Origin of the sequence: Bifidobacterium sp., from assembly GCF_022640935.1 — a bacterium.
Taxonomy (GTDB): domain Bacteria; phylum Actinomycetota; class Actinomycetes; order Actinomycetales; family Bifidobacteriaceae; genus Bifidobacterium.
The window spans coordinates 1-42,450 of record NZ_JALCCV010000018.1; the positions used below are offsets into that span (position 1 = coordinate 1).

44 protein-coding genes, 4 tRNA genes and 1 pseudogene are annotated in these 42,450 nt (G+C 61.8%); 46 read left to right on the forward strand and 3 right to left on the reverse strand.

The window, feature by feature from the left end:
• The 10 genes from LKG04_RS05520 to dapC all read left to right on the forward strand — a co-directional run.
• Positions 1-1,007 (forward strand): AAA family ATPase (locus LKG04_RS05520; protein WP_291763385.1); only part of this gene is annotated, 1,007 nt, incomplete at its 5' end.
• Positions 961-5,862, forward strand: coding sequence for a transglutaminaseTgpA domain-containing protein (locus LKG04_RS05525; protein WP_291760052.1), 4,902 nt, complete (start codon positions 961-963; stop codon positions 5,860-5,862). The genes LKG04_RS05520 and LKG04_RS05525, both read left to right, overlap by 47 nt.
• A 56-nt stretch (positions 5,863-5,918) precedes the next feature.
• A complete protein-coding gene (locus LKG04_RS05530) occupies positions 5,919-6,998 on the forward strand; it encodes a histidinol-phosphate transaminase (protein ID WP_291760049.1) in 1,080 nt (359 codons plus the stop codon).
• A 181-nt stretch (positions 6,999-7,179) separates the two neighbouring features.
• Positions 7,180-7,261 (forward strand) — tRNA-Tyr (locus tag LKG04_RS05535).
• 1 nt (position 7,262) lies between these two features.
• A tRNA-Thr gene (locus LKG04_RS05540) sits at positions 7,263-7,334 on the forward strand.
• Positions 7,335-7,338: 4 nt separating this feature from the next.
• A tRNA-Met gene (locus LKG04_RS05545) sits at positions 7,339-7,412 on the forward strand.
• A gap of 46 nt (positions 7,413-7,458) precedes the next feature.
• Positions 7,459-7,629: a 50S ribosomal protein L33 gene (gene rpmG / locus LKG04_RS05550; RefSeq protein WP_291760044.1), complete on the forward strand. Its 171-nt coding sequence runs from the start codon at positions 7,459-7,461 to the stop codon at positions 7,627-7,629.
• Between the two features lie 138 nt (positions 7,630-7,767).
• A complete protein-coding gene (locus LKG04_RS05555; RefSeq protein WP_291760041.1) occupies positions 7,768-8,997 on the forward strand; it encodes an FAD-binding protein in 1,230 nt (409 codons plus the stop codon).
• A 106-nt stretch (positions 8,998-9,103) separates the two neighbouring features.
• Complete coding sequence (gene fdxA, locus LKG04_RS05560; protein WP_291760038.1) at positions 9,104-9,427, forward strand: ferredoxin; 324 nt, start codon at positions 9,104-9,106, stop codon at positions 9,425-9,427.
• A gap of 8 nt (positions 9,428-9,435) precedes the next feature.
• Positions 9,436-10,560 carry a succinyldiaminopimelate transaminase gene (gene dapC / locus LKG04_RS05565; protein WP_291760034.1) on the forward strand — a complete coding sequence of 375 codons (1,125 nt, stop codon included), beginning with the start codon at positions 9,436-9,438 and terminating at the stop codon, positions 10,558-10,560.
• 147 nt (positions 10,561-10,707) lie between these two features.
• Here the strand turns inward: dapC and dinB are convergent, their stop codons facing one another.
• On the reverse strand, positions 10,708-11,982 hold the full coding sequence (gene dinB / locus LKG04_RS05570) for a DNA polymerase IV (protein ID WP_291760032.1): 1,275 nt from the start codon (positions 11,980-11,982) through the stop codon (positions 10,708-10,710).
• 263 nt (positions 11,983-12,245) lie between these two features.
• On the opposite strand from dinB, the gene LKG04_RS05575 reads away from it, so the two are divergent.
• From LKG04_RS05575 to rpsI, 7 genes are all read left to right on the forward strand, one after another.
• A tRNA-Ser gene (locus tag LKG04_RS05575) sits at positions 12,246-12,333 on the forward strand.
• A gap of 91 nt (positions 12,334-12,424) precedes the next feature.
• Positions 12,425-12,628 carry a hypothetical protein gene (locus LKG04_RS05580; RefSeq protein ID WP_291760029.1) on the forward strand — a complete coding sequence of 68 codons (204 nt, stop codon included), beginning with the start codon at positions 12,425-12,427 and terminating at the stop codon, positions 12,626-12,628.
• A 239-nt stretch (positions 12,629-12,867) separates the two neighbouring features.
• Positions 12,868-13,518, forward strand: a complete 651-nt coding sequence (locus tag LKG04_RS05585) for an IMPACT family protein (protein ID WP_291760027.1) — start codon at positions 12,868-12,870, stop codon at positions 13,516-13,518.
• Between the two features lie 29 nt (positions 13,519-13,547).
• Entirely contained in the window at positions 13,548-14,393 is an 846-nt protein-coding gene (locus LKG04_RS05590; protein WP_291760024.1) for an AbrB family transcriptional regulator, read from the forward strand.
• A gap of 95 nt (positions 14,394-14,488) precedes the next feature.
• Positions 14,489-16,669: a 4-alpha-glucanotransferase gene (gene malQ / locus LKG04_RS05595; protein WP_291760021.1), complete on the forward strand. Its 2,181-nt coding sequence runs from the start codon at positions 14,489-14,491 to the stop codon at positions 16,667-16,669.
• 255 nt (positions 16,670-16,924) lie between these two features.
• Positions 16,925-17,377, forward strand: coding sequence for a 50S ribosomal protein L13 (gene rplM / locus LKG04_RS05600; protein WP_291760018.1), 453 nt, complete (start codon positions 16,925-16,927; stop codon positions 17,375-17,377).
• Positions 17,378-17,400: 23 nt separating this feature from the next.
• On the forward strand, positions 17,401-17,892 hold the full coding sequence (gene rpsI / locus LKG04_RS05605) for a 30S ribosomal protein S9 (RefSeq protein WP_291763387.1): 492 nt from the start codon (positions 17,401-17,403) through the stop codon (positions 17,890-17,892).
• A 215-nt stretch (positions 17,893-18,107) separates the two neighbouring features.
• Here rpsI and glgX read toward each other — a convergent pair whose 3' ends face one another.
• On the reverse strand, positions 18,108-20,387 hold the full coding sequence (gene glgX / locus LKG04_RS05610) for a glycogen debranching protein GlgX (protein ID WP_291760013.1): 2,280 nt from the start codon (positions 20,385-20,387) through the stop codon (positions 18,108-18,110).
• Between the two features lie 127 nt (positions 20,388-20,514).
• Positions 20,515-21,675 carry an ROK family protein gene (locus LKG04_RS05615; RefSeq protein WP_291760011.1) on the reverse strand — a complete coding sequence of 387 codons (1,161 nt, stop codon included), beginning with the start codon at positions 21,673-21,675 and terminating at the stop codon, positions 20,515-20,517.
• 629 nt (positions 21,676-22,304) lie between these two features.
• Between LKG04_RS05615 and adhE the strand changes: the two genes are divergently transcribed.
• From adhE to rpmJ, 29 genes and pseudogenes are all read left to right on the forward strand, one after another.
• Complete coding sequence (gene adhE / locus LKG04_RS05620; protein ID WP_291760008.1) at positions 22,305-25,091, forward strand: bifunctional acetaldehyde-CoA/alcohol dehydrogenase; 2,787 nt, start codon at positions 22,305-22,307, stop codon at positions 25,089-25,091.
• A gap of 593 nt (positions 25,092-25,684) precedes the next feature.
• Positions 25,685-26,089: pseudogene (locus LKG04_RS08795) on the forward strand (glycosyltransferase); the annotation flags it as partial.
• Positions 26,090-26,138: 49 nt separating this feature from the next.
• Positions 26,139-27,056: a GtrA family protein gene (locus LKG04_RS05625; RefSeq protein WP_291760005.1), complete on the forward strand. Its 918-nt coding sequence runs from the start codon at positions 26,139-26,141 to the stop codon at positions 27,054-27,056.
• On the forward strand, positions 27,053-29,497 hold the full coding sequence (locus tag LKG04_RS05630) for a glycosyltransferase family 39 protein (protein WP_291760002.1): 2,445 nt from the start codon (positions 27,053-27,055) through the stop codon (positions 29,495-29,497). Before LKG04_RS05625 ends, LKG04_RS05630 begins: the two co-directional genes overlap by 4 nt.
• A 515-nt stretch (positions 29,498-30,012) precedes the next feature.
• On the forward strand, positions 30,013-30,321 hold the full coding sequence (rpsJ, locus tag LKG04_RS05635; RefSeq protein ID WP_003827292.1) for a 30S ribosomal protein S10: 309 nt from the start codon (positions 30,013-30,015) through the stop codon (positions 30,319-30,321).
• A 28-nt stretch (positions 30,322-30,349) separates the two neighbouring features.
• Positions 30,350-31,000, forward strand: coding sequence for a 50S ribosomal protein L3 (gene rplC / locus LKG04_RS05640; protein WP_291760272.1), 651 nt, complete (start codon positions 30,350-30,352; stop codon positions 30,998-31,000).
• Positions 31,001-31,004: 4 nt separating this feature from the next.
• Positions 31,005-31,670: a 50S ribosomal protein L4 gene (gene rplD / locus LKG04_RS05645; protein WP_291759999.1), complete on the forward strand. Its 666-nt coding sequence runs from the start codon at positions 31,005-31,007 to the stop codon at positions 31,668-31,670.
• Positions 31,671-31,675: 5 nt separating this feature from the next.
• A complete protein-coding gene (gene rplW / locus LKG04_RS05650) occupies positions 31,676-31,972 on the forward strand; it encodes a 50S ribosomal protein L23 (protein ID WP_291759996.1) in 297 nt (98 codons plus the stop codon).
• Between the two features lie 35 nt (positions 31,973-32,007).
• Positions 32,008-32,838: a 50S ribosomal protein L2 gene (gene rplB, locus LKG04_RS05655; RefSeq protein WP_291759993.1), complete on the forward strand. Its 831-nt coding sequence runs from the start codon at positions 32,008-32,010 to the stop codon at positions 32,836-32,838.
• A 15-nt stretch (positions 32,839-32,853) separates the two neighbouring features.
• A complete protein-coding gene (rpsS, locus tag LKG04_RS05660; RefSeq protein WP_291759990.1) occupies positions 32,854-33,132 on the forward strand; it encodes a 30S ribosomal protein S19 in 279 nt (92 codons plus the stop codon).
• A 17-nt stretch (positions 33,133-33,149) separates the two neighbouring features.
• A complete protein-coding gene (gene rplV / locus LKG04_RS05665) occupies positions 33,150-33,509 on the forward strand; it encodes a 50S ribosomal protein L22 (RefSeq protein WP_291759988.1) in 360 nt (119 codons plus the stop codon).
• Between the two features lie 2 nt (positions 33,510-33,511).
• Positions 33,512-34,330 (forward strand): 30S ribosomal protein S3, encoded by an 819-nt coding sequence (rpsC, locus tag LKG04_RS05670; protein ID WP_291759985.1) that lies wholly within the window; start codon positions 33,512-33,514, stop codon positions 34,328-34,330.
• Between the two features lie 5 nt (positions 34,331-34,335).
• Positions 34,336-34,755, forward strand: a complete 420-nt coding sequence (gene rplP / locus LKG04_RS05675) for a 50S ribosomal protein L16 (RefSeq protein ID WP_291759983.1) — start codon at positions 34,336-34,338, stop codon at positions 34,753-34,755.
• Positions 34,755-35,012 carry a 50S ribosomal protein L29 gene (gene rpmC, locus LKG04_RS05680; RefSeq protein WP_291759980.1) on the forward strand — a complete coding sequence of 86 codons (258 nt, stop codon included), beginning with the start codon at positions 34,755-34,757 and terminating at the stop codon, positions 35,010-35,012. The genes rplP and rpmC overlap by 1 nt, the downstream gene beginning before the upstream one ends.
• A 2-nt stretch (positions 35,013-35,014) precedes the next feature.
• On the forward strand, positions 35,015-35,281 hold the full coding sequence (gene rpsQ, locus LKG04_RS05685) for a 30S ribosomal protein S17 (RefSeq protein ID WP_291759977.1): 267 nt from the start codon (positions 35,015-35,017) through the stop codon (positions 35,279-35,281).
• 70 nt (positions 35,282-35,351) lie between these two features.
• Positions 35,352-35,720 (forward strand): 50S ribosomal protein L14, encoded by a 369-nt coding sequence (gene rplN, locus LKG04_RS05690; protein ID WP_291759975.1) that lies wholly within the window; start codon positions 35,352-35,354, stop codon positions 35,718-35,720.
• Between the two features lies 1 nt (position 35,721).
• Positions 35,722-36,057: a 50S ribosomal protein L24 gene (gene rplX / locus LKG04_RS05695; protein WP_291759972.1), complete on the forward strand. Its 336-nt coding sequence runs from the start codon at positions 35,722-35,724 to the stop codon at positions 36,055-36,057.
• Positions 36,054-36,626, forward strand: a complete 573-nt coding sequence (rplE, locus tag LKG04_RS05700) for a 50S ribosomal protein L5 (protein ID WP_291759970.1) — start codon at positions 36,054-36,056, stop codon at positions 36,624-36,626. The genes rplX and rplE overlap by 4 nt, the downstream gene beginning before the upstream one ends.
• Before the next feature lies 1 nt (position 36,627).
• Positions 36,628-36,813, forward strand: coding sequence for a type Z 30S ribosomal protein S14 (locus LKG04_RS05705; RefSeq protein ID WP_291759967.1), 186 nt, complete (start codon positions 36,628-36,630; stop codon positions 36,811-36,813).
• Between the two features lie 94 nt (positions 36,814-36,907).
• A complete protein-coding gene (rpsH, locus tag LKG04_RS05710) occupies positions 36,908-37,306 on the forward strand; it encodes a 30S ribosomal protein S8 (protein ID WP_291759964.1) in 399 nt (132 codons plus the stop codon).
• Positions 37,307-37,322: 16 nt separating this feature from the next.
• Positions 37,323-37,862 (forward strand): 50S ribosomal protein L6, encoded by a 540-nt coding sequence (gene rplF, locus LKG04_RS05715; protein WP_291759961.1) that lies wholly within the window; start codon positions 37,323-37,325, stop codon positions 37,860-37,862.
• A gap of 1 nt (position 37,863) precedes the next feature.
• Positions 37,864-38,235 carry a 50S ribosomal protein L18 gene (gene rplR / locus LKG04_RS05720; protein WP_291759958.1) on the forward strand — a complete coding sequence of 124 codons (372 nt, stop codon included), beginning with the start codon at positions 37,864-37,866 and terminating at the stop codon, positions 38,233-38,235.
• Positions 38,232-39,005 (forward strand): 30S ribosomal protein S5, encoded by a 774-nt coding sequence (rpsE, locus tag LKG04_RS05725; RefSeq protein ID WP_291759956.1) that lies wholly within the window; start codon positions 38,232-38,234, stop codon positions 39,003-39,005. The genes rplR and rpsE overlap by 4 nt, the downstream gene beginning before the upstream one ends.
• A complete protein-coding gene (rpmD, locus tag LKG04_RS05730) occupies positions 39,005-39,187 on the forward strand; it encodes a 50S ribosomal protein L30 (protein ID WP_291759954.1) in 183 nt (60 codons plus the stop codon). The genes rpsE and rpmD overlap by 1 nt, the downstream gene beginning before the upstream one ends.
• Positions 39,188-39,189: 2 nt before the next feature.
• Positions 39,190-39,648, forward strand: coding sequence for a 50S ribosomal protein L15 (gene rplO, locus LKG04_RS05735; protein ID WP_291759951.1), 459 nt, complete (start codon positions 39,190-39,192; stop codon positions 39,646-39,648).
• Positions 39,649-39,837: 189 nt separating this feature from the next.
• Positions 39,838-41,172: a preprotein translocase subunit SecY gene (gene secY / locus LKG04_RS05740; protein ID WP_291759948.1), complete on the forward strand. Its 1,335-nt coding sequence runs from the start codon at positions 39,838-39,840 to the stop codon at positions 41,170-41,172.
• A gap of 115 nt (positions 41,173-41,287) precedes the next feature.
• A complete protein-coding gene (locus LKG04_RS05745; protein ID WP_291759947.1) occupies positions 41,288-41,848 on the forward strand; it encodes an adenylate kinase in 561 nt (186 codons plus the stop codon).
• Between the two features lie 246 nt (positions 41,849-42,094).
• A complete protein-coding gene (infA, locus tag LKG04_RS05750) occupies positions 42,095-42,313 on the forward strand; it encodes a translation initiation factor IF-1 (RefSeq protein WP_003808114.1) in 219 nt (72 codons plus the stop codon).
• A gap of 22 nt (positions 42,314-42,335) precedes the next feature.
• Complete coding sequence (gene rpmJ, locus LKG04_RS05755) at positions 42,336-42,449, forward strand: 50S ribosomal protein L36 (protein WP_024464351.1); 114 nt, start codon at positions 42,336-42,338, stop codon at positions 42,447-42,449.
• Position 42,450 lies beyond the last annotated feature (1 nt).

Genomic DNA, 42,450 nt, shown 5'->3' on the forward strand with positions numbered 1-42,450 from the left:
CTGGCACCGTGCAGGCTTCGCGGGTCATGGCGGATCTCACCGATGCGCTCGACGCAGTGCTTTCCTGCTCGCGCAATGTGGTCGAGCTGGCGGTAGCCACTTTCGTCGCCGGCGGACATCTGCTGCTCGAAGATGTGCCGGGCGTAGGCAAAACCACGTTGGCACGAGCGCTGGGCCGCGCCATCGGCGGTTCATCGCGCCGCATCCAGTTCACGCCCGATCTGTTGCCGGGCGATCTGACTGGCGTAGATATTTTCTCGCAGGCCAGCAGCTCATTCGTATTCCACCCCGGCCCGTTGTTCGCCAATGTCGTCATCGCCGACGAGATCAACCGTGCCAACCCGAAGGCGCAGTCGGCAATGCTGGAGGCCATGGGCGAAGGCCGCGTCAGCGTCGACGGGGAGACATATGCGCTGCCTGACCCGTACTTCGTCGTGGCCACGCAGAATCCGATCGAGCTCGAAGGCACCTACCCGCTTCCCGAGGCGCAGCTCGACCGTTTCATGGTGTGCACGAGCTTTGGCTATCCGTCGCTTTCGGCCGAATCGGCAATGCTGCGTGACGCCGGCGGGTCCGATCCGCTGACAGGCATGCAGCCGATATGCAGCGAGCGGCAGATCTCCGCTGTGCGCAGCGCCTGCAGCACGATATATCTGGCGCAATCGGTCGCCGACTATATCGTTGAGCTGGCCCACGCCACCCGCGGGCATCCGAATGCGCGCTATGGCGTCTCGCCGCGCGGGAGCCTGAATCTGGCGGCGATGGCGCGGGCCCGTGCGCTCGGGCAAGGGCGCAATTTCGTTATCCCCGAGGATGTGCAGCGCATGGCGGCACCGGCGTGGGCGCATCGGCTGGTGACGACTGACCGTTCCTACGGTTCTTCGCCGCTCGATCAGGCGCGCGACATAATCGCCGACGTCATCGAACGCGTTCCGGCGCCACGCCCCCAGGTGGGCGGCCATGCCCAACGGTCTGATCGTCGCGACGAAGCCATCGCGGAACGCTGAAGGCATGCTGATGGGTCGCAACCGATTGCATTGGCCGCAGCGAACTATGCATCGCTTCGCTGCGCATAGTTCGCTGCGGCCGAGCTTGGCTGGCTTCGTGGCATTCGTGCTTGACGCCGCTGTTTGGTATGCCGCGCTGCTGTTCGACGACCCCGTGTTGGTGTTCGGCGCGCTTGCAGGGATCGCGGCGCTCGCTGTGGCTTTGCTCGTTGTTTTGCTCCAAGCGGTGGCTGTGGCGGCGAAGGGCAAATACGGCAGCGGCCGGCACGACACGCATATTCGGCATCAGAGCCTGCAGCGGCTGTGCGCCTGGCTGCGTCATCAGCTGTGGCCGCGCGGCATAACCGTGGCACGGCAATACGAGCAGCGCGACCAAGATGGCGGGCTGGTGGCGCGGTTCACGGGGGAGCTGCCGCAATCGAGAGGATTGTATCGCTGCGCCCGCGAAGCTTGGCGTTGGAACGATCCTTTCGGCCTGTTCGTGATGCGGATGGTGCTGCGCGGTGGTGCAGAACATGCGATGCTCGCTGATGCCGAGACGTCCGCGCGTGCCGGCTCCGCAGCTCCCGGTCCGCATCCGCTCGATCGCGCGCAAGAGGAGAACACGGCTTTGGTGCGCGACTATGTGGCCGGTGACCCGCCCAAGCTGATCGCTTGGCGGCAAAGCGCCCATCGCGGCGCGCTGATGACTCGGGAGACCGAGCGTGAAGCGAAGCCGACGACCATCATCGTGCTCGACGCGCGCGCGCCGGGCACTGCGCAGGACCAGGTCGAATCCGAGGTCATGCAGGCGTTGGCGCTGATGCAGGGCGTCCCGGCCCGGCAACGCGATTTCGTCGTCACGGATGGCATACACAGCGCCGCGACGACGCTCGGCCGCATCAGGCTGTTGGCTTCCATGCGCGCAATTGCCGATATGCCGGCAGGTCTAGATGATGACCAAGGCGGCCGGAATGCTCAGCGCGGGCAGCGTAGTCGGAGCAGCCGAGATAGGCGCACTGCTGCTGGCGCAGAGCATGCTGGCGGCACAGGCGCGGCAACCGACGGCGCGGGCGGCAGAATCGGCGTGGATGACAGCCGTGCGTTCGATGCGTCGTCGGCGGCAGAGCCGGATATCGAAGCGATGACAGCAGCGATACGGCAATTGACTCGGGACCGGCGCGCCCCGGCCTCGGTCATTATGCTCGCCGCTTCGAACGAAAGCCCGCTTGCCGCGGCATTGCGTGAGACATTGGCCCCTGGCAGCCTGCAGGTGCGCACAGCGGGCGTACAGGTGCCAGCTGCCTGGACTGCGAGCGGCACTATGGCAGGGTCGCTAACCGAACCATCGGGCAGCACGGCTCAGGACGCTGCGGCCAGTGAGGCGGGCGGCGGCGCGGCCCGCACGTTCGACGATACGGCGGCTGGCGCGCACAATCCGCGGCCCCTGCGCCATTTTGCATTCAGTCTCCTATCGGCTGCCAAGGGCGGCGCCTTGGAAAACCGTGCGCGCGATATTGGGAACGCCTCCGGAAACGAAGCCGAAATAACACGCAACGCGAAGATCGGGCGGCTCTACCGGGCCGACATAGTTACGGCTCTGGCATTGCTGGCGTTCTTTGAGTTGGCCGTGCAGGGCTGCACTGCGCTGGCCACACCGGACGGCACTTGGGTCTGGTTTGCGCGGATCGCTTTCGCGCTGGTCGCCGCGGGCCGTGCCGTGCCCGAGCGCAGCGATGTGCGCGAGCTCATGCATGCCGCGTTCGCGAGCCTTGCCATGGCGTTTGCCGCTGCCGGGCTGGTGCTGATCCGGCTGCACGGCATCACTGGGGCTTGGCTGTTCGATGCTGCGGCGCATACCCGCAGCTTGTCATATTCTTCCAGTGCTCCAGATACTTCCGACGCCTCTGTCTGGCGGCAGGCATGGCAGCTGCTGGAGAGTTATTTCCAGCAAGGTTTCGAGGCCTTGATCGAACAGCTGCCGCCGGTCCGTGTCAGCCCTGCATCGGATCTGGTGCTGATTGTCGTCGTCGCGATCGCGGTGCTGATAGTGCGTTGGCTGCTTGTCTACCGGGCTTTGGCTCCGGTTTTTGCACTGTTGCCACTAGGCGCGTTGGCTGCGGGTTCCATCCTGCTCGGCCATAACGGCTCGCGATGGATCATGGCGGCGCTGGCCGTGGTATTTGTGGCTGCACTGTGGTCAAGGGCATTGTGGCGCAGGACTCAGTGCACGAGCATACTGTGGTCGGGTGGATCCGCCGCACTGGCGCCTAGGGAGGCGGATAATGCCAGAGGGTTTGACGAGCCTGAAGACTCCGGGTCTGCCCCACGGCCTGAAAAAGCTGAGCGGGCGAGGCGCGTAGAACCCATAGCATTGCCAACGGTCTGCGCGTTGCTCGTCGCTGCGCTGGCTACGGCGTTGACTGGCAGCGCGATGAATCTGGCATATGCGGTGCCGCTGTCGATCGGAAATTCGACGGGTCTGTTCTCGGCGAATACGATCAATCCGATGGTCGATCTGCGTCGAGCGCTTGACTCGGGATCATATGAAACTGTGCTGAGTTACTCCTCCGCGCACCCGCGATATCTGCGGATGAGCACGCTCGACAACTTCAACGGCGACATATGGCAATACGACCAGGATCTGGCGCGCAACGGCGATTTCTATGGCGCACCGCTGCTGTCCGCAGGTCAGGGCCAGGATGGTCAATCGTTACGGGATACGCGGCTCCGGGGATACGGCGATCCGCTCGCCTTGTACCTGAGCATGCAATATCTGGACTATAGAAACACAAGCGCTTACGATGGCAATTCATGGAGCATATACGGAAATTCCGGCGCTGAATCATCGTCGCCGTTCATCGCCCAGGCCGATATCCATATCGAATCGCTCAGCTCGCGCTTCCTGCCCGTTGTGGGCGCCCCCTTGGGTTTCAACGGGGTGGGCAGTGCATGGACAACTGACGGCCACGGCGTCGTATATAACCCGACGAGGCCGACGAATCGCTCCATGCGATACTCGGCTACCGGCGTGTACCTCGACCCGATCGGTTCGGAATCCGGCTTCGACCAGATCAGCAGCGTCGAGGAGCTGCGCACGTCGCTGATCGCCGACCAGCCCAGCGCCGTCGCCATGCCATGGTCCCAGCGTAGTTCCAGCAGACGATTGGCGGCGAGGCAGCATGATGGCAGCATCGATGGCAACTGGCTGCTCATGCCGCTCACCATCCGGTCCGGCGGCGATGTTGTCGACGCCGCCGGGAATGTGGTGGGCGCAACCAACGGGGATTCCGGCACAACCATCGATGCCCAAGGTCAATCAACGAGGTTGGCCAATATTGTGTTCAACGATGCGGTGAACCGGCGCCTTGGCTTCAACGTCCATGACGAGCCATACGGATTGGCGTATGACAGCGCCGAACACGTGACCTTGGCAATGCTGGTGGACTTCTCGGCTGCACCGGCGCAAGGGTGGGATGACGGCGATGCTTCGGATGTCGGCGACGACGAACTCGCTGCCTGGCAACGCGACCCGGGCCGAACGCTGCTCGACTTGTTCGACAGGCATAGCTTGGGCAAGGTCGGCATGACGACGTTTGCCGCCGAGCCGGATAACCGCACGACGATTCCCCAATCGGCCTTGCGTCAGCTTGCCGCTTCGCAGCAACGCATCCATGAGGAATTCACCGAGCTGCCCGCGCAGCTGCCAGCCCGCGTGCGTGCCATCGTCAATGCCGCGGAAACCGCCGGAATTCCCACCGATGGCGATGACGCGGACAGTCAGATCGCGGCGATGCGCTACCTCGTCGACTATTTCACCGATGCCCGCAACGACTTCGTATATTCCCTGGATGCTCCAGACGGCGGGGGCAGAGACAACATGCAGGTCATCGACGACTTCCTCAGAACCCGCAGCGGCTACTGCGTGCATTATGCCAGCGCGCTCGCCGTGCTGGGCCGAGCTATGGGCGTGCCGACGCGCATGGTGCTCGGATATCGTGGCGGGAGCGCGGCGAGCAAGGTCTCCGGCAGCTATGCGGTGTCGGCCAATCAGCTGCATTCCTGGGTCGAAGCCTATATCGACGGCGTCGGTTGGGTGCCGTTCGACGTGACGCCTGCCGCCGATGACCAATCCGGCGCGGCAGCGGCCTCATCGGCATCGCCAAGCGCATCGGCAACGACCCCGACCCCGTCGCCAAGCACGCCGTCGAGCATTGCGGAGCCATCTGCATCCACTCCATCGCCATCCGAGAGCGGCACCGCGGCAGCGAACGCGGATCCAGGGCAAAGGTCGACTTTCGGCATATTTGCCAGCCTCCCGCAGTGGGTTCGCGTGGCCTTGTGGATGATGCTCGCCATATTGCTTGCCGCGGCGATCGTATGCGTGCCCCCGCTGCTGCGTGCTGGGCGTCATCGCCGGCGGCTACGGGCCATCGGGTCGGCGGCTCAGCTGACGCACGATCAGAACAGGGCGGCGCGGGCGTGGATTCTCGCTTGGGAGGAATTGCAGGATACCGCGTGGGATGTGGGCGTGCGATGGGGGCGCAGCCGCACGGATCAAGGCATTGCCGCGGACATCAGCCATTGGGTCGAGCATGAGCAGGGGAATGGGTCACCGGCCAAGAGCGATGTGGGCAGCAGTGCATCCAGCAACGGTGCCGGCACTGGCGCAGCCGATGTCAGGCGCATCGCCGACGCCGCGCTCGCAGCCGCTTTCTCGCCGGCGGGAGGACGCCCGGTCGGTGACTTGCAGGAGCGCTTGGAGACGCTGACTGCAAGAATGCTTTCCATGCAGCGAGCACATTCGCGAATCCGCTGGCTGCTAACAACACTGCTTCCCGGTTCGCTGTTCACCCGGCCGAAAGCCGGGGCATGACGAGTCCGGAATGCCCGCAATGCACGAATGCGCCGGCAAAGGATTAGTATGGTCGCATGACTTATCGGCATCGCGCGATCATCGACGGCATCCCCGCATACAGGCAAGGCAAGTCTGCTCCTCGGACGCAAGGGCGGCGCAGCTTCAAAATATCCAGCAACGAGAACCCATTTATGCCCCTTCCCGGCGTAGTGGAAGAGATACGACAACGTTCGCTGGGCCGCATCAACCGCTATCCAGACATGCGCGGCTGGGAGCTGGTCGAGCGTCTGGCCGCGTTGGACGGCGTCGAGCCGGAAAACGTGGTGCTGGGATGCGGGTCGAGCGAAGTCATCACGCAGCTGGTGTCACTGGTTGCCGGTCCCGGCGACGAGATCGTCTATCCGTGGCGCAGTTTCGAGGCATACCCGATCATTGTCGCGGGAGCTGGCGCAACCAGCGTGCAGGTGCCGAACCGGCCTGACGGCTCGCATGATATCGATGGCATCATCGGCGCGCTGAACGAGCATACGCGTCTGGTGATCCTCAACAATCCGAATAACCCCACCGCGACCTCGCTTAGCGATGCCGATGCCCGGCGCGTCATGGAGGCCGTGCCTTCGGATGTGCTCGTGCTCTTCGACGAGGCGTACTTCCAGTTCAACACCGATCCGGACGCCAGCGTGGCGCTGGATCTGTTCCGGGAGTACCCGAATATCGTGGTCGCGCATACCTTTTCGAAGGCTTACGGGCTTGCCGGTCTGCGCGTTGGTTATGCGGTGGCACCCGCCGACGTGATCGAAGGCATGCGCAAGGTGTCTCTGCCTTTCGCAGTGAGCGATGTGGCCCAACGCGCCGCGCTGGCTTCGTTGGACGTGTCGCAGGAGCTCGAAGGGCGCGTGAAGTTGATCATCGGCGAACGCGACCGGGTCGTGGCGGCGCTGCGGTCCCAAGGCTGGCAATTCGCCGAGCCGTACGCGAACTTCTTCTGGCTGCCGCTGGGCGAGTCGACTGACGCAGCTGCGGCGGCATTCGTCGAGGCGGGCCTGTCCGTGCGGGTGTTCGGCGGCGAAGGCATCCGCATCACGATCGGCGAACCGGAGGCCAATGACATGGTCATCGAGGTATGCCGGCAGCTGAAGGAGCGCGGGTTGTAGCGGCGGCGAAGGCCGCATGGCTGATTGCCGGCGGCTGCCGAGGCTTCAAGAACGCAGTCTTTGCAGGAATTCGGGGGCGGTGATGCGGCCGACACGGCGTGTCTCCGACTTGCGCATGTCGGCCAATCGTGCCATTATAGCCAAGTTGCCAATTTGCGGCTGTGGTCGCGTGCGGCAGCATGCCGGATTTCCCAAGCGGTCAAAGGGAGCTGACTGTAAATCAGCCGTCTACGACTTCAGTGGTTCGAATCCACTATCCGGCACGCCTCGATAGCTCAGTGGTAGAGCACTTCCTTGGTAAGGAAGAGGTCGTGAGTCCAATTCTCACTCGAGGCTCTCTGGCGGGGTAGCTCAGCTGGCTAGAGCGTACGACTCATAATCGTAAGGTCAAGAGTTCGAGTCTCTTCCTCGCTACAAAGACTGGCGAAAGCCGGTACCAACGATCACAGAGGTGAACGAAATGGCAAGCAAGAGCGCCGATATCCGTCCAGGCATCACGCTGGCATGCACGGTATGCAAGGAGCGGAACTACATCACGACGAAGAACCGCCGCAACACGCCGGATCGTTTGGAACTGAAGAAATTCTGCCCGCGCTGCGGCAAGCAGACCACGCATCGAGAGACTCGCTGACGCCAGCCGTTTCGCTGTAATCAAGCATCGTCTTTTAGGGTGATTCACCGCGTTATGCAGTGCATCGCTTGGTGCAAGCCCGACTTCGGTCGGGCTTTTTGCATCCGTGGGCTGCTCGTCTGGCTAGAATGGCTCAGCATGAACGCATTTCCGTCTTTCGACGAACCGACTTTCGCTGATTTGACCACCATCGGGGTTGGCGGCCTCATCTCCCGCTTCGTGGAACCTAGGAGCCGGGTGGGGGTCATCGAGACGGTCGAGGACGCTGACAGCGCAGGATTGCCGCTGTGCATGATTGGTGGAGGCTCGAATATGCTTGCCGCAGACGAGCCTTTCGAAGGCATTGTGCTGCGTGACGGCTGCCGGTCAATCACTGTTCCCGACGAGGCCGCGCCGGTCGAAAACGGCGAGCATATTGTCCATGTCAATGCCGAAGCGGGCTGCAATTGGGATGATTTCGTTGATTTCGCGGTAAAGCTCGGCTTGACAGGGGTCGAAGGGCTTTCCGGCATACCCGGCACGGTCGGTGCTTCAGTGGTGCAGAATATCGGCGCTTACGGCCAGGAGGTCGCCACGAGCGTGGAAACGGCCGAGGTTTGGGACCGCGAAACCAAGTGCGTGCAGTACATGCCCGCCGCTGAGCTGGGCTTCGCCTACCGTTCATCGGCGTTGAAGACCAGCATGTATGCCGCTCCCGGGGTCCCCGGGCCACGATACTTCCCGACGCCGCGCTATGTCGTGCTGTCGGTGACCTTCCGGCTCAGCCACCGCGGCTATGGCGTGGTGAATAACACGCAATTGGCGCGTGCGCTGGGCGCGCCGGTCGGCAGCAAACTGGAAATCGACGCCATCCGTACCGCCGTGCTCGGCGTGCGCGCCGCCAAAGGCATGTTGGAAGACGCCGGGCGTTACGCCAATCCAGTCATGCAGGGCACGAAGCGCGAGGAAAATATCCGCGTGGCGCTGGCTGCCCAGCAGCGTGAGACTGACGACGAAGGCCCCGACTGGGATCGGCATAGCTGCGGCAGTTTCTTCATGAACCCGATTCTGCCGGCCGCCGACGCATCTGCGCTGCCTGCCGATGCGCCGCGGTTCCCGGCGATTGCAACTGACGGATCGCCTGCGATCAAAACTTCTGCAGCCTGGCTGATCGATCATGCGGGGTTCCACAAAGGGTATGCCGTGGTTCCCGGCGCACCGGCCTCGCTATCGGGCCGCCACACGCTGGCCCTGACCAACCGGGGAGGAGCAAAGGCCGGTGATATCGCCACGTTGGCCACGGCCGTGCGGGACGGAGTACGGAACGCATACGGCGTGTGGCTGATTCCCGAGCCGGTCGTCATCGGCCTGGATCTGATGGCGGCCTGATCCGTGGGCTGCTGCAAGGCTCCAGGCGCCCGAGTCGGCTCTCGCGGGTATTCTGAAGGGCAGTTGTTGTTATGCCCGATCGATTTCGCCGCAAGGAGGTCGCCTGATGGCTTATGTAATCGCCCAGCCATGTGTGGATGTCAAAGACAAGGCTTGTGTGGATGAGTGCCCGGTCGATTGCATCTACGAAGGTGTGCGTTCGCTGTATATCAATCCCAACGAGTGCGTGGATTGCGGCGCCTGCGAGCCGGTGTGCCCGGTCGAGGCTATTTTCTACGAGGACGACGTGCCCGAGGAGTGGGCATGGTACAAGGATGCAGCAGACAGCTACTTCGCCGAAGTCGGCGACCTAGGCGGCGCCGCCGCCGCAGGGCCGCTTGGCAAAGATCCTGCGCGGGTCGCCGCGCTGCCCCCTCAGAGTCAGGACTGATCGCTCATATGGGTTTTCGAACCTTCCAGACCCCCTATGATTGGGGTCGACTTGACGAATGCAAGGCCATCGCCAAACAAGTCGAAGGCGGCATCATCGATCTGTCGGTCGGCTCGCCCGTTGATCCGGTGCCGGAAAGCGTGCAAAAGGCCCTTGCCGATGCTTCGGATGCGCCGAATGCACATGGCTATCCGCTGACAATCGGCACGCCTGCCCTGCGCACCGCCATCGCCGACTGGTTCCTCAATTGCCGCGGCATCGACTTGCGGCCGGTTGGCGCCGGCTTGGTGCCCACGGTCGGTTCCAAGGAAGCGGTGGCTTTGATGGCGTCGCTGCTGCACTTGGGCGAGGGCGACGTCGTCGTGCAGCCGCGCATCTCCTACCCCACGTATGAGATCGGCACGCAGCTTGCCGGGGCCAGCGTGCTCAAGGTGGATGATGTCGCCGATGTGGAGTCGTGGAGACATGTGCCCGGAGTGCGGGCCGTCTGGGTCAATTCGCCGTGCAATCCCACTGGCGAGGTGTTCTCGGCCGCGCAGCTGACCAGCATCGTTGGCGCGGCGCGCCAGATCGGGGCCGTGGTGTTCAGCGACGAATGCTACGCGCTGATGAGCTGGTGCTCCGACGCCTCGCCGAGCGCATTGAGCGCCAACGTATGCGCGGGCCGCGCCGACGGTATTCTCGTGCTGTATTCCCTGAGCAAGCAGTCGAATATGGCCGGGTACCGTGCCGCATTCATCGCAGGTGACAAACAGATTATCGATGATATGAGTGTGTACCGCAAACAGGTCGGCCAGATCATCTCGGGACCGGTCCAAGCCGCCATGGTGACCGCGCTACGCGATACGACCTCGGTGTTCGCCCAGCGCAAACGCTACCAGCAACGGCTCGCCAAACTTGTGAGAGCCTTAGGCTCTTACGGGTATGAGGTGAAAATGCCTGCCGGGGCGCTCTACATTTGGGTGCGCGCCCTATCTGGCGGGTGCTGGCAGGATATCGATGACTTGGCGCATCGCGGGATCCTCGTGAGCCCCGGCGAATTTTACGGCGCGCCTGATTATTTGCGCATCTCTTCGACCGCGACCGATGAGGCCATCAACGAAGCGGTCGCACGATTGACGTCTCAGCGCTAATGTCCGACACGCTCCGGTCGATGTGTGCAGGTCGGATAATAGGAATTGCGACCCGCGGAATTCCGTCATCGCAAATCGCTATCACCGGACTTGCGCATGCAATCCCAGGTATGCCGACAATGGCGTGTTGACACTAGTGTGTCGGCATCACGCCCCGAAGGTCGCCGCTTTCTTGCCGTAGCGCCGTCGCACGGCGTCAAGCGCCTGCTCAGCCTCGCGCAATCGCGCGGATTTCGTAATTCCGCCGGGCGATTGCGTCTCTTCGAGCAGGTCGTCCAACGACGGCTGCACGACTGCGGTATGGGCGCTTTCCAGGCCGCTGGCGCTGACGCCGCCGAGTCGTATCGCACGGGGGAGCGGCGTTCCATCGCCGACATCGGAAGGCAGCCCGGTCATCGCTGCGAGCAGTTCGCAGGCCTGCGGGTACAAGGCGCTCGCCGTGTCCATGGGCTGCTGCACCGTGCGCGCCTTGGTCGCGTAGCTCAGATCGGCGTAGCGCAGCTTGACCGTCACCGTGCGCGCGGTGAGGCTGCGCCGGCGCAAGGTGCTGGCCACCTCGTCGCAGCACTGACGCAGCAATGAGAGCACGCGGCGCATATCGCGCGTATCCTCCAGAAACGTGCTCTCGGAGCCGATGGATTTTTCGGGCGCACGAGTCGTCACCGCGCGTGCGTCACGTCCGCGCGCCGCGAGGAACAGCGTATGCGCCACGGCGGCGGAGCCGCACGCCTGAGTCAGCGTCTGCTCGTCCGGCTTGGCCAGATCGGCCACATTGTTGATGCCCCAGCTTTTCAGATGCTGCTCGAGCGCAGGCCCGATGCCGGGTATGCCTCGCAGCGGCATCATCTGCACGAATTCAGCCTGTCGATTGTGGGGGATGAGCAGCATGCCGTCCGGCTTCGCGTTGGTCGAAGCCATTTTCGCCACGAGTTTGTTCGTAGCGATGCCGACCGAACAAGTGATATGGAAACGCTCAGCGACCTGACGGCGGATCCACGCGCCGATAGCGCTTGGGGTTCGCCAGCGGATCAGCGCCGCCGAAACGTCCATATAGGCCTCGTCGATCGAGACCTGTTCGATGCGGTCGGTCACCGCCCCGAATACTTCGCTCACGATCCGGTGCGACACCGAGCGGTAATAGTGCATATCGACCGGCAGAAACACGCCGTCAGGGCACAGTTGGCGCGCGCGAGCCGACGCCATCGCAGAATTGATGCCGTAGCGGCGCGCTTCGTAGCTGGCCGCCGAAACCACCGAGCGCGGCCCGGTGCCAATGATGACGGGCTTGCCGCGCAACGCGGGATTGCGCGCGATTTCCAGCGCCGCGTAGAAGGCATCCATATCGATATGCAGCACCGTGCAGCCGGACTCGTCGTGCCCCCAGTCCCGTTTGGCGGCTTGGATCCTCGGTGCGGTGCTCATGCCTCTATGGTAAGTCAACGCGTCGGTGCAGGAGCGGAGACAGGCTAGGCTTGGCATCTGCTTTCATCGCACGGCGCAAGTTCTGTCGGGCACGGCTGCCGCCGTAATTGTCGGTTCCGCCTCGGGTTGGCTTGGGATCCGTGATTCCGTACTTTTCAGCCGGCTTTTGCCAGACAACCTGGCCAATTCGCGGATTCGGCGCTTCGAGTCCGCTATAGCTGGTACAGTGTATTGCTGTTGCGTCGCGCACGCGTCGCAATGCTGGAGTCATGCCTGAGTGGCCGATAGGGGCACCCTGCTAAGGTGTTAGTCGCTTTAAGCGGCTCGAGGGTTCGAATCCCTCTGACTCCGCAAGTGGACGGGAACCATTGGCATTCCAATGGTTCCCGTTATCTTTTTTCAAGCGTGAACGTGTGATTGCACATATGGGCGGAGGATGGCCATGCGCGACGAATTCACCGACGAATTGCGCCGGATCCATGATGATTCGGTCATGGCGGGCTGGGACTTTTCGGCGTTGGATGACCATGACGATCAGGGGATTCATGATTGGTTTGGTGCCCAATACGCGTATACGTCACCAAGCCGGCATAAAGTTCTCAAGCCCGTATGCACGCAAGGCGCATGCCTCGTTCCATTGCGGTGAAGTGGCAGGACGGGGCAGATAGCGGAGTCGGAGGTACGCCTTTGTACATCCGCCTCCAAGGCAATTCTATCGATGCCGAGAGGCGTGTTCAGCGTGTGGGCTGCCGCTTGGCAATGCTGGGCGTGTCGCGTTGAATAAGGGCTGTCGATTGGATGACTGAGCGGTCGCGCAGACCAGTACAATCGGTCGAAGGGAGAATGAACAGACGTGTGGAAAGAACAGGCAGGAAAGGTCATGCGATGGCGGAGAACATGGGCAGAACTGTGCTCAACGCGCCGAACGATCCGGCGCATGACGCCTTCGTCGAACGCCGGTCGCAGTTTATCGGCGACGCCTGCCATATAACGGCCTTCGGCGAAGCGCTCGCTTTCGTGGGTTCCATACGCAGCCGGCATCCCAAGGCCCGGCATGTAGCCTACGCATGCGTCTGCGGCGGCGCCGGCCAGTTGTCCGGGCGCATGAGCGACGACGGCGAGCCGTCGGGCACGGCGGGCAAACCGATTCTTGAGGTGCTCACAGGCAACGGTCTCACCGATTGCGTGGTGACTGTGACCCGGTATTTTGGCGGCGTGCTGCTAGGAGCAGGAGGATTGATCCGCGCCTATTCGACGGCGGCGTCGATGGCGATTGCGAAAGCGCGGTTCGGAGTGCTTCGCCGCAGCCGTCGTTATCGGGTCGTGCTGGATTATCGGCATATCGGCGCATTGCAGCGCATCCTCGCGGCATTGGGAGGCGAGCAGGGCGAAACGCGCTACGCCGACCGTGTCACATTCGAGCTGCTGCTGCCCGAGGAGCATGCCGAGCGTTTCGAAGCGCAGGTGCGCGACGCCTTCAGCGGCGCGGTGCGGCCGGAAGCTGTGGGCGCAGCTGAACAGATCATCGAGGCCTGATGCTCCCGGCAGGCGATATGCTGGGCAGCATGGACGCATCAGAAGAATCGAATCAGCAGATCGGAAGCAACAGCATACATCAGTCCACGCAACAGGGAAGCCAGCAGCCAGGACATCAGCTTGGAACTGAAGCCGGACAGCCGCAGCGGACTTGCGCAGGCAGCGGCAACAGCGCCGAAACTGTTTCTGGAGCTGCTGACGCCAGTGCCGCGGGTTCCTCCGTTGCATCCTCCGTTGGTGGTTCCCCCGCCGACCGTACTGAGAAAAACGCAGCTGATTTCGAGGCACTGACCGATTCATACGAGCGACTCAGGCATTCCACTGACAGCGCGGAATTGAGCAGCTTCGCTCGCAGGCCACTGCCTGAAAAGGCCGATCAGGCTGCATTTTCACGCGCGACCGCACTGCTGGAAGCCGTGGCGGGCAATCCCAACACGCCGACTGAGGACCGGGTGTTTCTGGCCCAGACCATGCCGTTCCCCAACGTGCTCGTCAAACTCTCGCAGGATCCTGCGTCCGAAGTGCGCAAGGCCGTTGCAGGCAATGCAGACGACAAGAACTGGCTGGCCGGCCGTCTCACCAAGGACGACGACCCGCAGGTGCGCGATGTCGCTTTGCGCAATAGGCAGATCTCGTGGAAAATGCGATTGGAAGGTGCGCAGAACCCTGAAGTCGGCACCCAAACCCTTGATTTTCTCGGCAAGCTCGGAACGCAGATTGAGCCAAACGCTTCGCCGGTGCTCTCCGCCATGGTCAGGCGCGCCGTGGCGCTCAACCCGAACTGCTCCACGGCGATGCTTTCGCAACTGGCTCAGGATCCGGCGCAACAGGTGGCGAACGCCGCGCATGGCGAGCTGCGCGGGCGGTCCGTCTGAGAGATCAGACCATTCGTGTGACAGGCAGTTGCCGCGGCTCAGGATCCATGGGCGGTTTCGCCAAGCACGCGGCGTCTATGGCATACACTGGAGGAATGACACAGAAAGTCGAAACGCAGCGAGTCGAAAACGAAGAACGGCTGGCACGTCCTCTGATCCGGTTGGCGAGACTGCTCGGGGTGGCTACCAGCTACATCGGGCAAACCAGCGACTATCACGAAATCGACGATGATGTCCTTGTCGCGGTGCTGAATGCGCTGGGAGTCGACGCTTCGAGCGACGAGGCGATCGCGACATCCACGAAAGCGGTCCTCGACGAGCGCCATCGGCGCTTGGTGAATCCCACGGTGCTGCATACGGTGGGCAAGGAGAGCAGCATACCTGTCAACACAGGCATCCTCGAAGTTCCCTCCGCGAGCATCACATTGGAGCAGGGCAAGGCTTACGAGGGCAAGGTGAGGATAGGCCCGGGCGACGGCTCGCAGGCCTACTCGTTGGACGGCTCCTTCGTGGCGACGGCTTCGATTTTGATTCCCGCGGATCTGCCGATGGGCTATCACACGCTGCATGTCGCCGTTGGCGAGCGCACCCAGGATGCGACGCTGATCAGCGCCCCGGAGAAGGTCAGGGCCATCAAGCCGCTCGAAGACGGGCAACTGTGGGGGTGGATGGCGCAGCTGTATTCAATCCGTTCGACGAAGTCGTGGGGTGTGGGTGACTTCAACGATCTGAAGGCCCTGCTCATCGATGCCAAGCATAAGACAGGCGCCGATTTCGTGCTCGTCAACCCGTTGCATGCCGCAGAACCCGTTTCCCCGCTTACCCCATCGCCCTACCTGCCGGTTTCGCGCAGCTTTGTGAACTTCACGTATATCCGCCCCGAAGATATCGAGGAATATGATTCCTTGGACGATAAGACGCGTGCGCGTGTCGAGGAGCTGCGTGATCAGGTGGAGCCGCTCAACGGCGACGCCCAGCTCATCGACCGCGATGCGATGTGGCGGGCGAAGATGCGCGCGCTCTGGCTGATTTTCAAGGCCGAACGCAGCGCTGTGCGCCAGACCCGTTTCGAATGGTTCAAGCAGGATATGGGCGATGAGCTTGAAGCCTACGCGACCTGGTGCCTGTGTTACGACAAGTGGGGTGCGCCCAACGACAATCCTGAGAATTGGGTTCATGCGCTGAACAAAGATTCGCCGGAAGTCGCGCAGATTCGCGAGCAGTTCCCCGATACGCTCGACTTCTACCGGTGGCTTGAATGGATTGCCATCGCCCAGCTTCAGGAGGCGCAGCGCGCAGCCAGAAGCGCGGGCATGCGCATCGGCATCATGTCGGATATGGCTGTCGGCGTGCACCCGGCTGGTTCCGAGGTGTGGTGGGAGCCAAGGCGCTTCGCCCAAGGCGCCACGGTCGGCGCGCCGCCGGACTATTTCAATCAGCAAGGACAGGATTGGAGCCAGCCGCCGCTGAACCCGATCGCGTTGGATGACACCGGCTATAAAGCATACCGTGACATGGTGCATGGCATGCTTTCGCAGGCCGGTGCCGTGCGCATCGACCATATTCTGGGACTGTTCCGGCTGTGGTGGATCCCACAGGGACATTCCGCCGTCCAGGGCGCATACGTGCATTACGACAGCGAGATCATGACCGGCGTGCTCGCCATCGAGGCCGAGCGCGCGCACGGTGTGATCGTGGGAGAGGACCTTGGCGTGGTGCCGCAAGCAGTCGAGGATTCGCTGGAGCGCCACGGAATACTGGGATGCGCGGTCGAATGGTTCGAGCAGCGCGACGGCGTGTTCCGTGCCCCCGACGCTTGGCGCCGTGACGCCCTCGCATCGGTCAACACGCATGATCTGCCGCCGGCGGCTGGGTACCTGAGCTACGAACATGTCGATATCCGGCAACGGCTGGGCCTGCTCACCGTGCCGCTTGAGGAGTTCAAGGCGCAGGCTGTGCAGGAGCATAATGCGATGCTCTCGATGCTCATCAAGAATGGTTTTCTCGATCCTGCGGTTCTTGGCGACGGGCAATCCAATGAGCAGCAGATCGTCGAGGCGCTGTATCGCGCGCTCAGAGCTGCGCCGAGCAGGCTGCTGGCTGCTTCGCTCGCCGATGCAGTGGGCGAGCGGCGTGCGCAGAATCAGCCGGGCACGGATAACGAATACCCGAATTGGCGCATCCCGCTGGCCGACGAAAACGGCAGTGTCGTGCCGCTCGAGGCGCTGTTCGACAATCCGCGGCTGCAGTCGCTCGCTGCGATCATGCGCGGCTAAGCGCTCCGGGCAAGTATTTTCCCGGGGGAATGCGGATAGGGACCAGTTCGTCACATGGCGTGTCTCTGTGTTGCAGGAAGTCAAGACCAGCGATATACTTGAGGATTGTTGTGTTTCCCTAAGGGGTCCTTCAAAGCGCTTTCCCACTCGCAATCGAGGACTTTCAGGGAGCCCACGGATAATGAGGCTTCAACTGCCGTGACTTTTCACCATGGCGCGCGAGGCCCGGAACACAATATAGGAAAAGGTACACTCGTGAAAACTTTTACACCGAAGCCAGCCGACCTGACTCACGACTGGTACGTCATCGACGCGACCGACGTGGTTCTCGGCCGTCTTGCCACCCAGGCGGCGACGCTGCTGCGCGGCAAGAACAAGCCGACCTACGCGCCCCATGCCGATTCAGGTAACCACGTCATCATCATCAACGCGGCCAAGATCGCGCTGACGGGCAACAAGCTGGGGACCAAGGAACTCATCACGCATTCAGGTCGCCCCGGCGGCCTACGTCGCGACAGCTACTCTGATCTGCTGCAGCGCAATCCCGAACGCATCGTCACCACGGCGATCAGGGGCATGCTGCCCAAGAACCGCCTGTCCAAGGTGCAGCTGGATCGCCTCCACGTCTTCGCAGGCGCAGAGCATCCGCACACCCCCCAGAAGCCCCAAGAGTTCGAGATCAGCCAGATCTCGCAGCAGGCCAAGTGAACCGAAAAGGAGACAAGAGAAACATGGCTGAAAACACCAACGGCTCCGCGGTTCTCGAGACCGAAGAAGAGCTCACCTCATACAGCACCGAAACCAATGCAGGCGCAGGGACCGGCACCTCGGCGATCGAGCCGGGATACGGCACCGGCCGTCGCAAGGAAGCGGTCGCCCGCGTGCGTCTGGTCCCAGGCAGCGGCACGTGGACCGTCAACGGACACACGCTCGAAGAGTATTTCCCCTCCCGTTTGCAGCAGCGTGAGGTCAACTCGCCGATCGTACTGCTCAAGCTCGAAGGCAAGTTCGATGCGATCGTCCTCGTCGAAGGCGGCGGCACCACCGGTCAGGCCGGAGCCATCCGCTTGGGCGTGGCCCGCGCACTCAACGCCATCGACCGCGACGCGAACCGTGCGACTTTGAAGAAGGCCGGATTCCTGACTCGCGACGCCCGCGCCGTCGAGCGCAAGAAGGCCGGTCTGCACAAGGCCCGGCGCGCTCCGCAGTTCTCGAAGCGTTAAGTTCGGTTCTTCAATTGGCCCCTGCGAAATTCGCAGGGGCCAATTGCGTATATGCCGAGTTGCTGAGCCGGTGGGAGGACAGCCCGGTGGGCTGTCCAAAGGCGAAGTGGGCGACCTAGGGAGCACGAAGAAAAGTGATTCCGGGCGCGTCGCGCATGTGGGCGTGCCCCCCGGGCTTGGAACGGCCGCAGCGAGGCGCCGGCGCTGTCGCCGCACTACACGGCTTGCCGCATGAGGCTGATGCTGCGTCCGGGAACATTCCAACCGTCGGCATGCCTGGGCAAAGCAGCCTGCGCATCGTCGCCCGCGGAAGTCCACAGGTAAGACCACTTGCTGTCCTGCGGCAGGCGGAAAAGGCATGAGCCGGTTTCGCCGTTGACTACGATCAGGACATTCACTTCGTTGGCTGATGTCAGGCGCATCACGAAGCTGCGGCGTTTGACGTCGAACCAGTCACGCTCCATCGGCGTGGTGCCGTCCGGCAGAAACCATTGCACACGGCTCGACTGTTTGAGCAGGCCGAGCTGGGTAAGGCGGGTGAAGAACTCCTCGTGATGGTACAGGTCAAGCGATTTGCGGATCGAAATGAGCTTCGCAACCGCACGCATCCGTTGGGACTGCGGCGTCTCGCAGTCCTCTCCGAGCCAGTTCCATTGCAGCCAGGAGACGTCATTGTCTTGGCAGTAGGCGTTGTTGTTGCCGTGTTGCGTGTTGCCGAACTCGTCGCCGGCCGTCAGCATCGGCGTGCCCAGCGAGAGCATCAGGGTGCCGAGCATATTCATTGCCGCCCGTTCGCGTCCCTTTGTTATTTCGGTGTCGTCGCTGGGTCCTTCGACGCCGAAATTGGCCGAGTTGTTGACATTGGACCCGTCGATGCCGTTCTCGCCATTCGCCTCGTTGTGCTTGCGCGAGTACATGGTCAAGTCGCTTAGCGTGAAGCCGTCATGGCTGGCCACATAATTGATCGACGATGTCGCGCCACGGCCCGGTTCGGAAGCGAACAGGTCCGCCGAGCCGCACAACCGCGTGGCCATCTCCTGCAACCCCACCGCGTTCCCGGTGGTCGCGTTCACCGCTCCGCTCAGCCAGAACGTGCGTGTGGAATCGCGGAAACGGTCGTTCCATTCGGCGAACGGCAGCCCGAACTGCCCGGTGCGCCAGCCGCCCTCGCCCAGATCCCACGGCTCCATAATGAGTTTGAGATTGCCCAGCAGCAGGTCGCTGCGCAAAGCGTAGAGGAAGGGATGGTGGTGGGTGAATTCGCCGTCGAGCCGCGCCAACGAGGCGGCGAGATCGAAGCGGAAGCCGTCGATGCCGATGCGCTTGGCCCAGTAGCGCAACGAGTCGATGGCGAAGGTGACGACATGCGTGTTGGTAAAGTCCAAGCTATTGCCGCAGCCTGTGGTGTCTTCCAGCAGACCGGGATTTCCCTGCTGATGCCGGTAATATGACAGGTCGTCCAGCCCTCGCCAGCAGACCGTGGGGCCTTCTGGGCCTCCCTCGCAGGTGTGGTTGTAGACCACGTCCATGATGACTTCCAGCCCGGCTTCATGCAAGGCATCGACCATGTCGATGACCTCTTGGCGCACCGCCTTGGCGCCTTTGGCGCGCGCGGCCTGGGTGGCGTATGACGGCTCGGGCGAGAAGTAGCCCAGCGTGGAGTACCCCCAGTAGTTGCTCGCGCCGCGCTCCTGCACATGCAGTTCGTCCTGCTTCGCCTGGATCGGCATCAGTTCGATCGAGGTGACGCCCAACTCCTGCAGATATGCCAGCGTGGCGGGGTGCGCCAGCCCGGCGTATGTTCCGCGCAGCTCTTTGGGCAGCCATGGAGCGTTCGCGGTGAAGCCTTTGACATGCAGTTCGTAGATCACCGTCTTGCTCCACGGGATGTGCGGATGCGTGGGATCGGCGTCGTGCCTGGACCTGTCCCGGTCGTCGAGCGCGACTGAAATCGGCATGGACCCCAGCGAATCCTCGGTGCTTATCGCCCCGAAGGAGGAACCGGCGACGGCGCCGTCAACGATCTCGCAGGTGTAAGAGAATGCCGCCGGGCCCAGCTGCATGCGCCCGTCGATGCCTTTGGCATATGGGTCGAGCAGCAGTTTGTAGGGGTTGAAGCGCACGCCGTGCTTCGGATCCCAAGCGCCATCCACGCGGTACCCGTAGCGCATGCCGTCCCATGCTTTCGGCAGATGCACATACCACAGGCCGTAATTTGGGCCGCTCATGCGGAACAAGGTCTCGCGCACGCCCAGTGATGCTATGTCCCTCGTGCTGACCTCATGCGTGTGGATATGCCTGAGCAAAGCGGGCGCCTGACCGGCGAAGATGCGGTTGGACGCCGAGTAGAAGGCCGAGGGCTCGGTGAGCTGCTCGTAGACGCACAGCCAGATCTGGTCGGCGGTCTCAGAGCGGACGACGGCATCGGCGCCGCCGTCCTCGGTGAAGTACAGCCCCGGCCGTGTTGCATAGCGGTGAAGTGGAGGATTGTGCATATCTTTATTGTAGGTGGTTGGGCATTGCGGTCGGCTGTGTGCGGCGAGTCTGCGATCGGTCTGGTCCATGACCGTGAACGGCGCGAAATCGGCGTGATGGCGCTTGAGATCATGGGCACACGGGGAATCAAGCCGGTTCGGCCGCTGACAAAGGTGAGGTCGTGCCGCAAATCGCGTTCACATAATCTGCGATGAAGCGCAATGCCGCACCGACGATATCCTGATTGTCGGTGCAGCGGCTTTTCCTCAGCTCGAACGCATCGGCTCCGAATGCGCTGCGCTCCATGACTCTGCGGCGCAGCTGGGCGATGTCATCGTCGTCGAGGTATTGCGCGGCCTCCCCGCCGATGATCACGTCGACCGCCAGCACGCTGCGGGCATTCACAATAACCTGCGCCACATAGTCCATCCAGGCTTCCATGCGCCTGCGATGCTGCTGTTCGCCCTGTTCGAGGACGCTGAAGAACCCTAGAATGCTCTCATGCTCCTCTGGCAACGTCTCGATCGAGCAGTAGGCATCCATGCACCCGTGCTGACCGCAGTAGCACAGGCGGCCACCGGGCACAAGCGTCATATGCTCGATGGCGCCGTTGTGCTGGTTCGGACCGGGATAGAGCCTGCCATTGACAATGACGGCCCCGCCGGGCCGGCGTTCCAAATAAAGACACAGCGCGTCGCTGATCGTTGGGTCGAACCAGAGTTCGGCCATCGCAGAGGCGTCGGAATCGTGGATCATGATGCAGGGGTAGCGCACCGATTGGCTGACGGTGCCCAGCGTCAGCCCGGTGTTGTCCATAACCGTGCCGGAGCTCACTGTGGAGCCGTCGGCCGAGAGAATGCCTTGCATGGAGAATGCCACGCCCAGTATGGCGCTGCCAGCCTTCTCGACATCGGCGGCGAATCCGTTGACAATGCCGCCGAGGCGCTGGTAGTAGGCGTTGACGTTAGTGTAGGGCAGCGAGCGTCGAATGTTCGCTATGACGGCGCCATACAAATCCACAGCGCAGATCGTCAGTTCGGCGGGGCGTATCGCCACGCCGATCGCAGCGCGATGACGCGGCTGGAACGCGTAGGTCTGCGCCTTGCGGCCTCCCGTCGAATCCTGTGGCGTGCCGCGTCGGGCCAGCCCGTCGTGCTCCAGCGCCCGCAGATTCTGCGTGATGGTCGGCAGGCTCAGGCCCAGCTCGGTCTCCAGCACTCGTTTGGTGGCTTGGTCGTTACGGTAGAGGAATGCGGTGACGGCTTGACGATTGCGTGTTTTGAGGGCTGCTGAGGGAACGGCGTACATGACGATCTCCTTGGAAGGTGTTGCTGCCAAGTGTACTTAACAAAAGTCAGACGAGTGTGGATGCTGTAATATAATAACGGGAGTTGGCTGAGAATGCAGGATCTGTAAGGATTTTTCCTAGGTGATGATGATCTGCCTTCAGGGTCGTGCTGCATGGCGAACATACAGATTGCGATAATTTTATAAAATTGCTTTATATAAGTTATTAGAGTATCGTCATTTATTTAAAATACTTTTTAAAAAGTATAGGATACGTAGATCTCAGAAGCATGTTTAAATACTGTAGAAATCGAACAAAAACGACCAAATCGTGCGATATTGCAAGAATGTATAGCAAAACAAATCATAAATACACGTAAAACGCACGGAAACGAACACGAAACTTACGACTTAACATGCCTGCGATGGCTGTTGATTTTCGGTACATTATAGGCGAGGCCATAATTTGATGGCCCGCCGAAACCGGCAGGAGCCGGCGGCGTAGCAATCCGGCATGGAACGGCGCCGACAGCCGCTCGTGACCGCGCAGCTGCACAACCGAATAACAGCGCAGAACGAAGCAACAATACAGAGTCGGTCACCATGGCCCACACGCGACATGAGCGCGGGGCCAACACAAGGAGATCCACATGGTACAGGCAACTACGACCGGAACGAAAGCCGAGGCAGACTCCGCCAAGACGAGTCCCGCCGAACCCAATCCCGACGAGAAGCAGGCCGTCGTCGAACGCGAGATAGCCGGCCTCGTTACCAGGGGGTTGAAGGCGCTTGACGAATTCGAGGAGCTCGATCAGGAACAGGTCGATCATATCGTCGCCAAAGCTTCGGTGGCCGCGCTGAAGAACCACCTTGTGCTGGCGAAAATGGCGGTGGACGAGACGGGGCGCGGTTTGGTGGAGGATAAGGCGACCAAGAACATCTTCGCTTGCGAGCATGTGACGCATTACCTCGCCAATCAGAAAACCGTGGGCATCATCAGCGAGGACGACGTGCTCGGTCTCGACGAGATCGCCGAACCGGTCGGCGTGGTCGCCGGCGTTACCCCGGTCACGAACCCGACGTCCACAGCGATCTTCAAGTCGCTGATCGCGCTGAAGACCAGGTGCCCGATCGTCTTCGGCTTCCATCCCTTCGCTCAGCAGTGCTCGGTTGCGGCGGCGCGCATCGTGCGCGATGCCGCAATCGAGGCGGGCGCGCCGAAGGACTGCATCCAGTGGATCGAACACCCTTCGATCGCCGCGACCAACGCCCTGATGAGGCACCCGGGCATCGCCACGATCCTGGCGACCGGCGGCCCCGGCATGGTCAAGGCCGCCTACACTTCCGGCAAGCCGGCGCTCGGCGTCGGGGCTGGCAATGCCCCGGCCTATGTCGACAGCGACGTCGATGTGGTGCGGGCCGCAAACGATCTGGTGTTGTCCAAGCACTTCGACTACGGCATGATCTGCGCCACGGAGCAGGCCATCATCGCCCATACCGACATCTACGATCCGCTGGCCGCCGAGCTCAAACGACGCAAAGCCTACTTCGTCAATGACGAGGAGAAGGCCAAGCTCGAGCAGTACATGTTCGGCTGCGCCGCGTATTCCGGCGGCACGCCGAAGCTCAATTCGGTCGTCCCCGGCCGCTCGCCGCAGTTCATCGCCCATGCCGCAGGCTTCGAAATCCCGGATGATGTGACGATTCTGGTGGCGCAATGCTGTGAGGTCGGCGAGATGGAGCCGTTGACCATGGAGAAGCTATGCCCCGTGCATGCGCTGCTCAGGGCGAAAGACAAGGAGCAGGCCTTCGAGATGTGCGAGCAGATGCTCGTCCATGGAGCTGGGCACACGGCCGCGATCCACACGAACAATCAGGAGCTGGTGCGCGAATACGGCCTGCGCATGCACGCCTGCCGCATCGTATGGAACCAGCCATCGTCCCTAGGCGGCATCGGCGACATCTACAATTCGATCGCACCCTCTCTCACCTTGGGTTGCGGCTCATACGGCGGCAACTCGGTCTCCGGCAACGTCCAGGCCGTCAACCTCATCAACGTCAAACGCATCGCTCGGAGGAACAACAACATGCAATGGTTCAAAGTTCCGGCCAAAACGTATTTCGAGCCCAACTCGATCCGCTACCTGCGCGACATGTACTGCATTCGCAAGGCGGTCATCGTCTGCGACAAGGTGATGGAGCAGCTGGGCATCGTCGACAAGATCATCGATCAGCTGCGGGCGCGCCGCCACCTGGTCACCTTCCGCATCATCGACTATGTCGAGCCGGAGCCGAGCGTCGAAACCGTCGAGCGCGGCGCGGCCATGATGCGCGAGGAGTTCGAGCCCGACACGATCATCGCCGTGGGCGGCGGCTCACCAATGGATGCGGCCAAGATCATGTGGCTGCTTTACGAGCACCCGGAGATCTCCTTCGATGATGTGCGCGAGAAGTTCTTCGACATCCGCAAGCGCGCGTTCCGCATCCCGCCGCTGGGCAACAAGGCGCGGCTCGTATGCGTGCCGACTTCCTCGGGCACCGGCTCGGAAGTCACGCCCTTCGCCGTCATCACCGACCCCAAGACCGGCTACAAGTACCCGATTACCGATTACGCCCTGACGCCGACGGTAGCGATCGTCGATCCGGTGCTGGCCCGCACCCAGCCACGCAAGCTGGCGCAGGACGCCGGCTTCGACTCGCTCACGCACGCCATGGAGGCGTATGTGTCCGTGTACGCCAACGATTTCACTGACGCCATGGCACTGCACGCCGCCAAGCTGATCTGGGACAATCTCGCGTCCTCGGTCAATGATGCGCCCGGCCAGCACCGCATCAAGGCGCAGGAGAAGATGCATAACGCTGCCACTATGGCCGGCATGGCGTTCGGTTCGGCGTTCCTGGGCATGTGCCACGGCATGGCGCACACCATCGGTGCCCTGTGCGAGGTGGCCCACGGCCGCACGAATGCTGTGCTGCTGCCTTACATCATCCGTTACAACGGTTCGATTCCGCAGGAACCGACGAGCTGGCCGAAGTACGACAAGTATGTGGCGCCCGAACGCTATTGTGAATTCGCGCGGGTCATCGGCGTGGACCCGGGCTCGACCCCCGAAGAAGGCGTCGAGAACCTCGCGCGCGCCGTGGAAGACTACCGCGACAACAAGCTCGGCATGAACAAGAGTTTCCGGGACTGCGGCGTGGATGAGAGCTACTTCTGGAGCATCATCGACCAGATCGGCATGCGAGCCTACGAGGACCAGTGCACTCCCGCGAACCCGCGCGTCCCGCTCATTGAAGATATGAAAGACATCGCCATCGCCGCCTACTACGGGGTTCCGCAAGCCGAAGGCCATCGGCTGCGCGCCGATCGTTCGGCGGCGGATGCCAAGGGCAAGGCTCCAGCGGGCGCCAAAGAATCGCTGGCTAAAGAAGCCTGAGCAGCCGGCTGCATCGGAACTGACCCCGTCAGCCGGTTCGGGCTGATCCGCGCTGTTCCGCATCGCGTCGAATCCCCTGTCTGCCACGCGGCATATGACCTCCAAGATCGTATGCTGTGGGGCGGCGGGGGATTTGTCGTATGCGAGTCCACTCCGGCGTGTTGAAATGGCAGGCCTTCAGACCCCCATCGGCCGGCAGTCATCGCGAGCAGACACAGACGGTTCTGCCCTATGCGCGGCAAACAATGTGGCATAGCCGCAGCGCTGACGAAAAATGACCGTAATTTCAATTCGGTTGGGCATGGGAACCGAAAAGCTCAAACGCCTCGCCATGCAGAATGTTTCGAGGAAACTTCAAGACTGAGTCACTGGATTTTTGAAAGAGTCTCTAGCAACCGGAGCTTATATGGGTGCCATGGCTACTTCGACAGCACTTCGCGCAGGCGACAACTCGCCTACCACGCGAAGCGCTGTCGCATAGCTGCATTCATACCGCCCACATATCCACCGTCGAGAAAGATCGCCCAGCCGGCTCACCACAGTCTGCCAGAGAAAGAAATACCATCATGACATCCACCGACACTATTCCCTGTATGGAACCGGCCGTTCCGACCACGGCCGGAACGGCCGTTGACATCGTCATCCCCGTCTACAACGAACAGAAAGATCTTCCCCGTGCCATCACACGGCTCCATCAGTTCCTGTCCGTGGGTTTTCCATGGCGGGCAAGCATCACCATCGCGGACAACGCCAGCACTGATGACACGTGGACGATCGCCTTGCGGCAGGTGAGCCGGTACCCAGAGGTGCGCGCTGTCCATCTGGACGAGAAAGGGCGCGGGCATGCACTCAAACGTACGTGGATGGATTCCCATTCGGCCGTGCTGTGCTACATGGACGTCGATCTGTCGACGGATCTGCGTGCCCTCGCGCCGCTGGTGGCGCCGCTGCTGTCAGGGCATTCCGACTTGGCGATCGGAACCCGGCTGGCGCGCTCCTCGCGCGTGGGGCGAGGCACGTGCCAACCGTTGGCCTGCGACCAGGTGCATGGCGCGCTCCTCGCGCGTGGGGCGAGGCCCGAAACGCGAGTTCATCTCCCGCTCGTACAATTTGCTTCTGCGTGGCGCCTTGGGAGTGTCCTTTTCCGACGCTCAATGCGGTTTCAAGGCCATCCGCTCCGATGTGGCCCGCGATTTGCTGCCGTTCGTCGCCGACGATGACTGGTTCTTCGACACCGAGATGCTCGTTCTAGCTCAGCGTACTGGGCTGCGCATCCACGAGGTGCCGGTCGACTGGATCGATGACCCGGACTCGACCGTTGACATCGTGGGCACGGCCATCGAGGACCTCAAGGGGATCACGCGACTGATGAAGGGCTTCGTAACCGGAGCCATCCCCCTGCAGAAGCTGCGCGGGCAATTGGAACGCGACGTCGACACTGCTGCTGTGGCAGGGCGTGTGCCGGATCCTCCCAAAGGTCTGATGGGTCAGCTGATCAGTTTCGGCGTGATCGGCGTGGTGAGCACTATCGCCTACTACCTCATCTATCTGGTGGCCAGGTTGGCGATCGGGCCTCAGTCGTCGAATCTCTTGGCGCTGCTCATCACCCAGGTATGGAACACGAGCGCCAATCGCAGACACACGTTCAGCCTGCGCACCCGCGACGGCATGCTCAGGCATCAGGCGGCCGGCTTTATCGCTTTCGGCATCGGGCTGGCCCTCACTAGCGGTGCCCTGTGGACGCTGCATGTCTATGCTCCGGCGGCCCCGCGCTGGTCGGAGGTGCTGATACTACTGGTGGCCAATGGCGTTACCACTCTGGTCCGGTTCATCTTGCTTCGCGTTGTGGTCAGCCGCGGCGCCCGAGACAGCCGCGCTGACCGGATTGACTCCACGCTGCAGCCATTGGTAGCCGGCGGCCACGGTGACTGCATAGCGAAAGAAACGAAGGAAAGCTCGAAATGACATCGACATCTGCTGGAACGCTGCACGCGGATGCAATTCATCCGCCAGTTGGATTGCGCGCGGCTGCACATGGCACAGCCAACACCGCCGAACGGCCTTGGCTCATCAGGGCGTTCACGGGCAGGAGAGCGGATCCAGGCTGGGCCCGACCTGCATTCTGGGGATTGCTGATTCTTGCCGCAATCCTCTATCTTCGTGATCTGACCATTTCCGGTTACGCCAACGAGTTCTACGCCGCCAGCGTGAAGTCTTCGACGCAGAGCTGGCGCGCGTGGCTGTGGGCGAGCTTGGACTCCCAACTGTCCATCACCGTTGACAAGCCGCCGGCGGCCATCTGGGTGATGGGCTTGTCGGCTCGGATCTTCGGCTTCTCAAGCTTCAGCATGCTGCTGCCCAATGCCTTGATGGGCATCGGCACCGTGGCGCTCACCTACGGTGCCGTACGGCGGCTATCCGGGCATGTGGCCGGTCTGCTCGCGGGAGCTCTGGTGGCGCTCACCCCCGTTGCCGCGCTGATATTTAGGTTCAACAACCCGGACTCGCTTCTGGTGCTGTGCGTTTCGGCGGCCGCCTACATGGTGGTGCGCGCTTTGCAAACTGATACGCGTGCCTTGGCGGCCTGGTGGCTGGTCGGCGCCGGCTGGCTCATCGGTCTGGCGTTCCTCACCAAAATGCTGCAGGGCCTGCTAGTGCTGCCGGCATTCGTCCTCGTATACATCCTGTGCTCGCGCTGGGGATGGTGGGCACGTATCCGGCACCTGCTTGCGGCCGCGGTTTCCATGGTCGTTTCCGCAGGCTGGTTGATTGCGCTGTGCGCCTTGGTCCCGGCTTCGTCACGACCCTATATCGGCGGCTCCGAGAACAATTCCTTGTGGGAGCTGGCAATCGGGTATAACGGCCTCGGTCGTGTCCTGGGCGGCTCGGGCAACGGCGGTGGAGGCGGTGGAGGCGGCCAATCCAACGTGGGCTTCGGCGGCGAACCAGGGCTGCTGCGCATGTTCAACTCCACGTTCGCCACTGAAATCAGCTGGCTTCTTCCGGCAGCTATTCTGCTGCTGGTTACCGGGCTGGCCGCTTGCGGCAACCGTCCTTCGAACGATTCGAAACGGGCAGGAATCATTCTGTGGGGCACTTCGATGGCGGTCACCGCCCTCGTGTTCAGTTTCATGCAGGGCACTATCCATCCGTATTATGCGGTAGCGCTGGCTCCGCTTATCGCCGGCACCATCGGCAGTTCCTGCGCTGCATTATGGGCGGAACAGGAAGATAGCCGGACGACTGCGGTCTTCAAGCGGATCTGCCTGGCTGTCGCTGTCGCGCTGACCGGCGTTTGGGGATTCTACCTGTTTGGCATGTACGCCGCCGGATGGAATGGCTGGATCCGTTGGGTCGCGCTTGTCGGCGGCATCGCGGGAGCGCTTGTTTTCATGATCGCCGGCTTGAATAGGGGCGTGAACGCCCGAACGCTCACAGGGAGAATTGCCATCGCGGCCTTGATCTTTGGTTTGGCGTCCGCGCTCCTGCCTACCGCGTCCTGGACCATAGCCACTGCCAATACGGCGCACTCGGGGTCAATCCCGACGTCTGGCCCTGCCGGCGTTCAGGGAAACGGCATGGGCGGACCGGGAGACCAGATGGGAGACGGCCCCGGAGGCGGGGGCAATGGCGCAGGAGAAGCTCCCGGAGACGTGGGAAGTGGCCCCGGAGGCGCATATGAAGGCACTGATGGCATGACCGCCTCCGAGCAAGGCGCGCGGGGGAGGGGCGGCTCCGGTTCCGGGGAGGCATCCACCAATTCCGCCTTGGTGAAACTACTGAACGCCACGCACAGCAGATGGTCGGCTGCCGTGGTCGGCGACCAGAGCGCGGCGGGCTACATTCTGGGCACCGATACCGCGGTATTCGCAATAGGTGGATGGAGCGGCTCGGACGACAATGTGTCCCTGGCGCAGTTCAAGCAATATGTCGCCGACGGAGACATCACGTACTTCATCGCCGACGGCATGGGCGACGGTCAACGGGCCGGATTCTCCGCCTCGGGGTCATCCAGTCAGTCGAATGGCGCCGACAGTTCCGAAGGTGCAGACGGGGCAATAGGTTCCGCAAACAACGCCGGCGGTATGCCTGACGGCGGTATGCCGGGCGGCGGTATGCCGGGCGGCGGTACTGCTGCGCAAGGGCCGGGTGACGCTCCCGGCGGAACAATGGGTTCAGAATCAGGCAATGCCAACGGTGGTGGATCCGGCGGCAACAGTGGGACGGGGGCCGGATCAGGCGAAGCGCCCAACGCAATGGGCGAGACTGCCGGAGGCGGCATGAGAGGCGGGTTCGGTGGAGCCTCAGGAGTGGCCTCGCAGATTACCAGCTGGGTTGCTTCGACCTTCACGTCCAAGACAGTAGGTGGAGTCACCGTCTATGATTTGACCAGCTCCAGAAGCTAAGGAACCGCGGCAGAGGAAATCGTTCATGGCAGTAAACCGACACTAATGGAACAAAGGAGACGGTGCGTTCGTCACTGGCTTATTGCTTCCACTAGGGGCGGTGACTGGCGCAAATGAGCCAGAGCGACCCAGTTTACGGCGCGGGGTGCCGGGTCTTTGGTATGGTCGCGCTCTGGCCGTAGCTTAGCCGGAGGCTGAGCTCCTCGCGGCCTTCGTGGCTGCTCGGTCGTGCCCGCGAAAAGCTCACCGGGCTTTTCGCTTACGGCACGACACGCCGGAATACCGCTAATACCCCCTCAATGCTTTAATGGAGAAGTTGCCTGTTTTGGGCTCGCATATTGGAATCAAAAAAGCGGGTGCGGCAGCGGGTTCATGATGTGGATGCACATGGTGAACGTCGCATGCTGCACACTGATGTGTAGGATCGCGGGGTCATACCCGTTGAACCCGTGCGCCGGTGTCCTTTTCAGCAGGCTGGTAAACAGTAAACGAATCGCTAGAAAGGGCGGACGGCAATGGCGGGACAGAAAATCCGCATCAGGCTTAAGTCCTATGACCATGAGGTCATCGACCAATCGGCGAAGAAAATCGTCGAGACGGTTACGAACGCGGGTGCCACTGTAGTGGGCCCGGTTCCTCTGCCGACCGAGAAGAACGTGTTCTGCGTGATCCGCTCTCCTCATAAATACAAGGATTCTCGCGAGCATTTCGAGATGCGCACCCATAAGCGCCTCATCGACATCGTGGATCCCACGCCCAAGGCTGTGGATTCCCTGATGCACATCGATTTGCCTGCAGATGTCAATATCGAGATCAAGCTGTAGGGAAGGGGGAACCGCAATGTCGCAAAAAATGTCGCAAAAGACAAGCCGCAGCGCGCTGCTGGGCAAGAAGCTCGGCATGTCGCAGGTCTGGGATGAGAACGGCTTCTTCGTCCCCGTCACGCTCGTCGACGTCTCCACCAACGTGGTCACGACCGTCAAGACCGAGGACAGCGACGGCTACAACGCCGTGCAGCTCGGCTACGGCCAGATCGACCCGACCAAGGTGACCAAGCCTCTCGCGGGCCACTTTGCCAAGGCCGGTGTGACTCCTCGCCGCCATCTCGCCGAGGTACGCACCGAGAACGCCGCCGAGTTCGAGCCCGGCCAGGAGCTGGGCGCCGATCTCTTCGGCGCGGGCGTTGTGGTGGATGTCACTGGCACCACCAAGGGCAAGGGCTTTGCAGGCACCATCAAGCGCTGGGGCTTCAAGTCCTATCGTCGTACCCACGGCTCGCACAAGAACGAGCGTCGCCCCGGTTCAGTCGGTGCGTGCGCTACGCCGAGCCGCATTCTCAAGGGCAAGCGCATGGCTGGCCGTATGGGCCATGTCACCTCCACCGTGCAGAACCTCACTGTGGTTTCCTCGGATGTGGAGAACGGCATCATAGCGCTCAAGGGCGCTGTTCCCGGTCCCAAGGGCGCCATTGTCCTTGTCCGCTCTGCTGTGAAGGGAGCCTGAAGTCATGGCTAACGTTACTTTGAACGTCATTGACGCCAAGGGCGAGTCCGCAGGATCGCTTGAAGCCCCTGCCGAGATCTTCGGCATCTCCGACGAAGACGTGCAGGCGCATGTGCCGCTGATCCACCAAGTGGTCATCGCGCAGCTTGCCGCGGCTCGTCAGGGCACGCATTCCACGAAGAACCGTGGCTCGGTTTCCGGCGGCGGCAAGAAGCCTTGGAAGCAGAAGGGCACCGGCCGTGCCCGCCAGGGTTCGATCCGCGCCCCGCAATGGGCTCACGGCGGCGTGGCCCATGGTCCGGTTCCGCGCAGCTACGAGCAGCGCACCCCGAAGAAGATGAAGGCCAGCGCGTTGCGTTACGTGTTGTCCAATCGGGCCAACGCCGGACGCATCGCCATTGTAGATCTGGGCATCAGCGATACCCCGTCGACCAAGACGGCGATCGCTGCGCTCGCCCCTGTGACCGGGAACCAATTCACCACGGTCGTGCTGACGCGCGACAGCGTGAACGAATGGCTCTCCGTGCGCAACATCCCCACCGTGCATGTGATCTTCGCCGATCAACTCAACACGTACGATGTGGTCACCGCTCAGTACATTGTCTTCACGAAGGAAGGCTTCGATGCCTTCGTCGCCGCGAAGACCGAGCCGACAGCCAAGGAGGCCTGATTACCATGGTCGCTATTCATAAGCCAGCACATGACATCATTCTCAAGCCTGTCGTCTCCGAGAAGAGCTATGCGGCATCCGACCGCGGGCAGTACACCTTCGTGGTGGCGCCCAGCGCGAACAAGGTGCAGATCAAGCAGGCCATCGAAGAGATCTTCAAAGTCAAGGTGACGAACGTCAATACCCTCAATCGCAACGGCAAGCGCACCCGCACACGCACAGGCTTCGGCCAGCGCGTGAACCAGAAGCGCGCCATCGTTTCCGTGGCCGAGGGCCAGACGATCGACATCTTCGGTAACTGAAGGCTAGCCGAGAAAGTCAAAGGAAGAACTACATTATGGCTATCCGTACATATAAACCGACGAGTGCGGGCCGCCGCAACGCTTCGGTTTCGGATTTCTCCGAGATCACGCGTTCGACACCCGAGAAGTCGCTTGTCCGCAAACTGTCCAAGACCGGTGGGCGTAATTCTTACGGCCGCATGACCTCCCGTCATCGCGGCGGCGGCCACAAGCGTCAGTATCGTCTCATCGACTTCAGGCGCTGGGACAAGGACGGCGTGCCGGCCAAGGTCGCGCATATCGAATACGACCCGAACCGTTCCGCACGCATCGCGCTGCTGCACTACGCCGACGGCGAGAAGCGCTACATCATCGCGCCCGAAGGCATCGGCCAGGGCGACGCGATCGAGACGGGCGAGCAGGCCGACATCAAGCCTGGCAACAACCTGCCGCTGCGCAACATCCCGACCGGTACCATTGTGCACGCCATCGAGCTGCGCCCATTGGGCGGCGCGAAGATCGCGCGTTCCGCAGGCGCCGGCGTTCAGCTGGTCGCCAAGGACGGAGCCTACGCTCAGCTGCGCATGCCGTCCGGCGAAATCCGCAATGTCGACGCCCGCTGCCGCGCCACGATCGGCGAGGTCGGCAATGCCGAGCATGCCAACGTGGAGCTCGGCAAGGCAGGCCGCGCACGCTGGGTCGGCAGGCGACCGATCACCCGTGGCGAATCGATGAACCCGGTAGACCACCCGCACGGCGGTCGTACCCGCGGCGGCAAGCCGCCGGTGTCCCCATGGGGCAAGGGCGAAGTCCGCACGCGTCATCCGAAGAAGGCCTCGAACAAGCTGATCGTCCGTCGTCGTCCGAATGGTAAGAACCGTAAGTAAGGGAGTGTCGAGCAGATGACTCGAAGCATCAAGAAGGGCCCCTTCGTCGACGCCCACCTACAGAAAAAAGTCGACGAGCAAAACGAGAAGGGCACGCACAACGTCATCAAGACGTGGTCGCGTCGTTCTATGGTCACCCCCGATTTCATCGGACACACCTTCGCCGTTCATGACGGCCGTAAGCATGTCCCGGTGTTCGTCACCGAGGCCATGGTCGGCCACAAGCTCGGTGAATTCGCCCCGACCAAGACCTTCAGAGGCCATGTGCGGGACGACAAAAAGGCACGCCGCTAAAGGAGAGTAAAGACTTTATGGAAGCTAAAGCAATCGCACGCCACGTCCGCGTGACGCCGCGCAAGGCTCGCCGCATGGTCGACCTCATCCGAGGCAAACAGGCGACGCAGGCCATCACCATCCTCAAATTCGCCCCTCAAGACGCTGCCACCCCGGTGCGCAAGGCCTTGGAGAGCGCTGTCGCGAACGCACGCGTCAAGGCCGATAAGGCCGGCGAGGCGTTCCACGAGAACGATCTGTATGTCAAGGAGACCTATGTGGACGAGGGCGTGACGCTCAAGCGTTTCCGCGCCCGTGCGCAGGGTCGTGCCGCTCGCATCAACAAGCGCACCAGCCATATCACGGTCGTCGTCGCCAACAAGGAAGGAGCCCGCTAAAGATGGGTCAGAAGATCAATCCCTTCGGATACCGCCTGGGCATTACCGAAGACCACCGTTCCAAGTGGTTCTCCGACTCCAACAAGGCCGGCGAACGGTACCGCGATTTCGTCCTGGAAGATGATGAGATCCGCAAGGTCATGAGCAAGGACCTCGAGCGTGCAGGAGTCTCCCGCATCGTCATCGAGCGCACCCGCGACCGGGTGCGCGTGGACATTCACACCGCACGTCCGGGCATCGTGATTGGCCGCCGCGGAGCCGAGGCCGAACGCGTGCGCGCCAAGCTCGAGAAGCTCACGGGCAAGCAGGTTCAGCTCAACATCTTTGAGGTGAAGAACGCTGCGATCGATGCGCAGCTCGTCGCTCAAGGCATCGCCGAGCAGCTGACCAACCGCGTCACCTTCCGCCGTGCCATGCGCAAGGCCCAACAGGATGCCATGCATGCGGGCGCCAAGGGCATCCGCATCAAGCTCGCCGGCCGCCTCGGCGGTGCGGAAATGAGCCGTTCCGAGTTCTACCGCGAGGGTCGTGTCCCGCTGCAGACCCTGCGTGCCCTGATCGATTACGGCTTCTTCGAAGCCAAGACCACCTACGGTCGCATTGGCGTGAAGGTGTGGATCTACAAGGGCGACATGACCGAGCACGAGTTCGAAGAGCAGCAGGCCCAGCAAGGCGCAGGCCGTCCGGGACGCCGCGGCGGAGATCGCCGCCCGCGCCGCGGGCAGCGCCCGGGCTCCCCGCGCAGGACCGAAGCCGGTTCGCCGGCCGAGACCGCAGCCCCGGCTGCCGCCGCCGCGCCTGCTACAGAAGTGAAGGAGTGAGCGCAATGCTTATCCCAAAGAGAACCAAGTATCGTAAGCAGCAGCGCCCGACCCGCCGTGGCATGTCCAAGGGCGGCAACGAGATCGCCTTCGGCGATTACGGCATCCAGGCGCTTGCCCCCGCATACGTGACCAATCGTCAGATCGAGGCCGCTCGTATCGCCATGACCCGCTACATCAAGCGTGGCGGCCGTGTGTGGATCACGATCTTCCCCGACCGTCCGCTCACCAAGCACCCGCTCGGTTCGCGAATGGGTTCAGGCAAGGGCACGCCTGAGTTCTGGATCGCCAATGTGCATCTTGGGCGCGTCATGTTCGAGATCGGCGGCGTCACCGACGATATCGCTCACGAGGCCCTGCGCCGCGCGATCGACAAGCTCCCGATGAAGTGCCGAATTATTGCTCGCGAAGGCGGTGACATCTGATGTCAGTCGGAACTGCAGACTACACCATCAAGAATCTCAACGAGAAGACCGATGACGAGATCGAAGGCTTCGTCAAGAAGTCCAAGGAAGAGCTGTTCAACCTGCGCTTCCAGAACGCCACCGGCCAGCTCGACAACTCCGCTCGTCTCAAGGCCGTCAAACGCGATATCGCCAGGATGTACACTGTCCTGCGCGAACGCGAGCTGGGCATCAGCCAGGCGCCTGAGGCTAGCGAAACCAAGACCGAGGAGAAGTAAGCATGGCTGAAAAGCAAGAGCGCAACTTCCGCAAGACTCGTCGCGGCTATGTCGTGTCCGACGCTATGGACAAGACGGTCACCGTCGAGCTCGAGCAGCGTTCGACCCACCCGCTCTACGGCAAGGTCGTGCGCACAACCCGCACGGTAAAAGCCCATGACGAACACAACGAAGCCCATGTTGGCGACCTCGTGAGTATCATGGAAACTCGGCCTTTGAGCAAGACCAAGCGTTGGCGCGTCGAGTCAATCGTCGAGCGTGCCAAGTAACAAGTTCGGCAAGGCTCCGCGAGACACCCAACGGGTGCTCGGGGAGAACCAGCTCGGCTAAGGAGAATCAATGATTCAGCAGGAAACGCGGCTTCATGTCGCCGACAACACGGGCGCCAAGGAAATCTTGGCCATCCGCGTGCTCGGCGGGTCGAAGCGACGCTATGCCGGCATAGGCGACGTGATCGTCGCCGCCGTTAAGGACGCAATCCCTGGCGGGTCGGTCAAGAAGGGCGACGTGGTCAAGGCCGTCGTCGTCCGCACTGTCAAGGAGCACCGTCGTGTTGACGGCTCCTACATCAAGTTCGACGAGAACGCCGCTGTCATTCTCGGCTCCGGCCGTGAACCCAAGGGCACTCGTATCTTCGGACCGGTCGGACGTGAACTGCGCGACAAGCGCTTCATGAGGATCGTGTCCCTCGCCCCGGAGGTGATCTGAGATGGTAGCCAAGATCAAGTCGGGCGACCAGGTCAAAGTCATCCGCGGCAAGGACCGCGGCAAGGAAGGCACCGTTACGCGCGTGCTGGCCAATGACCGTCTGATCGTCGAAGGCGTGCAAATCGTCAAGAAGCATGTGCGCGCCACGCAGCAGGGCCAGCAGTCCGGCATCGTCTCCGTCGAGGCGCCGATCCACCGCTCCAATGTGATGGTGATCGACCCTGAGACCAAGGAGCCCACCCGCGTGGGCGTCGTGGTCAAGGAAGAGGCGCGTGGTGGCAAGGTCAAGGTCGTGCGCACGCGCGTGGCCAAGAAATCCGGAAAGGAGCTGGCATGAGCGCCACAGCAGTTGAAGCTCCGGCAACTCCGCGCCTGAAGCAAAAGTACAATGACGAGATCATCGCCGAGCTGGAGAAGGAGTTCAAGCACTCCAACCCCATGCAGGTGGCTCGTCTCAAGAAGATCGTCGTCTCCATGGGCGTCGGCGCCGCGGCTCGCGACTCCAAGCTCATCGAGGGCGCCATCAAGGATCTCACGCTGATCACCGGCCAGAAGCCCAAGGTCACGAAGGCCAAGAAGTCCGTCGCGCAGTTCCATTTGCGCGAGGGACAGGCCATCGGCGCCTATGTGACGCTTCGCGGCGAACGCATGTGGGAGTTCCTCGATCGTCTGCTGACCCTCGCGCTGCCCCGAATCCGCGATTTCCGCGGTATCAACGGCAAGCAGTTCGACGGCCAGGGAAACTACAATTTCGGCCTCACTGAGCAGTCCATGTTCCATGAGATCGATCCCGATTCCATTGACCACCAGCGTGGCATGGACATCACCGTGGTGACCAGCACCAAGGACGACAAGGAAGCAAGCGCGCTCTTGAAGCACCTGGGCTTCCCCTTCAAGGAGAACTGATATGGCAAAAACCGCTCTGAAGAACAAGGCGGCCGGCAAGCCGAAGTTCAAGGTGCGCGGCTACACTCGCTGCCAGGTTTGCGGGCGTCCCCATTCCGTGTACCGCAAGTTCGGCCTGTGCCGCATCTGCCTTCGCGAGAAGGCTCACCGTGGCGAACTGCCCGGAGTTACGAAGTCCAGTTGGTAAACATCGACGCTGAAGGTCCGTCCGGATCGGCGCGTGCGCCAATGCGCAGCGCGGAACCGGCGGAAACCACGGCGAGAAAGGGCGTACGCCCACAATGACAATGACAGATCCGATCGCAGACATGCTTACGCGTCTGCGTAATGCGAGTGCGGCGAAACACGAGACCGTGGACATGCCGTACTCCAAATTCAAAGCGAAAATTGCCGAAATCCTCAAGCGCGAAGGCTACATCAAGGATTTCTCGGCGAAGGAAGCTAAGGTCGGCCAGACCTTGGAAATCGCCCTCAAATACGGTCCGACCGGGGAAAGCTCCCTGCAAGGCATCAAGCGCATCTCGAAGCCGGGACTGCGTCGTTACGCGAAGTCGGACTCCCTACCCATGCCTTTGGGCGGGCTCGGCATCGCCATCATCTCGACAAGCACAGGCTTGCTGACCCAGAAGGAATGCCTCGACCGGGGCATCGGCGGCGAAATTGTCGCCTACGTGTGGTGAGAAAGGAGAGCTGAACATGGCATCGCATATTGGCAAGCTCCCCGTCGCCATTCCGGCAGGCGTGGAGGTCTCCATCGAGGGACAGAATTTCTCCGTTAAGGGCTCCAAGGGCTCTGACTCCTACACGATCCCCGAAGGCATCACCGGTGCCGTAGAAGGCGGCGAGATCGTCCTGACCGCAGCCGACGACGAACGCCAGACCCGTGCATACCACGGCCTGAGCCGTTCGATCATCGCTTCGATGGTCAAGGGCGTGCATGAGGGATACACCAAGACGCTCGACATCATCGGCACGGGCTACCGTGCGCAGATGAAAGGCAAAGGCATCGAGTTCTCGCTCGGCTACTCGCACACCATTACTGTGCAGCCGCCGGAAGGCATCGAATTCGAGCTGCCGAACGCCAACCAGGTCATCGTGAAGGGCACCGACAAGCAGGTCGTCGGCCAGGCTGCGGCGAACATCCGCAAGCTGCGCGAGCCGGAACCCTATAAGGGCAAGGGCATCAAGTACACCGACGAGCACATCCTGCGCAAGGCTGGAAAGGCTGGTAAGTGATATGAGCGTGAAGATTTACGGCAAAGGCAAGAGGGTCGCACGCCTTCGTCGCCATTTCCGCCTGCGCAAGCACATTTCCGGCACTGCCGAACGCCCACGTCTTGTGGTCACTCGTTCGAACCGCCATATGGTCGCTCAGATCGTCGACGACACCAAGGGCATGACCTTGGCGAGCGTTTCGACGATGCAGTCCGACTTCAGCGGTTTCGAAGGCACCAAGTCCGAGGCCGCCAAGAAGGTCGGCGAGCTGATCGCCAAGAAGGCCAAGGAAGCCGGCATCACCGAGGTCGTCTTCGATCGCGGCGGCAACAAGTACCATGGCCGTGTCGCAGCTGTGGCTGAAGGCGCCCGCGAGGGAGGTCTGGCACTGTGAGCGAGAAGGAAAAGGAAACTCAAGTGGCTGAAGAAACTCAGAACACTCAAGGCTCCGCCCAAGGCAGCAACGATCAGCGCGGGGATTCCCGTGACGGCCGTCGCGGCCAGCGTGGCGAGGGCCGTCGTGGCGAAGGCCGCGGTGAGGGTCGTCGTGGCGAGCGTCGCGGCCGTCGCGAAGAGAATCGCGGCGACGAGCTGCTCGACCGTGTGGTGACCATCAATCGTGTGTCCAAAACCCATAAGGGCGGACGTACCTTCAGCTTCGCAGCCCTTGTGGTGGTAGGCGACGGCAACGGTACGGTCGGTGTTGGCTACGGCAAATCCCGCGAGGTCCCTGCGGCCATCGCCAAGGGCCAGCTGGATGCCAAGAAGCATATGTTCAATGTTCCGCGCGTTCGTGGCACGGTCACTCACCCGGTGATCGGCCATGACGCTGCAGGCACTGTCCTGCTGCGTCCTGCGGCCCCCGGCACCGGCGTGATCGCCGGCGGCCCCGTGCGTGCCGTCATGGAGTGCGCTGGCATCTCCGACATTCTCACCAAGTCGATGGGCTCCACCACCGCGGTGAATGTCGTGCGTGCCACCGTAGACGCATTGAAGAGCCTCGAAGAGCCTGAGGAGATCGCCGCGCGTCGTGGCGTTTCCCTCGAGGAAGTGGCTCCTGACGCCATGCTGCGTGCTCGCGCGGCCGGCATCGCCGAGGCCCGTAAGGCACGTGAAGAGGCGCAGGCCAAGAAGGCTGCCGCCGAAGCAAAGGATGGTGAGTGATGGCTCAGCTCAAGATCACTCTGGTGCGTGGCTTGGTCAATAGGAAGCCCGCACAGCGCGACACCGTTCGGACCCTCGGTCTGCACAAGATCGGCCAGAGCGTCGTCCGCGAGGATACGCCTGCCAATCGTGGCCTGGCGCATGCTGTGCGTCATCTGGTCACTGTCGAGGAGGTCGACTGATTATGGCTAATGAAGAAAACAGCATCCTGCAAATGCATGATCTGCATCCGGCACCCGGCGCCAAGAAGGACCGCATTCGTGTGGGCCGCGGCGAAGGCTCGAAGGGCAAGACCTCGGGCCGTGGCGCCAAGGGCACGAAGAAGCGTTACCAAGTTCGCCCAGGCTTTGAGGGCGGCCAGTTGCCGCTGTACATGCGCCTGCCGAAACTGCGCGGCTTCAAGAGCCCCTTCAAGAAGGAGTTCCAAGTCGTCAATATCGCGACGCTTGCGGAACTCTTCCCCAAGGGCGGTGAGGTGGGCGTCGAAGATCTGATCGCCAAGGGCGCGGTTCGCCGTGGCTACCCGGTCAAGGTGCTCGGCGACGGCGAAACCGCGGCGGCTTTCACGCTCAAAGGCGTCAAGGTGTCGGCTTCGGCCAAAACCAAGATTGAAGCGGCAGGCGGCTCCATCGCTCAGGACTGAGCGACTACGGGCTGGCTTGCATTGAACCTCGAATGGCCCTCCCTGCGTTGCGCGGGGAGGGCCATTCTCCGATGTGCCAAGGCTGTACACGGCAGGCGTCGTACGTAGACGCTCTGCGCTAAGCTCGACGGTTAGAGTCTGTTTGCAGGGTGCGTAAGGCTACGCACGATTCAGGGAAGGAAACCCCAGGTGAGGACGTTAATCCAGGCCTTTAGGACCAAGGAGCTCAGGAACAAGATCCTGTTCGTCTTTGGCATGATCATCATCTACCGCATTGGTTCGTTCATTCCTACCCCGGGCGTGGACTACACAACAGTGCGCGAATGCGTCTCCTCGCTATCGTCGAATCAGGAGAACTTCGTCGGTCTGGTGAATCTCTTTTCCGGCGGTGCAATGCTGCAGCTGTCGATTTTCGCGCTCGGTGTGATGCCCTACATCACGGCATCCATCGTGATCCAGCTGCTGCGCGTTGTCATTCCGCGCTTCGAGGCGCTGCACAAGGAGGGCCAATCGGGCGAGGCTAAGCTCACCCAGTACACGCGGTACCTCACCATCGGCCTGGCCGTGCTGCAGTCCACCACGATTCTGGTGACCGCGCGCTCCGGCGCGCTGTTCAACTACCAGTGCGGACAGGTCATCCCCGACAACTCGGTGTGGAACCTGATCGTCATGGTGCTGGTCATGACCGGCGGCACTGGCCTGATCATGTGGATGGCCGAGCTCATCACCGACAAGGGCATCGGCCAGGGCATGTCTGTGCTCATCTTCATGTCCATCTGCTCCGGCTTCCTACCGCAGCTGTGGGAGATCGGCTGGGGAACCAACGGCACCAATGGTGACTGGACCAAGTTCGGCATTGTCAGTTCCGTGCTGCTGGTGATTCTGATTCTCGTGGACTTCGTCGAACTGTGCCAGCGCCGCATCCCGGTGCAGTACACCCGACGCATGATCGGGCGCAAGATGTACGGCGGATCGTCGACGTATCTGCCGCTGAAGATCAATATGAGCGGCGTCATCCCGCCCATATTTGCTTCTTCGATCCTTTCCATCCCGACGCTGATCGCGCAGTTTGGCAACACTGAGCAGTCGTGGGTCAGCTGGATCGACACGAATCTGGCCAACACTACTTCGGTGTGGTATATAGGCCTTTACTCGCTTATGATCGTCTTCTTCTGCTTCTTCTACACCGCGATCACCTTCGACCCGGATGAGACTGCGGACAACATGAAACAGTACGGAGGCTTCATCCCGGGCATCCGCGCGGGCAGCTCGACCAGCCGCTATCTGAGCTATGTGATGAACCGGCTGAATACGGTTGGCGCCGTGTATCTGTTGTTCGTTGCGCTAATTCCCACCGTCCTCATCATGGCATTGAACCTCAATGCGCGGCTGCCTTTCGGCGGCACGACAATCCTGATCATCGCCGGCGTCGGGCTCGACACCCTGCGTCAGGCCAAGGCGCAGACCGAGCAGTTCCAGTACACCGGCTTCCTGTTCGAGAACACGAATCACAAAGAGGGCTGAGACGCCGAAGGCTGAATCATCAGTCGAATCAGCGCAGAACGTTGTGCTCGTTCCTTGCGAGGAACGAGTAAACAGGCATCATTTGAAATGACGAGTTCATAGGAGACAAACAGATATGCGACTGCTGATCATGGGGCCCCAGGGTGTCGGCAAGGGAACGCAGGCCGCTCTTTTGAGCGAGCACTATGGCATTCCGGCGATTTCCACCGGCGACATCTTCCGCTACAACATCAAAAACCATACCGAGCTCGGCAAAGAGGCGCAGTCCTACACCGACAAGGGCGAGTTGGTGCCCGACGAGGTGACCAGCCGCATCGTCAAAGACCGGTTGGCCCAGGACGACGCGCAGGACGGCTGGATTCTCGACGGCTATCCGCGCAATGCAGTCCAAGTCCAAGCGCTCGACCAGATGCTCGAAGAACTGGAGACGCCGCTCGATTACGCCGTCGCACTCGAGGCGGATCACGATGTGCTCATGGATCGCATGCGCAGGCGCGCCGAGCAGGAAGGCCGCGCCGACGACACCCCCGAGGCGATCGCGAAACGGCTGAAGATCTACGAAGAGCAGACCGCGCCACTCTTGGATATCTACAAGAACCGCGGCAAACTCGTTGTGGTCAATGGCGTGGGGGAGATCGATGAGATCAGCGCGCAGATCATCGGGCAGCTTGGGTGAGTGCGGCCGGATTTCTGATCTGGTAGCGGATTGGACGTAGCTCAACTTTTGGCTTTGGCAGTGTCTTCGGCACCGCCCTTCGGTTCCTTGACGGAGCCTCGCCTTGCCCGTTTTACAGCTCGGCGGGGCCGCCTGCCTAACGGTTCGACACGCCAATTTCCATATTTTCTGGTTCTGTGGTATGCTGTCTAATTGGTGTGTCTTCAGACACGCAAAGTAAGCAGACCAAAGAACGGAATGAGGCTCATGGCAAAAGACGGTGTGATTGAAGTCGAAGGTCAGGTAGTGGAAGCACTGCCAAACGCGATGTTTCGCGTGGAACTCGAGAACAAGCATATCGTGCTCGCCACCATCTCCGGTAAAATGCGCAAGAACTACATCCGCATTCTGCCGCAGGATCGCGTGGTTTTGGAAATGAGCCCGTATGATCTCAACCGCGGTCGTATTACGTACCGTTACAAGTAACAGTACAAAGCAAAGGAAAACCATGAAGGTCAGCCCTAGCGTGAAGAAGATCTGCGAGAATTGCCGCGTGATCCGTCGTCACGGTCGCGTCATGGTGATCTGCTCCAACCCGCGCCATAAGCAGCGCCAAGGCTGAG

Coding starts and splice junctions, on each gene's coding strand:
- LKG04_RS05525 (WP_291760052.1), top strand. CDS start 961: ATGCCCAACGGTCTGATCGTCGCGACGAAGCCATCGCGGAACGCTGAA.
- LKG04_RS05530 (WP_291760049.1), top strand. CDS start 5,919: ATGACTTATCGGCATCGCGCGATCATCGACGGCATCCCCGCATACAGG.
- rpmG (WP_291760044.1), top strand. CDS start 7,459: ATGGCAAGCAAGAGCGCCGATATCCGTCCAGGCATCACGCTGGCATGC.
- LKG04_RS05555 (WP_291760041.1), top strand. CDS start 7,768: ATGAACGCATTTCCGTCTTTCGACGAACCGACTTTCGCTGATTTGACC.
- fdxA (WP_291760038.1), top strand. CDS start 9,104: ATGGCTTATGTAATCGCCCAGCCATGTGTGGATGTCAAAGACAAGGCT.
- dapC (WP_291760034.1), top strand. CDS start 9,436: ATGGGTTTTCGAACCTTCCAGACCCCCTATGATTGGGGTCGACTTGAC.
- dinB (WP_291760032.1), bottom strand. CDS start 11,982: ATGAGCACCGCACCGAGGATCCAAGCCGCCAAACGGGACTGGGGGCAC.
- LKG04_RS05580 (WP_291760029.1), top strand. CDS start 12,425: ATGCGCGACGAATTCACCGACGAATTGCGCCGGATCCATGATGATTCG.
- LKG04_RS05585 (WP_291760027.1), top strand. CDS start 12,868: ATGGCGGAGAACATGGGCAGAACTGTGCTCAACGCGCCGAACGATCCG.
- LKG04_RS05590 (WP_291760024.1), top strand. CDS start 13,548: ATGGACGCATCAGAAGAATCGAATCAGCAGATCGGAAGCAACAGCATA.
- malQ (WP_291760021.1), top strand. CDS start 14,489: ATGACACAGAAAGTCGAAACGCAGCGAGTCGAAAACGAAGAACGGCTG.
- rpsI (WP_291763387.1), top strand. CDS start 17,401: ATGGCTGAAAACACCAACGGCTCCGCGGTTCTCGAGACCGAAGAAGAG.
- glgX (WP_291760013.1), bottom strand. CDS start 20,387: ATGCACAATCCTCCACTTCACCGCTATGCAACACGGCCGGGGCTGTAC.
- LKG04_RS05615 (WP_291760011.1), bottom strand. CDS start 21,675: ATGTACGCCGTTCCCTCAGCAGCCCTCAAAACACGCAATCGTCAAGCC.
- adhE (WP_291760008.1), top strand. CDS start 22,305: ATGGTACAGGCAACTACGACCGGAACGAAAGCCGAGGCAGACTCCGCC.
- LKG04_RS05625 (WP_291760005.1), top strand. CDS start 26,139: ATGGCGCGCTCCTCGCGCGTGGGGCGAGGCCCGAAACGCGAGTTCATC.
- LKG04_RS05630 (WP_291760002.1), top strand. CDS start 27,053: ATGACATCGACATCTGCTGGAACGCTGCACGCGGATGCAATTCATCCG.
- rpsJ (WP_003827292.1), top strand. CDS start 30,013: ATGGCGGGACAGAAAATCCGCATCAGGCTTAAGTCCTATGACCATGAG.
- rplC (WP_291760272.1), top strand. CDS start 30,350: ATGTCGCAAAAGACAAGCCGCAGCGCGCTGCTGGGCAAGAAGCTCGGC.
- rplD (WP_291759999.1), top strand. CDS start 31,005: ATGGCTAACGTTACTTTGAACGTCATTGACGCCAAGGGCGAGTCCGCA.
- rplW (WP_291759996.1), top strand. CDS start 31,676: ATGGTCGCTATTCATAAGCCAGCACATGACATCATTCTCAAGCCTGTC.
- rplB (WP_291759993.1), top strand. CDS start 32,008: ATGGCTATCCGTACATATAAACCGACGAGTGCGGGCCGCCGCAACGCT.
- rpsS (WP_291759990.1), top strand. CDS start 32,854: ATGACTCGAAGCATCAAGAAGGGCCCCTTCGTCGACGCCCACCTACAG.
- rplV (WP_291759988.1), top strand. CDS start 33,150: ATGGAAGCTAAAGCAATCGCACGCCACGTCCGCGTGACGCCGCGCAAG.
- rpsC (WP_291759985.1), top strand. CDS start 33,512: ATGGGTCAGAAGATCAATCCCTTCGGATACCGCCTGGGCATTACCGAA.
- rplP (WP_291759983.1), top strand. CDS start 34,336: ATGCTTATCCCAAAGAGAACCAAGTATCGTAAGCAGCAGCGCCCGACC.
- rpmC (WP_291759980.1), top strand. CDS start 34,755: ATGTCAGTCGGAACTGCAGACTACACCATCAAGAATCTCAACGAGAAG.
- rpsQ (WP_291759977.1), top strand. CDS start 35,015: ATGGCTGAAAAGCAAGAGCGCAACTTCCGCAAGACTCGTCGCGGCTAT.
- rplN (WP_291759975.1), top strand. CDS start 35,352: ATGATTCAGCAGGAAACGCGGCTTCATGTCGCCGACAACACGGGCGCC.
- rplX (WP_291759972.1), top strand. CDS start 35,722: ATGGTAGCCAAGATCAAGTCGGGCGACCAGGTCAAAGTCATCCGCGGC.
- rplE (WP_291759970.1), top strand. CDS start 36,054: ATGAGCGCCACAGCAGTTGAAGCTCCGGCAACTCCGCGCCTGAAGCAA.
- LKG04_RS05705 (WP_291759967.1), top strand. CDS start 36,628: ATGGCAAAAACCGCTCTGAAGAACAAGGCGGCCGGCAAGCCGAAGTTC.
- rpsH (WP_291759964.1), top strand. CDS start 36,908: ATGACAATGACAGATCCGATCGCAGACATGCTTACGCGTCTGCGTAAT.
- rplF (WP_291759961.1), top strand. CDS start 37,323: ATGGCATCGCATATTGGCAAGCTCCCCGTCGCCATTCCGGCAGGCGTG.
- rplR (WP_291759958.1), top strand. CDS start 37,864: ATGAGCGTGAAGATTTACGGCAAAGGCAAGAGGGTCGCACGCCTTCGT.
- rpmD (WP_291759954.1), top strand. CDS start 39,005: ATGGCTCAGCTCAAGATCACTCTGGTGCGTGGCTTGGTCAATAGGAAG.
- rplO (WP_291759951.1), top strand. CDS start 39,190: ATGGCTAATGAAGAAAACAGCATCCTGCAAATGCATGATCTGCATCCG.
- LKG04_RS05745 (WP_291759947.1), top strand. CDS start 41,288: ATGCGACTGCTGATCATGGGGCCCCAGGGTGTCGGCAAGGGAACGCAG.
- infA (WP_003808114.1), top strand. CDS start 42,095: ATGGCAAAAGACGGTGTGATTGAAGTCGAAGGTCAGGTAGTGGAAGCA.
- rpmJ (WP_024464351.1), top strand. CDS start 42,336: ATGAAGGTCAGCCCTAGCGTGAAGAAGATCTGCGAGAATTGCCGCGTG.